The sequence below is a fragment of the Streptomyces sp. NRRL B-1140 genome (genome assembly GCF_001280065.1).
Classification (GTDB): domain Bacteria; phylum Actinomycetota; class Actinomycetes; order Streptomycetales; family Streptomycetaceae; genus Streptomyces.
Genome location: NZ_LGEA01000103.1, coordinates 57,672 through 102,957 on the forward strand (window position 1 = coordinate 57,672; position 45,286 = coordinate 102,957).

41 protein-coding genes and 1 pseudogene are annotated in these 45,286 nt (G+C 72.7%); 20 read left to right on the forward strand and 22 right to left on the reverse strand.

Annotated features, from left to right (window positions below; all coding sequences use genetic code 11):
• The first annotated feature begins 235 nt into the window (after positions 1–235).
• Positions 236–1,318: a S1 family peptidase gene (locus tag ADK65_RS23385; protein WP_053672328.1), complete on the forward strand. Its 1,083-nt coding sequence runs from the start codon at positions 236–238 to the stop codon at positions 1,316–1,318.
• A 281-nt stretch (positions 1,319–1,599) separates the two neighbouring features.
• On the opposite strand, the gene ADK65_RS23390 is transcribed toward ADK65_RS23385, so the two are convergent.
• Positions 1,600–2,616: a DUF3533 domain-containing protein gene (locus ADK65_RS23390; RefSeq protein WP_053672329.1), complete on the reverse strand. Its 1,017-nt coding sequence runs from the start codon at positions 2,614–2,616 to the stop codon at positions 1,600–1,602.
• Between the two features lie 154 nt (positions 2,617–2,770).
• On the opposite strand from ADK65_RS23390, the gene ADK65_RS23395 reads away from it, so the two are divergent.
• Complete coding sequence (locus ADK65_RS23395; RefSeq protein WP_053672330.1) at positions 2,771–6,274, forward strand: DNA polymerase III subunit alpha; 3,504 nt, start codon at positions 2,771–2,773, stop codon at positions 6,272–6,274.
• Positions 6,271–7,266: a DNA polymerase Y family protein gene (locus ADK65_RS23400; protein ID WP_053672331.1), complete on the forward strand. Its 996-nt coding sequence runs from the start codon at positions 6,271–6,273 to the stop codon at positions 7,264–7,266. Before ADK65_RS23395 ends, ADK65_RS23400 begins: the two co-directional genes overlap by 4 nt.
• Before the next feature lie 43 nt (positions 7,267–7,309).
• Here the strand turns inward: ADK65_RS23400 and ADK65_RS23405 are convergent, their stop codons facing one another.
• On the reverse strand, positions 7,310–7,684 hold the full coding sequence (locus ADK65_RS23405; protein WP_053672332.1) for a cupin domain-containing protein: 375 nt from the start codon (positions 7,682–7,684) through the stop codon (positions 7,310–7,312).
• Positions 7,685–7,763: 79 nt separating this feature from the next.
• Here ADK65_RS23405 and ADK65_RS23410 point away from each other — a divergent pair, with 79 nt between their 5' ends.
• Positions 7,764–8,210, forward strand: a complete 447-nt coding sequence (locus ADK65_RS23410; protein ID WP_053672333.1) for a MarR family winged helix-turn-helix transcriptional regulator — start codon at positions 7,764–7,766, stop codon at positions 8,208–8,210.
• A gap of 172 nt (positions 8,211–8,382) precedes the next feature.
• On the forward strand, positions 8,383–9,243 hold the full coding sequence (locus ADK65_RS23415; RefSeq protein ID WP_053672334.1) for an esterase/lipase family protein: 861 nt from the start codon (positions 8,383–8,385) through the stop codon (positions 9,241–9,243).
• A 93-nt stretch (positions 9,244–9,336) separates the two neighbouring features.
• Here ADK65_RS23415 and ADK65_RS23420 read toward each other — a convergent pair whose 3' ends face one another.
• Complete coding sequence (locus tag ADK65_RS23420; protein ID WP_053672335.1) at positions 9,337–10,338, reverse strand: lytic polysaccharide monooxygenase auxiliary activity family 9 protein; 1,002 nt, start codon at positions 10,336–10,338, stop codon at positions 9,337–9,339.
• Positions 10,339–10,519: 181 nt separating this feature from the next.
• On the opposite strand from ADK65_RS23420, the gene ADK65_RS23425 reads away from it, so the two are divergent.
• Positions 10,520–10,969 carry a GNAT family N-acetyltransferase gene (locus tag ADK65_RS23425; protein WP_053672336.1) on the forward strand — a complete coding sequence of 150 codons (450 nt, stop codon included), beginning with the start codon at positions 10,520–10,522 and terminating at the stop codon, positions 10,967–10,969.
• A gap of 31 nt (positions 10,970–11,000) precedes the next feature.
• Here ADK65_RS23425 and ADK65_RS39635 read toward each other — a convergent pair whose 3' ends face one another.
• Positions 11,001–11,135 carry a hypothetical protein gene (locus tag ADK65_RS39635; protein ID WP_107092364.1) on the reverse strand — a complete coding sequence of 45 codons (135 nt, stop codon included), beginning with the start codon at positions 11,133–11,135 and terminating at the stop codon, positions 11,001–11,003.
• Between the two features lie 139 nt (positions 11,136–11,274).
• On the opposite strand from ADK65_RS39635, the gene ADK65_RS23430 reads away from it, so the two are divergent.
• Complete coding sequence (locus ADK65_RS23430) at positions 11,275–11,907, forward strand: class I SAM-dependent methyltransferase (protein ID WP_053672337.1); 633 nt, start codon at positions 11,275–11,277, stop codon at positions 11,905–11,907.
• Here the strand turns inward: ADK65_RS23430 and ADK65_RS23435 are convergent.
• Both ADK65_RS23435 and ADK65_RS23440 read right to left on the reverse strand, forming a co-directional pair.
• Positions 11,866–12,387 (reverse strand): DUF402 domain-containing protein, encoded by a 522-nt coding sequence (locus ADK65_RS23435; protein WP_053672338.1) that lies wholly within the window; start codon positions 12,385–12,387, stop codon positions 11,866–11,868. The two genes, ADK65_RS23430 and ADK65_RS23435, sit on opposite strands and share 42 nt — an antisense overlap.
• Positions 12,368–13,297, reverse strand: a complete 930-nt coding sequence (locus ADK65_RS23440; RefSeq protein ID WP_053672339.1) for a GNAT family N-acetyltransferase — start codon at positions 13,295–13,297, stop codon at positions 12,368–12,370. Before ADK65_RS23440 ends, ADK65_RS23435 begins: the two co-directional genes overlap by 20 nt.
• Before the next feature lie 72 nt (positions 13,298–13,369).
• On the opposite strand from ADK65_RS23440, the gene ADK65_RS23445 reads away from it, so the two are divergent.
• Positions 13,370–13,738: a GntR family transcriptional regulator gene (locus ADK65_RS23445; protein WP_053672340.1), complete on the forward strand. Its 369-nt coding sequence runs from the start codon at positions 13,370–13,372 to the stop codon at positions 13,736–13,738.
• 18 nt (positions 13,739–13,756) lie between these two features.
• Here the strand turns inward: ADK65_RS23445 and ADK65_RS23450 are convergent, their stop codons facing one another.
• The 7 genes from ADK65_RS23450 to ADK65_RS23480 all read right to left on the reverse strand — a co-directional run bounded on the left by ADK65_RS23450 (position 13,757) and on the right by ADK65_RS23480 (position 20,566).
• A complete protein-coding gene (locus ADK65_RS23450) occupies positions 13,757–14,533 on the reverse strand; it encodes a DUF72 domain-containing protein (RefSeq protein WP_053672341.1) in 777 nt (258 codons plus the stop codon).
• 7 nt (positions 14,534–14,540) lie between these two features.
• The gene (locus ADK65_RS23455; RefSeq protein ID WP_053672342.1) at positions 14,541–14,954 is read right to left on the reverse strand and encodes a hypothetical protein; all 414 of its coding nucleotides are present in this window, start codon (positions 14,952–14,954) and stop codon (positions 14,541–14,543) included.
• A 104-nt stretch (positions 14,955–15,058) separates the two neighbouring features.
• Positions 15,059–16,153: a DUF5925 domain-containing protein gene (locus ADK65_RS23460; RefSeq protein WP_053672343.1), complete on the reverse strand. Its 1,095-nt coding sequence runs from the start codon at positions 16,151–16,153 to the stop codon at positions 15,059–15,061.
• Positions 16,154–16,228: 75 nt separating this feature from the next.
• Positions 16,229–17,029, reverse strand: a complete 801-nt coding sequence (locus tag ADK65_RS23465; protein WP_199825686.1) for a polysaccharide deacetylase family protein — start codon at positions 17,027–17,029, stop codon at positions 16,229–16,231.
• Positions 17,022–18,035, reverse strand: coding sequence for a glycosyltransferase family 2 protein (locus ADK65_RS23470; protein ID WP_053672344.1), 1,014 nt, complete (start codon positions 18,033–18,035; stop codon positions 17,022–17,024). Before ADK65_RS23470 ends, ADK65_RS23465 begins: the two co-directional genes overlap by 8 nt.
• Positions 18,032–18,853 (reverse strand): glycosyltransferase family 2 protein, encoded by an 822-nt coding sequence (locus ADK65_RS23475; RefSeq protein ID WP_053672345.1) that lies wholly within the window; start codon positions 18,851–18,853, stop codon positions 18,032–18,034. Before ADK65_RS23475 ends, ADK65_RS23470 begins: the two co-directional genes overlap by 4 nt.
• A gap of 507 nt (positions 18,854–19,360) precedes the next feature.
• Positions 19,361–20,566 carry a S8 family peptidase gene (locus ADK65_RS23480; protein WP_053672346.1) on the reverse strand — a complete coding sequence of 402 codons (1,206 nt, stop codon included), beginning with the start codon at positions 20,564–20,566 and terminating at the stop codon, positions 19,361–19,363.
• A gap of 337 nt (positions 20,567–20,903) precedes the next feature.
• On the opposite strand from ADK65_RS23480, the gene ADK65_RS23485 reads away from it, so the two are divergent.
• On the forward strand, positions 20,904–21,710 hold the full coding sequence (locus ADK65_RS23485; RefSeq protein ID WP_053672347.1) for an SGNH/GDSL hydrolase family protein: 807 nt from the start codon (positions 20,904–20,906) through the stop codon (positions 21,708–21,710).
• A 4-nt stretch (positions 21,711–21,714) separates the two neighbouring features.
• Here ADK65_RS23485 and ADK65_RS23490 read toward each other — a convergent pair whose 3' ends face one another.
• The 4 genes from ADK65_RS23490 to ADK65_RS23505 form a co-directional block, all read right to left on the reverse strand.
• Positions 21,715–23,364, reverse strand: coding sequence for a serine/threonine-protein kinase (locus ADK65_RS23490; RefSeq protein WP_234352934.1), 1,650 nt, complete (start codon positions 23,362–23,364; stop codon positions 21,715–21,717).
• 114 nt (positions 23,365–23,478) lie between these two features.
• On the reverse strand, positions 23,479–25,107 hold the full coding sequence (locus ADK65_RS23495; protein ID WP_053672348.1) for a nickel transporter: 1,629 nt from the start codon (positions 25,105–25,107) through the stop codon (positions 23,479–23,481).
• Entirely contained in the window at positions 25,104–26,981 is a 1,878-nt protein-coding gene (locus ADK65_RS23500; protein ID WP_053672367.1) for a tetratricopeptide repeat protein, read from the reverse strand. Before ADK65_RS23500 ends, ADK65_RS23495 begins: the two co-directional genes overlap by 4 nt.
• 101 nt (positions 26,982–27,082) lie before the next feature.
• On the reverse strand, positions 27,083–28,615 hold the full coding sequence (locus tag ADK65_RS23505) for a DUF4331 domain-containing protein (RefSeq protein ID WP_053672349.1): 1,533 nt from the start codon (positions 28,613–28,615) through the stop codon (positions 27,083–27,085).
• A 227-nt stretch (positions 28,616–28,842) separates the two neighbouring features.
• On the opposite strand from ADK65_RS23505, the gene ADK65_RS23510 reads away from it, so the two are divergent.
• The 3 genes from ADK65_RS23510 to ADK65_RS23520 all read left to right on the forward strand — a co-directional run bounded on the left by ADK65_RS23510 (position 28,843) and on the right by ADK65_RS23520 (position 30,596).
• Positions 28,843–29,385 (forward strand): sigma-70 family RNA polymerase sigma factor, encoded by a 543-nt coding sequence (locus tag ADK65_RS23510; RefSeq protein WP_053672350.1) that lies wholly within the window; start codon positions 28,843–28,845, stop codon positions 29,383–29,385.
• Positions 29,382–30,203, forward strand: a complete 822-nt coding sequence (locus ADK65_RS23515; protein WP_053672351.1) for an anti-sigma factor — start codon at positions 29,382–29,384, stop codon at positions 30,201–30,203. Before ADK65_RS23510 ends, ADK65_RS23515 begins: the two co-directional genes overlap by 4 nt.
• A 126-nt stretch (positions 30,204–30,329) precedes the next feature.
• On the forward strand, positions 30,330–30,596 hold the full coding sequence (locus tag ADK65_RS23520; RefSeq protein WP_053672352.1) for a hypothetical protein: 267 nt from the start codon (positions 30,330–30,332) through the stop codon (positions 30,594–30,596).
• Between the two features lie 177 nt (positions 30,597–30,773).
• Here ADK65_RS23520 and ADK65_RS23525 read toward each other — a convergent pair whose 3' ends face one another.
• Both ADK65_RS23525 and ADK65_RS23530 read right to left on the reverse strand, forming a co-directional pair.
• The gene (locus ADK65_RS23525; RefSeq protein WP_053672353.1) at positions 30,774–31,556 is read right to left on the reverse strand and encodes an ABC transporter permease; all 783 of its coding nucleotides are present in this window, start codon (positions 31,554–31,556) and stop codon (positions 30,774–30,776) included.
• Positions 31,553–32,530, reverse strand: a complete 978-nt coding sequence (locus ADK65_RS23530; RefSeq protein WP_063788046.1) for an ATP-binding cassette domain-containing protein — start codon at positions 32,528–32,530, stop codon at positions 31,553–31,555. Before ADK65_RS23530 ends, ADK65_RS23525 begins: the two co-directional genes overlap by 4 nt.
• A 63-nt stretch (positions 32,531–32,593) precedes the next feature.
• On the opposite strand from ADK65_RS23530, the gene ADK65_RS23535 reads away from it, so the two are divergent.
• Positions 32,594–33,331: a TetR/AcrR family transcriptional regulator gene (locus tag ADK65_RS23535; protein WP_053672355.1), complete on the forward strand. Its 738-nt coding sequence runs from the start codon at positions 32,594–32,596 to the stop codon at positions 33,329–33,331.
• Here the strand turns inward: ADK65_RS23535 and ADK65_RS23540 are convergent.
• Genes ADK65_RS23540 through hmgA form a run of 3 tightly spaced genes read right to left on the reverse strand, consistent with a single transcriptional unit; the run spans position 33,328 to position 36,660 of the window.
• Positions 33,328–34,482, reverse strand: a complete 1,155-nt coding sequence (locus tag ADK65_RS23540; RefSeq protein ID WP_053672356.1) for a type ISP restriction/modification enzyme — start codon at positions 34,480–34,482, stop codon at positions 33,328–33,330. The genes ADK65_RS23535 and ADK65_RS23540 overlap by 4 nt on opposite strands.
• A 26-nt stretch (positions 34,483–34,508) precedes the next feature.
• Entirely contained in the window at positions 34,509–35,258 is a 750-nt protein-coding gene (locus ADK65_RS23545) for a GntR family transcriptional regulator (RefSeq protein WP_053672357.1), read from the reverse strand.
• A gap of 55 nt (positions 35,259–35,313) precedes the next feature.
• On the reverse strand, positions 35,314–36,660 hold the full coding sequence (hmgA, locus tag ADK65_RS23550) for a homogentisate 1,2-dioxygenase (protein ID WP_053672358.1): 1,347 nt from the start codon (positions 36,658–36,660) through the stop codon (positions 35,314–35,316).
• Between the two features lie 216 nt (positions 36,661–36,876).
• Between hmgA and ADK65_RS39975 the strand changes: the two genes are divergently transcribed.
• The 7 genes and pseudogenes from ADK65_RS39975 to ADK65_RS23585 all read left to right on the forward strand — a co-directional run.
• On the forward strand, positions 36,877–37,563 hold the full coding sequence (locus ADK65_RS39975) for a hypothetical protein (protein WP_420709067.1): 687 nt from the start codon (positions 36,877–36,879) through the stop codon (positions 37,561–37,563).
• A complete protein-coding gene (locus tag ADK65_RS23560) occupies positions 37,560–38,180 on the forward strand; it encodes a TetR/AcrR family transcriptional regulator (RefSeq protein WP_053672359.1) in 621 nt (206 codons plus the stop codon). The genes ADK65_RS39975 and ADK65_RS23560 overlap by 4 nt, the downstream gene beginning before the upstream one ends.
• Positions 38,181–38,273: 93 nt before the next feature.
• Positions 38,274–40,541: a molybdopterin oxidoreductase family protein gene (locus tag ADK65_RS23565; RefSeq protein ID WP_053672360.1), complete on the forward strand. Its 2,268-nt coding sequence runs from the start codon at positions 38,274–38,276 to the stop codon at positions 40,539–40,541.
• A gap of 99 nt (positions 40,542–40,640) precedes the next feature.
• Positions 40,641–42,110 carry a CitMHS family transporter gene (locus ADK65_RS23570; RefSeq protein WP_324614300.1) on the forward strand — a complete coding sequence of 490 codons (1,470 nt, stop codon included), beginning with the start codon at positions 40,641–40,643 and terminating at the stop codon, positions 42,108–42,110.
• A gap of 23 nt (positions 42,111–42,133) precedes the next feature.
• Positions 42,134–43,438 carry an MFS transporter gene (locus ADK65_RS23575; protein ID WP_053672368.1) on the forward strand — a complete coding sequence of 435 codons (1,305 nt, stop codon included), beginning with the start codon at positions 42,134–42,136 and terminating at the stop codon, positions 43,436–43,438.
• Positions 43,439–43,538: 100 nt separating this feature from the next.
• Positions 43,539–44,126, forward strand: a complete 588-nt coding sequence (locus tag ADK65_RS23580) for a hypothetical protein (RefSeq protein ID WP_053672369.1) — start codon at positions 43,539–43,541, stop codon at positions 44,124–44,126.
• Positions 44,127–44,802: 676 nt separating this feature from the next.
• A pseudogene (locus ADK65_RS23585) lies at positions 44,803–45,286 on the forward strand (hypothetical protein); the annotation flags it as partial.

The window sequence follows — 45,286 nt, forward strand, 5'->3', positions numbered from 1 at the left end:
TGGGCACACATTACTCACGCGTAATGTTTGCACTGTGAACGCGCGGGAGTTGGGTCCGATTTGATCGTGGACGGTCAAAATGGGGAGGCGTGCGAAGCGCTGTCTACGCGCGTCTCGAACTCACCCTTGTGTGCTCCCCGCCGTCCTCGGAATAGTGGGCGCTCGTCAACGAAGCCTTCCGGCTCGTGGAGGTCCCCACTACCTCGCGTGCCGACCCCCCACAGGAGGACGTAAGTTGAAGCACCGACGCATACCCAAGCGGCGTGCAGCCGTGGCAGGTGCGGGCATCGCCGCGCTGGTCGCCGCGGGAGTGACGTTCCAGACCGCGAACGCCAGCGAGACCCCTGAGGCGTCCGCGCCCCGGACCCTGTCGGTCACCGCGGCCGGAAAGCTCGCCTCGTCGCTGGCCGAGGACCTGGGCGGCGACGCGGCCGGGACGTACTACGACACCAAGAGCAAGAGCCTCGTGGTGAACGTGCTCGACGAGAGTGCCGCGCAGGCCGTGGAGAAGGCCGGCGCCAAGGCGAGAGTCGTGGCGAACTCCCTCGCCGAACTCAAGAGCGCCCGCAGCACGCTGAAGCAGGACGCGACGATCCCGGGTACCGCCTGGGTGACCGACCCGACGACGAACAAGGTCGTCGTGACCGCCGACCGCACGGTCTCCAAGGCCGAGTGGGCGACCCTGACGAAGGTCGTGGACGGGCTCGGGGCGAAGGCCGAACTCAAGCGGTCCAAGGGGGAGTACAAGCCCTTCGTCGCCGGTGGCGACGCCATCACCGGTGGCAGCGGGCGCTGCTCTCTGGGCTTCAACGTGGTCAAGGGCGGTGAGCCGTTCTTCCTGACCGCGGGTCACTGCACCGAGGGCATCTCCACGTGGTCGGACTCCGGCGGCAAGGAGATCGGCACCAACGCGGACTCCAGCTTCCCGGGCAACGACTACGGGCTGGTCAAGTACACCGCCGAGGTCGACCACCCGAGTGAGGTGAACCTGTACAACGGGTCCACCCAGAAGATCTCGGGCGCCGCGGACGCGACCGTCGGCATGGCGGTCACCCGGAGCGGGTCGACCACGCAGGTGCACGACGGCAAGGTCACGGGGCTCGACGCCACCGTGAACTACGGCAACGGCGACATCGTGAACGGGCTGATCCAGACCGACGTGTGCGCGGAGCCGGGTGACAGTGGCGGGTCGCTGTTCGCCGGGGACAAGGCGGTCGGGCTCACGTCCGGCGGCAGCGGTGACTGCACCTCGGGCGGGGAGACGTTCTTCCAGCCGGTGACCGAGGCGCTGTCGGCGACCGGGACGCAGATCGGCTGACATGTGAGTGTGTGGAGTCCCGCCCCTTGTGCGAGGGGCGGGGCTTTTGCGTGTCGTTTCGCCGGGTGAGGGTGCGCGTTTCGCGTGCCGCGGGGTGGTGGGTCGGGGCCGTGCCGGGGGGTGTCCGTCCTCGGAACGTCGCGATGGGCTTGCGTGCCGACTGACTGTGCGTTGACGCGACAACGCTGCGGGCGGACACCCCCCGACACGACCCCTGCTCGCCACGCGGGTGCGGGCCGGCCGTGGTGGCGCCCTCTTGTACCCGCCGGGGCGGGGTGTGGTTACGGGGCCGCCTTTGCGCGCTTGCGTACGATCGCCGCCGCCATGGTGATCGCGGCTCCTGCCACGGCCCATGCAGCCAGTACGAGGAGGGGGCCGGTCATCGCGTTGTTGTCGAAGTAGGCGATGGAGCGTGTCGACCAGGTGCCGGCGCCGGGGGGCAGGGCCGGGCCGATCGCCTTCCAGAAGGGCGGGAGGAGGGGTGGGGGCAGGGCGCCGCCCGCGCTGGGGTTGCCGAGGATGACCACCAGCAGGATGACCAGGCCGATGCCGATCGTCCCGAAGACGCCCTGGAGGGCGAGGGTGGCGGCGCCCACGGCGAAGATGATCAGGGTGCCCAGGCCCCAGAGGGCCGCGGTGCCGCCGGGCAGGGCGTCCAGGATCGGGCCGGTGATGAGGGCTCCGCCGAGACCGCCGATGATCGCGACCAGGGCCATGACCGCGAGGCGGATCGCGGCGCGGGTGGGGTTGGAGGGTTTCGCCCCGGCGCTGATGGCGAGGGCCGCGGCGCCCAGGTAGCCACCGACGCACCAGCCGATCACCAGGTAGAAGGACGAGAGCCCGTTGGGGTCGTGGGGCGCGGACGGGATCACGTCGATCGTCCGGATGGTGCGCCGCTCGGACTTCTCCACGGTGGCGACGAGGGCCGTCAGCGTGGTGGAGAGGACCCTGCCGCCCCCGGAGGCGACCAGCAGGGTGTCGGTGCCGCCCCGGGGGTCGATGATCAGGGCCGCGTCGATGTCGCGGTGGGCGAGCCGGGTCCGGGCCGCCGCCGCGTCCGGCAGTGCGCGGGGGTCCAGGGGCGTGCCGGGGAGCTGTTCGAGCCGCCTGACCGCCTGACCGGCCGCGGCCTGAGGGGCGACCACGCCGAAGGGCACGTCCTTGGGCTTCGGGTCGTGCAGTGCTCCCACGTACGAGGCGATGAACAGCAGCTGGAGCGCGATCACGCCGACGATGAGCAGGGTGGCCCGCGGTGTGACGGCGGCTCTCACCTCGGCGAGGAGCGAGCGGTGCGGCATGCCTCCACGGTCGGGGGATGTGGGGTGTTTCCGCAGGTGGGGCGGGGCCGAACGGATGTCGTACACACATTCGAGGATGGGGGTATGGTGGGGGTGAGGTAGTTGGGAACAGATGTTCGAGAGCTGGTGTGGCTCACGAGTGCGGGAGGTGCGTGTGCCGGGGTTCACGCATCTGCACACCGTCTCCGGATTCTCGTTGCGTTATGGAGCCTCGCACCCGGAGCGGCTGGCCGAGCGTGCCTCCGAGCGGGGCATGGACGCCTTGGCGCTGACCGATCGCGACACGCTCGCCGGGGCGGTCCGGTTCTCGAAGGCCTGCGGGAAGGCGGGGGTCCGGCCGCTGTTCGGGGTCGATCTGGCGGTGGGGGGCGCGGAGCCCGGGAGCGAGCGGCGGGGGCGGCGCCGGACCCCGGTGCGGGGCGGTGCCTTCGTCGACGAGTCGGCCCCTCGGGTGACCTATCTGGCCCGGGACGGCGCCCGGGGGTGGGCGGACCTGTGCCGGCTCGTATCGGCCGCCCATGAGGGGGAGGGGACGCCCCTGCTGTCCTGGGAGCGCAATCACGCCCGGGGTGTGACCGTGCTGCTCGGGCCCGCGTCGGACGTCGGGCGCGCCCTGGCCGCGGGGCGGCCCGACCGTGCGGCGCGGCTGCTCGCGCCCTGGCGGGACGTCTACGGCGACGACCTGCGGCTGGAGGCCGTCTGGCACGGCCGGGAGGGTACGGGGCCGGGTTCGCTGCGGCTGGCCGCCCGTACCGTCGGGTTCGCCGCCGAGCAGCACATCCGGCCCGTGCTCACCAACGCGGTGCGGTACGCCGACCCGGGGCTCGGCCCGGTCGCCGACGTGCTGGACGCCGCCCGGCGGCTGGTGCCCATCGACCCGGCCCGGGGGCTGGACTCCGGTGCCGCCTGGCTCAAGGGCGCCGGGGACATGGCCGGTGTGGCGGAGCGGGTCGTGGAGGCCGCGGGGTTCCGGCGGGAGGCGGCTCCCCGGCTGCTGGAACAGACCCGGGCCACGGCCGCCGAGTGCCTGGTCGACCCCGAGGACGATCTCGGGATCGGTACCGTCCACTTCCCCGAGCCGCATCTGGTCGGCGCCGGGCGCCGTACCGCCCAGCGGACGCTGGCCTCGCGGGCGGCGGCCGGGATGGTGCTGCGCGGGTACGACCGGCGACGGGAGTACTGGGAGCGGATGCACCACGAGCTGGACATCATCGCCCACCACGGGTTCGCCTCCTACTTCCTGACCGTCGCCCAGGTCGTGGACGACGTGCGGACGATGGGCGTCCGGGTCGCCGCCCGGGGGTCGGGGGCCGGGTCGCTCGTCAATCACCTGCTCGGTATCGCGCACGCCGATCCGATCGAGCACCGGCTGCTGATGGAACGGTTCCTGTCGAAGGAGCGGGTCGTGCTGCCCGACATCGACATCGACGTGGAGTCCGCGCGCCGGCTGGAGGTCTACCGCGCGATCATCGACCGGTTCGGCACCGAGCGGGTCGCGACGGTCGCGATGCCGGAGACGTATCGCGTGCGGCACGCCATCCGTGATGTGGGGGCCGCCCTGTCCATGGACCCGGCCGAGATCGACCGGGTCGCCAAGGCCTTCCCGCACATCCGGGCGCGGGACGCCCGCGCCGCGCTGGAGGAGCTGCCGGAACTGCGGGCCCTGGCGGGGGAGAAGGAGAAGTACGGGAGGCTGTGGGAGCTGGTCGAGGCGCTGGACGCCCTGCCGCGCGGGATGGCCATGCACCCGTGCGGGGTGCTGCTGTCCGACGCCTCGCTGCTCGCGCGTACGCCGGTCATGCCGACCAGTGGCGAGGGCTTCCCGATGTCGCAGTTCGACAAGGACGACGTCGAGGACCTCGGGCTGCTGAAGCTCGATGTGCTGGGCGTGCGGATGCAGTCGGCCATGGCGCACGCGGTGGAGGAAGTGCGCCGGGTGTCGGGCGTCCGGGTCGATCTGGACGCCCTGGCGCCGGGTGACCCGGAGACGTACCGGCTGATCCAGTCCACCGAGACGCTCGGGTGCTTCCAGATCGAGTCGCCCGGGCAGCGGGACCTGGTCGGGCGGCTCCAGCCGGCCGGCTTCCACGATCTCGTCGTCGACATCTCGCTGTTCCGGCCCGGGCCGGTCGCCGCCGACATGGTGCGGCCGTTCATCGAGGCGCGGCACGGGCGGGCGCCGATCCGGTATCCGCACCCGGACCTGGAGGGGCCGCTGAAGGAGACCTACGGCGTCGTCGTCTTCCACGAGCAGATCATCGACATCGTCGACATCATGACCGGCTGCGGACGCGGCGAGGCCGACCGGGTGCGGCGCGGGCTGTCGGACCCGGAGTCGCAGGCGCGGATCAAGGTGTGGTTCGCCCGGCACGCGGCGGCGAACGGCTATGACGCGGAAACGATCCAGCGGACCTGGGAGATCGTCGAGGCCTTCGGTTCCTACGGCTTCTGCAAGGCGCACGCGGTCGCCTTCGCCGTGCCGACCTACCAGTCGGCGTGGCTGAAAACGCATCATCCCGCCGCCTTCTACGCCGGGCTGCTCACGCACGATCCGGGGATGTATCCCAAGCGGCTGCTGCTGGCGGACGCGCGGCGCCGCGGAGTGCCCGTGCTGCCGTTGGACGTGAACGCGTCCGGGGTCGCACACCGTATCGAACTGGTGTCCGGTAAATGGGGGCTGCGATTGGCTCTTTCCGATGTGTACGGCATCAGCGAGGCCGAGGCGGCGCGCATCGCCGAGGGTCAGCCGTACGCCTCGCTGGTCGACTTCTGGGAGCGGGGCCGGCCCAGCCGCCCGGTGGCCCAGCGGCTCGCGCAGGTGGGAGCGCTGGACGCGTTCGGCGCCAACCGCCGTGATCTGCAACTGCATCTGACCGAGCTGCACCGGGGTGCCCGCGGCGGGGGCGGCGGCCAGTTGCCGTTGGCCGGGGGGCGGAAGACCGCACCGGCCGGGCTGCCCGACCTCACCTCCTCGGAGCGGCTCAGCGCCGAGCTGGGCGTGCTGTCCATGGACGCCTCACGCAACCTGATGGACGATCACCGGCAGTTCCTCGACGAACTCGGCGTGGTGTCGGCGCGGCGATTGCGCGAGGCCCGGCACGGGGAGACGGTGCTGGTCGCGGGCGCCAAAGCGGCCACCCAGACGCCGCCGATCCGGTCCGGCAGGCGCGTCATCTTCTCCACCCTGGACGACGGCACGGGCCTGGTCGACCTCGCCTTCTTCGACGACTCCCACGACACCTGCGCCCACACCGTCTTCCACTCCTGGCTGCTGCTGGTGCGCGGGGTGGTGCAGCGCCGCGGCCCGCGCAGCCTCAGCGTGGTGGGAGCCGCCGCCTGGAACCTCGCGGACCTGCTGGAAGTGCGCCGGGAGGAAGGACTGGAGGGCGTCGCCGCCCGGCTGGCCGGTCCCGCTCCCGGTGAGGGCGGTTCCGGCGGAGAGGGTTCGGACGGTGAGGGGGCCGTGCGGCGACGGCTCGCCGGGTCGGAGGGCGTGCCCGCGCCGACCGGTTCCGCGGCCGGGGATCCGATGGAGCAGCGGAAGATCCGCATGTCCACGGGGTACGAGATGCACCCCTGGGCCGATCTGCGTCCGGCGGGCGAAGAGCCCGCGAAAACAAGGAAGTTGTGGCATCAGAGTCCGGGGAGTGCGGGATGACCGTCCTTTGCGTACGTTTCCAGCCGCCGGCGACCGAGGCGGATCTGCCCCATCTGCTCGGGATGCTGGAGGAGTTCACCCCCGTCGTCCAGGCCCTGCCACCGGACGGGGCGCTGGCCGACCTGCGCGGCGCCGAGCGGTACTTCGGGCGGGACGCCGTCGAACTGGCCTCGGTGATCCGGGTGCGGTCACTCGCGCTCCACGGCGTCGACTGCGTGATCGGAGCCGGACCCGGGCCGCTGCCGGCCCGGATGGCGCTGCGTGAGGCCGCGCCCGGGGTGACGTGTGCGGTGCCCGACGAGCCGGACGCCATCGCGGAGTTCCTCGCGGACAAGCCCGTCGGCGCGCTGCCCGGTGTGGGCCCCGCGACCGCCCGCACTCTGGGCGACTACGGGCTCGACACCCTCGGCCGGGTCGCCGCCGCACCGCTGTCCACGCTGCAGCGGCTGATCGGCGCCAAGGCCGGCCGCGAGCTGCGCGAGAAGGCGAACGGCATCGACCGCGGCCGGGTCCTGCCGAACGCCGTCTCCCGGTCCCTGGCGACGGAACGCCCCTTCGGGCGTGACGAACTGGACCCGGACCGGCACCGCAGGGCGCTGCTGTCGGCCGCCGAGGAGATCGGTGCCCGGCTGCGCGCCCTGGAGAAGGTCTGCCGCACCCTCACCCTCACCGTGCGCTACGCCGACCGGTCCGCCACCACGCGCAGCCGCACCCTGAGCGAACCGACCGCGCACTCCCCGGCACTGACCAGGGCCGCCTACGGCATGTACGAGGCGCTGGGGCTGCAGCGGGCCCGGGTGCGCGCGATCGCCCTGCGCGCCGAGGGGCTCGGCCCCGCCGACCAGGCCTCCCACCAGCTGACCTTCGACCCGGTGGACGAGAAGGTCCGCCGTATCGAGGAGGTCGCGGACCGGGCACGGGCGAAGTTCGGGCCGCGGGCGGTGATGCCCGGGGGACTAGGCGGCGTCCGCCGCGGGGGACGGGCGGCGTAGACCCCGCAGACCCTGCCGTATGACGCCGGCCTTCCGCGGGGCGTCAGTTGGCCCACGGCGGCACGATGCGGGTGCCGTCGGCCAGCCGTGCTTCCAGGCCGATCGTGGTGGTGACCCAGGAGTACGCGGTCCGGTCGGTCGGGTTCTCGACGGTCAGGGTGGCGCCGGGATTGATGATCACCGTGTCGCCCGCCGCGATCCGCTCGGTGCGGCCGTCGAGGGTGATCAGCAGTTCGCCGTCGAGCAGATGGAAGATCTCCTCCCGGCTGACCGTGTGCGCGGGTGCCTTCAGGCCGGCCGGGATCTCACCCCGCCAGGCGCACAGCTCCTTGCTGCCGCTGCCAGGGGTGGCGTACGAGACGAAACGGGCGCCGTGGATCTCGTGGATGACGGCTTCGGACGATCGGACGACGGGCATGAGGCCTCCAAGTGGTCAAGCAGCTTGACCATATAGTCAAGCCGCTTGACTGTTTCGTCAAGGGTGTTTCAATGCACGCGTGCAGAACTCCGAGGCCATGGCCCTGTCCGCCGCCCTGCTCGCCGTCGCCGGCGGGCTCACGCAACGCATCAACGAGGGCGTGATCGCTCGCGGTTTCGAAGGGGTGCGGCCCGCGCACGGGTTCGCCTTCGCCCGGCTCGCTCCGGACGGCGCGACGGTCACCGACCTCGCCGTCCACCTCGGGGTGACCAAACAGGCCGCCAGTCAGCTCGTCGACGAGCTGGTGCGCAAGGGGTACGCCGAGCGGCGGCCGCATCCCGAGGACGCGCGGGCGCGCCTGGTCGTGCTGACCGGGAGGGGCTGGGGCTGCACGCGCGCGGCCGAGGAGGCGGCCGCGGAAGTGGTGCGGGAGTGGGGAGACCTGCTGGGGGAGCGCGAAGTGCGGTCACTGTGCGAGCAGTTGCTGCGGATCGCTCCGCACGGGCCCGTTCGGCCCGCCTGGTGACGGGGGTGTCGGCTGGAGTGATCGGCGCCGGCCGCGTGGCGAGTTTTTACTGACGCGTAACTTCCCAGTTTGGCTACTCGCCCGTAACTTGACGAGTGAACAGCATCCTCGTGATCCGGATCACAGGGCCCAGTCCCGTCGCATCCCCCTTGAGTCGCAAGGAGATCACCCGATGCTGCCCTGGAAGCGAGTGCTCAGACCCCTGTCCGCGCTGCTGCTGACCGCTGCCGCCCTCACCGTCCCCGCCACCACCGCCCAGGCCGCCGGTGCCCCGAGCTCCGGCTGGAACGACTACTCCTGCAAGCCGTCCGCCGCCCACCCCCGCCCCGTCGTCCTCGTCCACGGCACCCTCGGGAACTCCGTCGACAACTGGCTGGGCCTCGCCCCGTATCTCAAGGATCGCGGCTACTGCGTCTTCTCCCTCGACTACGGCCAGTTGGAGGGAGTCCCCTTCTTCCACGGCCTCGGGCCCGTCGAGAAGTCCGCCGGGCAGCTGAAGGACTTCGTGGACAAGGTGCTCGCGGCCACCGGAGCCGACGAGACCGACGTCGTCGGGCACTCGCAGGGCGGCATGATGCCCCGCTACTACCTCAAGTTCCTCGGCGGAGCCGCCGAGGTGCACGCCCTGGTCGGCATCGCGCCCAGCAACCACGGCACCGACCTGAACGGATTCACCAAGCTGCTGCCCTACTTCCCGGGTGCGGCCGACCTGCTGTCGAAGAACACCCCCGCCCTCGCCGACCAGGTCACCGGTTCCGCCTTCCTCGCCAAGCTCAACGCGGGCGGCGACACCGTGCCCGGCGTGCGCTACACCGTCATCGCCACCCGGTACGACGAGGTGGTCACGCCGTGGCGCAGCCAGTACCTGAGCGGACCGGACGTGCGCAACGTCCTGCTCCAGGACCTGTGCCCGGTCGACCTGTCCGAGCATGTGGCCGCCGGGCTGCTGGACCGGGTCGTCTTCCACGAGGTGGCCAATGCCCTCGACCCGGGCCACGCCACACCCACCACCTGTGCATCGGCCTTCGAATGACACGTGTCACCCGTTGATACGTGTCAGAGAAACGTTTCGGGGCCTGTCCGGCCTGAGCCGCCGGACAGGCCCCGAGTCGTGGGGCGGTGGACGTCAGCGGCCCTGCCGTCCGCCGCTCACCGTCCGGCGCCGGGCCGAGAGGAACAGCGCCGAAGCGCCCAGGGCCAGCGCCGCCGCACCGCCGATCGCGACGTACGGGGTGGTGCTGTCGCCGCCGGTCTCGGCGAGGTTCTCCGTGGCACCGGCGGCCTTCGGCCGGTTGGGCGCGGGCGCCGCCGCCTCCGTGCGGTCCGGCGTGCCCTTCTTCGGGGCCGCGGCCGGCGCCGCCGAGGTGCTGGGATCGTCGTCGCCGTGCCCGTGGTGCTCGATGGTCGACTTGTCGTTGCCGTCCTTGATCTGCTTCTCGCTGGGAGCGGAGGCGGACGGGGCGGGGGCCGCGCCGCCCGCCGCGCCGCCACCGCCGCCGAAGCTGACGTCCGAGCAGGAGTAGAACGCCTCCGGGCTGTCCGACCGCTGCCAGACCGCGTACAGCACGTGCTTGCCGGAGCGCTGGGGCAGCTTGCCGGAGAAGGTGTAGAAGCCGCCGGTGGCGGCCGGGTCGGTGGACGTCGCGACCGGGTGCGCGAGATCCAGGTCCTTCCAGGCGAGCGGCTTGGCCGGGTCGTAACCGGACTTGGTGAGGTACACCTTGAACGTGCCCTTGTGGGGGGCCGTCACGCGGTACTTGAAGGTGTGCGAGCCGCTGCGGACGGCGGTCGCGGGCCAGTCGGCGCGGGGGAGGTCGAGCCCCTTGAACTCCGCGTTGTTCGCGCTGCACAGCTTGCCGTCCGGTATGAGCCGCTGGTGCCGGCCGCCCGCGTCGCCGATGCGGACGCCGTTCCAGTCGTAGAGGGCCTGGGTGCCGCCCGCCGCGACCGCCGCCTTGCACGCGGCCGACTTCGGGCTCTCCGGGCCCTCGGCGTAGCACTGCGAGACCCGGCTGACCGGGTCGCCCATCGAGCCGTGCGCTGCGGCCGGCGCCGCGCTCAGCGCGGCCAGGGCGAGCGGGAGACCGCCCAGGGCGGCGACGGTGGCGGCCTTGCGGCGTGCGGGCATGCGGGAACTCCTCGAAACGGTGCAGGGGCAGGTCCGGGCCGATGCGGGCCGGAATCCCGTGGGGTGATCCGAAGCTAGCCCGTGAGAACCGTGAAATCGCCTGCTGAGGGCGGGTGGAGGAGATCCTTATGGCCCGCTTAAGGGAGTGTTCGGACTGGCATCAGGTAGGTACCGTCGCGGCATGGCAGACGAGGAGATCCGGCCGGCCCGGGCCGCCGACGTTCCGGTCGTCGCGGAAGTGGTCGACGCGGCCTTCCGCCCCTACATCGAGCGCATCGGGCGGGTGCCCCAGCCCATGGAGGAGGACCACGCGGCGAACGTGGCCGCGGGCAAGGTGTTCGTGACGGGCGATCCCGTCACCGGGCTCGTCGTGGTCGAGGCGTACGGCGACCACCTCTTCCTCGACACCATCGCCGTCCACCCCGCCGCGCACGGCAGGGGAGTGGGGCGGCGGCTGCTCCGATTCGTGGACGCGCACGCGCGTACCCTCGGCCTGCCCGAGGTCCGGCTCTACACGAACGCGCTGATGTGGGAGAACCAGCGGATCTATCCGAAGTACGGCTACGAACTCGTGGAGCGCCGTGTGGAGGGTCCCTACGACCGTGTCCACTACCGCAAGCGGCTGCTCTGAGCGTCGCGTCTCGTGACCGGCACCGGCCCGCTCAGGCCTCCGGCCACCAGGTGCGTGCGATGTCCTTGCGGACCTCCGGGCGCCCGGCGGGACGCTCGTCGGCCTCCTCGCGGACCCGGCGGACGTCCGACTTCTTCAGGGGCTTCTGCACGGTCACACGGCGCATGGCTGCCTCCTTACGGGTCTACCGGGTTCCGCGTTCTCACGGAGGTAGACCTTTCGGGGGAGGGTTACTCATCGCTTCCGGTCTGTCAGTGGCGGCAGTCACGATTCGGTTGTCAGTGGCGGGTGTCACTCTGGGGACCATGACGAACGTGGACTGGGACGCCGAGGCCGCCTCCTTCGACGAGGAGCCGGACCACGGCCTGCGCGACCCCGAGGTGCGCCGTGCCTGGGCCGGGCGGCTGCGCGACTGGCTGCCGGGGCGCGCCGGCGACGTACTCGACCTCGGCTGCGGCACCGGCAGCCTGTCACTCCTCGCGTCCGAGCAGGGGCACCGGGTGACGGGCGTGGACCTCTCCCCGGCGATGGTGGCCCGCGCCCGGGAAAAGCTCGCCGGGCGGGACGCCGTGTTCCTCGTCGGTGACGCCGCGGCACCACCGGTCGGGGAGCAGCGCTTCGACGCCGTGCTCGTCCGGCACGTCCTGTGGGCCCTGCCCGACCCCGCCCGGGCCCTCCGGCACTGGCGGGGTCTGCTGCGGCCGGGCGGGCGGCTGGTGCTGGTCGAGGGCGTGTGGGGCAACATCGAACCGGTCGGCATACCCGCCGGGCGGCTCACCGCACTGCTCGCCCCGATGGCCGGTCGGGTGCGGGTGCAGCGCCTCTCGGACGATCCGCTCCTGTGGGGCGGGCCGGTGACGGACGAGCGGTACGCGGTGGTCGCCGTGACCGGCGGCTCAGGCCAGGAGGGCCGCGAAGCCGTCGCCGCGGGCCAGTGACTCCAGCTCGTCGAGCGCGGCCAGCGCGGCGGACGCCGCCTCCGGGTCCGACGCGCCCAGGCCGCTCTCGGCGAACTCGTCCTCGTCCAGGCGCAGTACGTCCGTGCCGTCCGCCGAGCGCCACAGGTCCAGGTCGAGATCCTCCACGACCAGCTCCGGGCCGGAGCGCCGGGCGGGGCGGGTGACATCGCAGTACCAGCCCTTCAGCGCGCCCGTGGCGGAGCGGACCTCCTTCACCGCGTACCAGCGGTCGCGCCAGTAGTACTCCGTGAAGACGTCTCCGGGCTCGAAGCGGACGAACCCGAAGTCGCGGACGCCGGAGCCCGCCCACGCGGCGCGGACCGCCACACGCGTGCCGTCGTCCGCCAGCAGCTCACCGCTGTAACGGATCTTCGTACGGCCCGCCTTGACGAGGACGACGTCCAGCTGCGGGTTCCTGCCGGCCGGCTGCGGGTTCCGGTCAGCCGAGTTCGCGGACATGACGCACTTCCTTCGCGCAGATCTCATAGCCGAACCACTTGTTGATGGCGATCATGGGCTCGTTCCCCGTGTCGTTGCCGGTGAACGCCTCCGTGCACCCCGCCGCGCGGGCGCGGTGCAGCGAGTCGTTCTTGGCGAGCTTGGCCAGGCCCCGGCCGCGGAACTCCCGGGCGGTGCCGGTCATCGCGGTGGCATAGCGGGAGTCGCCGTCCGTGTAGGCCACGCTGAAGGCGGCGGGACGGCCGTCGACGAGCGCGACGGTGGTCAGGTCGCGGTTCAGCAGCGGGTGCTTCCAGTGTTCCTCGAGCCAGGCCTCGTAGTCCGTGAACTCCACGTCGATGTCGCTCGGTTCGTCCGACGACGTCGCCGCGTCGAGTTCGAACAGGGGGCGCGGGTCGTCCGCGAAGTCGGCGGCCGTGCGCAGCTCGACGCCGGACGGGGGCTCCCGCCGGGGCGGGAGCGTGCCGCCCGCCAGATCCAGGCGCAGGAACCAGGCGGAGCGGCTGGCCCGGTAACCGCGCCGCTCGGCGAACGCGCGGTTGTCCGGCTCGTCCAGGACCCAGGCGAACAGCTTCGTGACACCCAGGCGTCCCAGGCGCTCCTCCGCCGTCCGCAGCAGCAGCGAACCGGCGCCGCGGTTCCTGCGGTCGGGGCGTACGTAGATGTTGGCCGAGCCCTGGCCGGGCTCCGGGCTGTCGTGGGCGACGCTGACCTGGGCGGTGCCGATGATCTCGCCGTCCTCCTCGGCGATGAGCTGCCCGAAACGGGCGTCCGGGTGGACGTGCGTCAGGGTGTGCACCACCGACTCGGGGGTGGACAACATGTACGGAAGGGCGACGCGGCGGGTGTCGGAGAACCCTTCGGCATCGGCTCGGACATCGGGACGCAGGTCGCGCACGATCACAGTCATGAGGGCGCACGCTACGCGTGGGACCTTCCGGGATGCCTCTCATTTTCCGCCGGGTGCGCGACAATCGGGCCTGTGACCTTGAAGATCGACATCGACGACAGCGCCCCGCCCTACGAGCAGGTGCGGGCGCGGATCTCCGAGCAGGCGCGCTCCGGTGCGCTGCCCGTGGGCTACCGGCTGCCGACCGTGCGGGGGCTGGCCGAATCGCTGGGCCTCGCCGCGAACACCGTCGCCAAGGCGTACCGGGCGCTGGAGGCGGACGGAGTGATCGAGACGCGGGGCCGCAACGGCACGTTCGTGGCCGCCGCCGGGTCGGCGGCGGACCGCGAACTGGCCTCGGCAGCGCAGGCCTACGCGGAGCGGGCCCGGCGGCTCGGACTGGGCGAGGACGCCGCGCTCGCCGCGGTCCGGGACGCCCTGCGGGCGGCTCACGGGGACTAGCACCGCGGCACAGGCGTCCTAGCCGGTCGGCTGTCTCAGCCGCTCCGGGGTCCGGGTGATGTCCAGCCCCGCCGACCGTCCCGCCCGTGCGAACGCCGTCGCGTCCGCCACCGCCGCGCCGCCCGGGTCGTTGTTGAAGTACGCGTAGACGTCCTCGCCGCCGGTCCAGGTCGTGGCGATGCGGTCGAGCCAGGTGGCCAGGGAGCGCCGGCCGTAGCGCGGCCAGGGCTTGGCGCGGCCCTGGTGGAAGCGGACGTAGCCCCAGTCGGCGGTGCGCCACAGCGGTGTCGCCGGGCGGGCCAGGATGTCGGCCCAGCACAGGGCGGCGTGCCGGGACTCCAGGACGCGGCGGACCTCCGGTGTCCACCAGGAGTCGTGGCGCGGCTCGACCGCGACCCGGGTCGAGGCCGGGAAGCAGGCCAGGCAAGCGTCCAGCAGGCCCGGGTCGGCGCGCAGTGTGGGCGGGAGCTGGAGCAGGACCGGACCGAGGCGGTCGCCGAGGCCCGCCGCGTGACTCATCAGCCGGTGCACGGGCTCCTCGGGTTCCTTGAGCCGCCTGATGTGGGTCAGATAGCGGCTCGCCTTGACCGCGACGACGAAGTCGCCGGGCACCCGCCGCCGCCAGTCCTCGAACGTCTCCCGGGCCGGAAGCCGGTAGAAGGCGTTGTTGATCTCGACGGTGGCGAAGTGCCCCGTGTACTCCTCCAGCCAGAGCCGCATCGGCAGCCCGGACGGGTACAGGACGTCCCGCCAGTCCTTGTACTGCCACCCGGACGTGCCGACGAACAGGGTCATACCCCTATCAAAGCACCAGGCCCCGCTCAGCGTCGGTGCGCGTGTGGAAGCGGTAGAACAGCAGCAGGAAGAGGGCTGCCGTGACCAGCACCGACGTGATGACCACGGGACGGACGTCGTCGCCGGTCTGGCTGTAGAGGAAGCCCAGTGCGGCACCGGCGAACGCCGCCCGGAGCAGGGCGTGCAGGGCGTGCAGGTCGCGCCTGAGGCGCCGGGTCGCCTGGACCACGGCGACGCACAGGGCCATGAAGGCGAGCGCGCTCCACACACCCGACGCCACGTCCGGCCCGGTGACCGGACCGCCGTGACGACGGTTCACCGCGACCCAGTTGCCGTAGACGACACCGAGCACGACGGGCAGGACCCATCGCGCGACGCGGTGGGCGGGTTCGCTGAACACGGTGGGCGCCGGGTGCGCCATCAGAGCCTCCCTGGTCCATGCGGAGCTCGGCGTCGCTCCGCCGCACACCTTGGCACGCCCGGGTAACAGGCAGGTGAGAGGCGGTTGTGACCGTCGCCCGGCGGCTACAGGTACAGCCCCGCGTCCACGCCCCCGCGCGGCTCCGGCAGGGCCGTCGGGGACGTGCCCCGGCGCAGCGCGTACAGCTCGGCCAGCGTGGCGCCCTCGCGGCCGATGCCGTCCTCCTGGCCCAGCCAGTTCACCGCCTCCGACCGGGTCAGCGGGCCGACCTCGATCCGGGCGAGACAGCGGCCGGGCCGGACCACGGCCGGGTGCAGGCGCTCCAGGTCCTCGTTGGTCGTGACACCGACCAGGACGTTGCGGCCCTGGCCCAGCAGTCCGTCCGTCAGGTTCAGCAGCCGCGACAGGGCCTGGCCCGCCGTGTGCTTGGCCTCGCCGCGGATCAGTTCGTCGCAGTCCTCCAGGAGCAGCAGCCGCCAGCGGCCCTTGCCCGTCGCGTCCTCCTCGCCGATGGCGATGTCCATGAGGTAGCCGACGTCGGAGAAGAGCCGCTCGGGGTCCAGGACGCAGTCCACCTGGCACCAGTCGCGCCACGACCGGGCCAGGGTGCGCAGCGCGGAGGTCTTGCCGGTGCCCGGCGGGCCGTGCAGCAGGAGCAGCCGGCCCGCGATGTCCTCCGGGGTCGTCTTCATCAGGCGGTCCATGGCGTCCGCCACCGGCGCGGTGTAGTTGGGCCGGACCTCGTCCCAGGTGCCCGCGGCGATCTGGCGGGTGGTGCGGTGCGGGCCGCGGCGCGGCGAGACGTACCAGAAGCCCATCGTGACGTTCTCCGGCTGCGGTTCGGGTTCGTCCGCCGCGCCGTCCGTGGCCTGGTCGAGGATCTTCTTCGCGAGGTCCTCGCCGGTCGCCGTCACCGTGACGTCGGCGCCCCGGTTCCAGCGGGAGACCAGCAGCGTCCAGCCGTCGCCCTCGGCGAGGGTCGCGCTGCGGTCGTCGTCACGGGCGACGCGCAGCACCCGGGCGCCCGGTGGCAGCAGCGTCGCCCCGGACCGCACGCGGTCGATGTTCACCGCGTGGGAGAACGGCTGCTCGCCCGTCGCGAAGCGGCCGAGGAACAGCGCGTCGACGACGTCGGACGGGGAGTCGGAGTCGTCGACGTTGAGCCGGATCGGCAGCGCCTCGTGCGGGTTTCCAGACATGCGGCCATGATCCGGCACGGGGACGCCGCGTGCACCCGGTTTCCGCGTGCACGCGGCATGTAGTCCCCGCGCAGGTCAGTCCCCGGCGCGGGAGACCAGCCGGCGCGCCTGCCGGGCCCTGCGGACCACGGCGTACCCCTTGGTCAGGGCACGGTCCGCGGCGAACGTCCGGGCGATCGCGCGCCCCTCGGTCATCCGCTCGAACTCCTCGATGCCCGTACTGCGGCGCACCGTCACCCGCCGCAGCGCGTACGGCCCCTGTGCCCGCCGGGCGAGGCCGTTGCCGACGGCGAGGGCCTGGGCCCAGCCGGTCTCGCGCACCGCCTGCCGGACCCGGCGGCTGGAGTAGCCGTAGGGATAGGCGAACGAGGCGGGTACGGAGCCCAGCTGGTCCGAGACGATCTCCTTGCAGTGGATCAGCTCGAACCGCAGTGTGGCGTCGGAGACCTGGTCGAGCTGCGGGTGGCTGTGGCTGTGTCCGCCGATCTCGACACCGGCCGCCGCGAGGTCGCGGACCTGGTCCCAGTCCAGCATGGTGTCCAGGCCGCCACCGGTGTCGTACGGCCCCCGGAGCCACCCGGTCGAGACGAACAGGCTGGCCGCGAAGCCGTGCTTGGCCAGGGCGGGGAGGGCGTGCCGGTGCACGCCCTCGTAGCCGTCGTCGAAGGTGATGAGGACCGGCCGCTCGGGCAGTGCGCGGCCGGAGCGCCAGCACGCCGCCAGTGCGGCCGTGGTGAGCGGCCTGAATCCCCGGTCGGCGAGCACCGCCATCTGCTCGGCGAACGCCTCCGGGGCCACGGACAGGGCGCGCGTCTGGTCGTTCGGGTCGGTCGAGACCGCGTGGTACATGAGGATCGGGACGCGGTCGTCACTCACGGGCCGTCACCTCCACCTCGGGCACCCGGAACGTGGCCTGGCCCCGGCGTGCCCGGACGCTGCCCACGACGTAACCGCCCGCCGCCGTCAGCACCCCGGCCACGATCGCGCCGGCCCGTCCCGCGCCGCCCGACCGGGCCAGCAGGGCGTCCCGCAGACCCCGGGCCACCCCGGCGGGCAGGACCCGCGTGGCGTACCGGCGTTCCGACTCCAGGCCCTTGCCCGCCCCGACGCTCCGCGCGACCAGGGCCTTGGACAGGCCCTCGGCCCAGGCGCGGGTGCGGAAGTAGCGGAAGTGCTCGCGGGCCTCGGGGACCCGGTGGTGGATCACCGCCCGGTCGTCGATCAGCAGGACCGCGTCGGGCCGGGCCCGGGTCAGACGGATGCACAGCTCCGTCTCCTCGCAGCCCAGCGGGCGTTTGTCGCCGTCCCGGCCGATGCCGGTGGCGAAACCGCCCGCCAGGTCGAAGGCGCTGCGCCGGAACGAGGCGTTGCCCCCGAGCACGTTGCGCACCCGCACCCGGCCGCGCGGCAGACCCCGGTAGGTGCAGCCCACCACCCAGTCGAACTCCTCCGGGAACCAGTCCGGCCGCCGCCCCGACGCCCAGACCGGCTCCGTGCGCCCGCCGACCGCCATCACCCGCGGGTCGGTGTACGCCTCGGCGAAGTGCCGAAGCCAGTCGCGCTCGGCCACGGCGTCGTCGTCGAGGAAGGCCACGATCTCGCCCCGGGCCGCGGCGATGCCGGTGTTGCGGCCGGCGGACAGGCCGCGGGGGCCCGCGTTGGCGAGCACCCGCACCCGGCCGCCGCTGGCCCCTTGGCACTCCTCGTATTCCTTGTACTCCTTGGCCAGACGCTCCCGCAGCGTCTCGTTGTGGTCGACGACCAGCAGCGTCTCCAGGGCCGGCCGTGACTGCGCGCGGACCGAGGAGACCGCAGCGAGGATGTCCTCCCAGCGGTCCTCGGTGTACGCGCAGATCACGACGGAGATGCCGGGACCGCTCAAGACACCTCTCCCCGCATCGCGGCGGGCATCGACGAGCGAGAGGAACGGCGGCGCAGCGCACGGCGGTTGGAGCGCTCCTGGAGGATCACCTTCAGCACGCGCAGCCCGTCCCGCACGGCCCGCAGGTTGCTGACGCCGTGGATGCGCAGGTACTCGTGGCTCGGGATCTCCTGCACCTTGAGCCCGGCCTTGACGACCCGGATGTTCATCAGGGTCTCGACCTCGAAGCCGGTGCAGTCGAGGTCGATCTTGTCGAGGCAGTGCCGCCAGAACGCGTTGTAGCCGTAGCACAGGTCGGTGTACCGGGCGCCGAACTTGCGGTTGACGGCCGTGCACAGCGCCCAGTTGCCCAGCTTGCGGATGAAGGTCATGTCGTCGGTGCCGCCGCCGTTGGCGAAGCGGGAGCCCTTGGCGAAGTCCGCGCCGGAGACCAGGGCGGAGACGTAGCTGAGGATCTCCCCGCCGTCCGCCGAGCCGTCCGCGTCTACCATCACGATGATGTCGCCGGTGCAGGCCTGGAACCCGGTGATCAGGGCGTCGCCCTTGCCCTTGCCGCGCTGCTCGACGACCTTCACCTCGGGCCACAGCTCGCGGGCCACCTCGACGGTGTTGTCGGTGGAGTTGCCGTCGACCAGGACCACTTCATGTATCCAGTCGGGCAGGGTCTTGAAGACGTAGGGCAGGTTCTCCGCCTCGTTCATGGCCGGGATGACCACGCTCACCGGCGGCGCGATGGCCAGGTGAGAGGAGACGGGTCGGTACGTGGAGGCGGTCGGCGGACGCTGCTGCGTCGCGGCCGGCTGCAGAACTGAGCTCATGAGTCTGGTCCCTCTCGTCCGGTGGACCGCCCCCCCAGGGCAGTCCGGATCCAGTCCGGTTCGAAAGGGGGGTTCTCACCCGAGGCACGCCGTGACGGCGAGGCACGCCGGGATGAAGCTCCGGCACGCCGGGTGAGCTGGCAAAGCTGGCCGGCCGCGAAAACGGCAGCCGACCGCGCGGCACGGCCCGGAGACCATTGCGGTCACCGAGCACGGCACCCCCCTACCGCGCCCCGCGCCGGTTCGTCGCGGTCCTTGAGCCCTCCCCTGGAGCCGCGTACTGACGGACCGATGCGGGTGAGATGTATGACGGTATTGACGATTGAACCCGTATGGCAAGACCTGGAACGGCACCTCACGTTTTTGTTGGTTTGGCCGGTGCGAGGGACCGTTCGTGCGACGCAAGTTGCACGTTCCCTTCTTATAAACATGCGTTCCCCGGAGGCGATCAGGGCCTCCGGGGAACGTGTGTTCAGGTGCGGATGCGGGTGCGGGTACGGGCGTCGGTCACGGGACGAGCTGCAGCAGGCGGTTCGGCGAACCGGACCCCGCGCTGGTGACCTTGCCGGTGACGGCGCCGTTCACCAGGGCCGTCGCGACCTGGGCCGGGGTCGACGAGGTGTGGCCGGCGAGGTAGACCGCCGCCGCGCCCGCGACGTGCGGGGTCGCCATCGAGGTGCCGGAGATGGTGTTGGTCGCGGTGTCGCTGGTGTGCCAGCCGGCCGTGATGGACGAGCCGGGCGCGAAGATGTCCAGGGCGGAGCCGTAGTTGGAGTAACTCGCCTTGGCGTCCGTGCTGGTGGTGGCCCCGACCGTGATCGCCTCGGCGACCCGGGCGGGGGAGGACGAGGAGGCGGAGGTGCTGCTGTTGCCCGCGGCGACCGCGTACGTGACGCCGCCGGCTATGGAGTTGCGGACCGCCGTGTCCAGGGTCGCGGAGGCACCGCCGCCGAGCGACATGTTGGCGACCGAGGGGCCGGAGTGGTTCCTCGTCACCCAGTCGATGCCCGCGATCACGCCGGCCGTGGTGCCGGAGCCGCTGTTGTTCAGCACGCGCACGCCCACGATCTTCGCCTTCTTGGCCACGCCGTAGGTCGAGCCCGCGATCGTGGTGGCCACATGGGTGCCGTGACCGTTGCCGTCGGCGGCGTCGGTGTCGCCGTCGACGGCGTCGTAGCCGTAGGAGGCGCGGCCGCTGATCTGCTGGTGGGTGATGCGCACACCGGTGTCGATCACATACACCGTCACACCGCTGCCCGCGCTGTCCGGGTAGGTGTAGGTGCCGGACAGCGGCAGCGAGGCCTGGTCGATGCGGTCCAGGCCCCACGGGGCGCTGGTCTGGGTGGCGGCGAGCGTGACGCGCTGGTTCTGCTCGACGGAGGCCACTGCCGGGTCGGCGGCGAGCCGCCGGGCCTCGGCGGCGGAGAGGGTGGCGGAGTAGCCGTTCAGCGCCTTGCCGAACGTCTTGTCGACCGAGCCGCCGTACTCCTTCACCAGGCCCTTGCCCGCGGCCGAGGACGCCTTCAGGCCCGCGCTCTTCTTGAGCGTGACGAGGTAGCTGTCCTTGATCGCGGTCGGGGAGCCGGCGGCGAGCACCCGGCCCTCGGCGGGTGCGGCCTGGGCGGGAAGGGTGGTGAGTCCGCCTACGAGGGCGGCGGTCGCCAGCGAGGTGAGTGCGGTGAGCCCGAGTCTCTTGCTACGCAGTTGTGCCATTACGAGGGAGTCCTCCTCTAGGCGGCGCGCGCCTGGGTGGGACGCGCGTCATGTGGGGGGTGTGCGCGTGTTCGCGCACACGGGCCGGGGAGCGTCGCGTTCCGCTCCCGGCCGGAGTAAAGCGTCGACCAACTACCGGTGTAGAACAAGAGAGTTGAGCATCAGTCAACAAATCTGTCATGGGCACGTAACAAGAGAGCTCCGGCGCGTAACACGAGCCGTGGCGAATGCGCCAAGCATCGGGGGAGAGGCCGAAAAGACTTGGCATGGACACTTCCTGTCAACGCGCGTCGCTGCTACGACGGTTATGGCAGAGATCCTGCTAAAGGGAGGTTCCATGAGACGTTCCCGACTTGTCGTCCTCGTGAGCTCGCTCCTCCTCGCCGTCGGCACCGCCCTCTCCGGGGCGGCGACGGCGCAGGCGTCCTCACTCGCCGCACCAGGCGGCTACGTGGCCCTCGGTGACTCCTACTCCTCCGGAGTCGGAGCCGGCAGCTACATCAGCTCCAGCGGCGACTGCAAGCGCAGCACCAAGGCCTACCCCTACCTCTGGGCCGCCGCCCACTCACCCTCGAGCTTCGACTTCACCGCCTGCTCGGGCGCCCGAACGGGTGATGTTCTGGCGAGTCAGCTCACTCCGCTCAGCGCCTCCACCGCCCTCGTCTCGATCACGGTCGGCGGCAACGACGCCGGATTCGCCGACGTCATGACGACCTGTGTGACCCAGTCCGACAGCGCCTGTGTCTCCCGCATCAACACCGCCCGGGCCTACGTCGACTCCACGCTGCCCGGCAAGCTCGACAGCGTGTACTCGGCAGTCCGCTCCAAGGCCCCCGCCGCCCGGGTCGTCGTCCTCGGCTACCCCCGCTTCTACCAGCTCGGCACCAGCTGTCTCGGCCTGTCCGAGACCAAGCGCAAGGCCATCAACGACGCCTCCGACCACCTCGACACCGCCCTCGCCAAGCGCGCGGCGGACCACGGCTTCGCCTTCGGCGACGTCCGCACCACCTTCACCGGCCACGAGATCTGCTCCGGCGACTCCTGGCTGCACAGCGTCAGCTGGCTCAACATCGGTGAGTCGTACCACCCGAAGGCCCCCGGCCAGTCGGGCGGTTACCTGCCCGTGCTCGACAGCAACGACTGACCGCTCAGCCGGAGTCCGGGTCCGAGTCCTGTTCGGACCCCGGGTTCGAGCCCGGCTGCGCGTCCGGATTTGTGCCGGAAGGAGAAGGGGAGGCCCCGCCCGTCGGGGTCTCCGTCTCGCACGTCACCGAGAAGGGCACCGACTCGGACGTCTCCCGTACCGGCTCCCGCACCTCGACGCTGATCTCGTTCTCGAACGTCCCGGTCTCCTCCCGCGTCGTCACCCGCACGGTGTCCCGCTTCGAACGGTCGCCGCCCTCCGTGAACGACAGCGTCTTCCAGCCCCCGTCGAGCACCTGGCCGTCCCGCGTCACCCAGCGGTAGGTGACCTCGGCCGGGAGCCGCCCCACCGTCAGCGTCGCCGTGAACTCGGGTGCCTGCGCGTTCGGTGGCGGACACGGGCCCGAGTAGTCCGTGCGCCGGCCCTCCAGGGCGACCCGCACCGACTGCGGCGGCGGACTGCTCTCCTTCGTCCTGCTGGGCGTGGGCGACGGACTGGACTTCTCGGTCGCGGTGGCGCGCGGCGGGCTTTTGGTCGCCGTCGGCGTGTTGTCCCCGGCCCCCTGGTCCTTGTCGCCGGAACCGTCCCCGTTGTTGAGCAGCGCGTACGTCAGCCCGCCCACCGCGAGCGCCAGCGCGATCACGCCCGCGACCAGCACCCGGCCGGGCCGGCGGTCCCGGTCCTGGCCCGTGGCCGTCGTGGTGGTGCCCGCACCGGAAGCCGCCGTCCGCCCCGGAAACGGCATCGGGGGCGTGGGCGCGGGTTCGGGGTGGCCCACGACCGGCGGCGGGAACGGAACGGCCCGCGTAGTGTCCGTGCGCGGTGAGCCGCCCGCGGCGACGACCCGCAGGTCCTCCTCGGCCCGCTCGGGCGGCAGCCGCTGCTCGGGATCCTTGCGCAGCAGTCCCTCGATCACCGGGGCGAGCGGACCGGCCCGGTACGGCGGCGGCAGCTCCTCGTCGACGATCGCCCGCAGTGTGCTCAGCGGGGTGTCGTGCCGGAAGGGGGAGTGACCCTCGACCGCCGCGTACAGCAGCACGCCGAGCGACCACAGGTCCGACTCCGGGCCCGGCGTACGGCCGAGCGCCCGCTCCGGGGCGAGGAACTCGGGCGAGCCGATCACCTCGCCGGTCATGGTCAGCGCAGAGCTGCCCTCGACCATGGCGATGCCGAAGTCGGTGAGCACGATCCGGCCGTCGTTCGCGATCAGCACGTTGGCCGGCTTCACGTCGCGGTGCAACACCCCGGCCTCGTGCGCGGACCGCAGCGCGGCCAGCACCTCGGCGCCGATGTGCGCGGCACGCTCCGGAGCCATCGGGCCCTCGGCGTCCAGGACCTCGGCGAGGGAGAGACCGCGGACCAGCTCCATGACGATCCACGGGCGGCCCTCGTCCGTCGCCACGTCGTACACCGTCACCACGTTGCGGTTGGCGACCCGGGCCGCCGCCCAGGCCTCCCGCTCCAGCCGGGCGTACATCCGCTGCACGTCGTCGCCCGCCAGTCCGGACGGGGCGCGGACCTCCTTGACGGCGACCTCGCGGTGCAGCACCTCGTCGCGGGCGCGCCACACCGTCCCCATGCCGCCCTCGCCGAGCGGTGCGAGGAGCCGGTAGCGGCCCGCGATCACGCGCTCACGGCCCGGTTCTTCGAACACGGCGCCCCCATTCGCAGCCGGGCGAAATCTCCATGGGGTGTGTCTTCCCCACGCGGTCGGTTTTCCTCACGACGTCCGCTTTTCTCCGGACATCCGATGCCTCACGAACGTAACTCAGCCGAGTGCGGATGCCGCCCCCTTGAACACCAGTCCGGCCCCCAGGACCAGTACGGCGAAGGCCGATCCGAGCGGGGCGGTACGGCGCACCAGGGCCGCCACCGGGCCCGCCGACCAGCGCGGGCGCCGGTCCAGGAGCCTGGTCATGCCGCTGCCCGCCTTGACGACCGCGTACCCGGCGGCCGTGAGGGTGAGGGCCAGCCCGACGCCGTACGCGACGACGAGCAGCAGACCGAACCAGGCCTGCCCGAGCGCGGCGGCACCGACCAGGACCACGACGGCGGACGGGCTGGGCACGAGGCCGCCCGCGAAGCCCATGAGGATCGTGCCGCGGAGGGTGGGCGCGACGGGGTGGGAGTGGGTGAAGCCGCCGTGGCTGTGCTCGATCGTGTGGGGGTGCGGGTGGGCGTGATCGTGCGGGTGGTCGTGGTCGTGGTCGTGGTCGTGCGCGTCGCCGTGGTGGTGGTGATCTTTGTGGTCGTGCGCGTGGCCGTGGTGGTCGCCGTCGTGGTCGTGGGTGTGGCTTCCGTGGCCGTGCCGAGGGTCGTGTCGAGGGCCGTGATGGTGGCCGTGCGGGTGGTGGGTGTGCGCGCGGTTGCGCAGGGCGCGGCGGACCAGGCTCGCGCCCGCCAGCGTCACCAGCAGGCCGCTGGCGACACCGAGCCAGGCGATCACCGAGGGCGCCGCCGCCGAACCGGCCGTGACCAGCAGGCCCAGGGCGACCACGCCGAGGGTGTGCGTGATCGTCACCGAGGCGGCCATGGGCAGGACGTCCCTCATCCGGGCATGACCGCCCCGGGCCGCCGCCGTCGCGGCCATGATGGTCTTGCCGTGGCCCGGGGCGAGCGCGTGCATCGCCCCGAGCACGACGGCGATGAGGAGGGCCAGCGCGGCGAAGCCCGCGGTGAGGTCCTGCCGGGCCACCAGGTCGTCCAGGGCACGGGTCCAGCGGTCGGCGCCGCGCGGGAGCACGGAGGCCGCGGGCGCGTCCGGCTCCTCGCCTGCCAGGGCGGCGCCGCCGGGGCGCACCCGCAGGGCGGCCGACGCGGTGTCGGCCGGGGAGGACAGCAACTCCTCCGGGTAGCTGGTGAGTTCGTCCGAGATCGACTTCTCCGGCACGTCCGAGGCGGCGAGCGTCATACGGTCGCCCCGCGCCGTGATCTCCCGCCAGCCGGGGCCGTTGGCGGCACCCGCGCCGCGGAAGCCGAGGGACAGGGTCTTCTCGTCCGACGGGAGCGGCGCGGTCAGTTCGCACTCCACCCGGAGAGTGTCGAGTCCGGCCTGCCCGGGCCGCACGCGCGCGTCGCTGCGCTCGGCGGTGAGGGCGACCGCTCGGCCGTCGACGGTCGCCCGGCTGTCCTCGGCGGCCGCGGCGCACCGCTCGCGTGCCCACATGGCGATGCCGAGGCGCTCGACGTCCGGTCCCGCCTGGGTCGCCGGGATCTCCGCGAGGTCCTCCACGTGGTGGACCCGCAGTTCACCGGGGGCGGCGACGAGGCCGTCGTAGCGGTTGACGGTGAAGTTGCCCAGCGGGTGGGCGCTCGCCGTGGCGGCGGGCAGCAGGGTGAGCGCGCAGGCGGCCGTGAGGACGGCGGCACCGGACGCGGACAGCCGGCGCAGGGTCACCGGTTCCCCTCCAGGTCCTTGAGTGCGGTACGGGCCTCACGCGCACCGAGGGGCGAGAAGCCGGGGTTCAGGTCCAGCGCGGCCTTCAGATGCGCGCGGGCCCCGAGCTCGTCGCCGGTGGCGCGCTCGATGACGCCGCGGTGGTAGAGGAAGACGGCGTTGCGGTAGCCGGTGGCGGTCGCCCGGCGGGCGTACGGCAGGGCCTCCTCGTCGCGGCCGTTGACGTGCAGGGCCCAGGCGAGGGCGTCGGCGGTGTGCACGCTGTGGCGGCGGTCCCACTCGGCGCGGGCGGCGCGCAGGGCCTCCTTCTTGTCGCCGTGGTCGGCGGCGGCCATGGCGGTCTCGAGGTCGGTGTTGGCACCGCCGGCTCGGGCGAGGGCCGTCCAGGCGTCGACGAGGGCGTACTGGTCGCCGGCCTTCGCCCGGTCGCCGCCGGCGCCGCGGTCCTCGTACAGCTCGCCGAGGGCGACGAGCGGGCCGGGCAGCGGGAACCGGGCGACGACCTGCTCCAGCCCCTTGATGGCGGCCGCCCGGTCGCCGCTCGCGGCCTGGGCGCGAGCGCGGCCCTCCAGGGCGGGCAGGTACGCGTCGTCGGCGGCGAGGGCACGGGCGTAGTGGCCGAGGGCCGTCTTGTACTCGCCCTGGTTCCAGGCGAGCTGGCCGAGGGCGGTGGCGACGTAGGCGACGTCGGCGGGCGCGTGGGCCGAGCCCAGGGCGCGCTCCAGTACCGCACGCGCCGTGCGGACGTCGCCGCGCAGCTCGTGCACGTACGCGTACCGCGTGAAGACGGGGATGCCCGGGCGCCTGTCGTCGGCGGTGTCGGCGGCCTTCGCGGCGTCGTCGTACCGGCCGAGTTCGACGAGGGCGTCGATACGGCTGCACAGGGCGCGTTCGTTGTAGGGGTTCTGCTTCAGGGCCCGCTCGGCGTAGGTCAGGGCGCCGGGGAAGTCGTGCCGGGCGGCGGCGAGGGCCGCACGGCCCGCCAGGGCCTGGTCGTTGCCCGGTTCGAGTGCGAGGGACCGCTTCAGGGCGCGCTCGGCCTGCGGATACCGGGAGGGGTCGCCCTTCGTGCGGGCCTGCTCGACGTAGGCGACCCCGAGGGTGGCCCAGCTGCCGAAGTCCCTCGGCTGGGCCCGCAGGTGCTTCTGCAGGGACGCGATCCCGGCGTCGAGGTCCCCGCGCGCGAGGTCGCCGGGCGACAACGCCCCGGCCGCCGCCACGGCGTCGGCACCAGCGGCCCCTCGGTCCTGCACACCCCCGGCCGCGACGGCCCCGCCGGTCACCGCGACCGCCAGCAGCACCGCACACCCCGCCACGTGCAGCCCCCGCCACCGCCGCCCCCCGTCGGCGGCCCGTCGCACGGCGGCGACCCGCTGACGTGCGTCGGGGTCGACGGCCGGCGCGTGGGCGTGCGCCTCGTGCCCGGTACCGGCCTCCGGCCCGGTGCGTCCGTCGGCGGGGCGAGCACCGGCCGTGCCGCCGCTGCCGTCGTCGGCGGGTGCCGCGAGGCCGGCCCGGTGTCCGCCGAAGGGCCCGGCGGGCTCGCCGGCTTCGCCGGATTCCGAGCGGGTGGTGTCCCTCGGGGTCAGTGCTTCATCGGTCTCCGCGCGGTCGGTGTCCGGCCGGGACCCGGCACCGGCGGCTTCCGCGTCACGGGAGGTGTCTGCCGGGCGCCCGGCTTCGCCGGAGTCCGTGCCCGCGGCGGGCGGCCGGTCCTGGCAGGCCTCGGCCGCCGCGCCCCGAGCCCCGCTCGTCTGCGTCCCGGCGGCCGCACCACCCTCCCGGCCCCCGGTTGTCCCGGGCTCCGTGGCCGACGACGGCGCGCGGTCGTCGCCGCGCCTGTCCGGTGTGCTGTCGGTCGTACGCGGAGGCATGACCTCTCCTCGTTCGGGTGTGCTGGTGCGGAAGTCGGCGGCGCGGCCCGCGCCGTGGGGGATGGGGAACGGGCCGCGCCGGTCGGTGGGAGCGGATCGGGTCAGTACGCCCGGTTCCGCATGCGGCGCCACCACATCAGGGCCGCGCCGATCAGGACGATGCCGCCCGCCCCGGCGCCCGCGGAGGCGGCCATCAGGCCCATGTCGTCCGAACCCTGCGCACCGGCCGGCTGGAGCGCGTCGCCCAGCTGGCTGCGGACGTCGTTGCCGCCGTCCACGCCCTTGGCGAGCGGGCCGCGCGAACCCTCCGTCGGCAGCGCCACGTACGGGAAGGACTTCTCGAACTTCTTGTCGTTCTTGTCGACCGCGTCACCGAGGTCGTTCTTCGCGCCGAGCAGCTCGCCCTCGACGACCTGGAGCGAGGCGTCGATCACGTCGTCGGTGAGGCGACGGCCGTTCGGGAAGCCCGCGTTGTCACCGTCCAGGACACCGAGCCGCTTGGGCTTGGCGGCCGGCTTGATGGACGTGTTGAGCCGCAGCTGCTCCGACGGCGTCACGTGCGGCGGCTGGTTGAGGTCCTTGACGCCCTTGAGGAACACGTCGACCAGGTCGTTGCGCGGCTCGGCCGGAGCCGGGATCTTGTAGATCGCCTCGATGAGCTTCGGCAGCTCCGGGTTGGTGACGTTCTTCAGGAACTGGGCGTCGTCCCGCGGTGTGGACGCGTTGAACGTGTCCTTGTCCTTGATGGGGTTGACGACCTCGTTGACCAGCGGGTTGCCCAGGCGTGAGACCTGAGTGAAGTAGCCCTTGGCGTTCTTGCGCTGGGTCGTCGACCAGATGCCGACGACCGGCTGCTCGTGCGACTCGGTGATGAAGCTGTTGGGGACCTGCAGGGCGATGGAGTTGACGTTGTAGCCCTTGAGGGTGTCGTTGCCGACCTCGGAGAGGTTCCCGCCGTACAGCAGGTCGAAGACCCGCAGGTCCAGGAAGAACGGGTCGTCGGCCTGACCGGCGAACGTCTGGGCGCCACCGGCGAGTTTGTGGACCGCCTGCTTGCGCAGGGTGTTGTAGTCCGGCATCGACGCCTTGCCGACGTTCGACGGCGCCACCGGCACGTCGTCGGCGACCTTGGTCTTCGACACGGCCTTCAGGTGCTTCAGCTTGATCAGCTCGAGGTCGTACGTCTGCGTGATGTTGAGGTCGGGGTCGTCGAGGCTCTCGACCGGGCCCGTGTTGTAGAGGAACGTCTTGTCGTTCTTAGCATGAGTCTTGAACGTGTACCGGAAGAGCAGGTCCTCCTGCGCGTCACCGTTGCTGTCGATGCGCAGGTCGTACTGGGCGTCCTCGGCGAAGGTGAAGAAGTTGGGGCCGCCGGCCGGTTCCTCGAAGGGGATCCAGTTCGCGACGATGGTCGTCGTGTCCGGCTTGTCCGGGCTGACGAACGCGTACACGTCGGTGTTGTCGTACTGCGGGGTCCCCGAGATCAGCGGGGCCTCGCGGTGGCTGGAGGCGGAGGCCTCCTCGGGTACCAGCGCGGTCACACCGGCGGCTGCGAGCCCGCCGGCGGCCAGCGCGCCACAGATCACGGTCGCGATGCTCGCGCGTCCCGCACCGGTCCTGGAGATAGGTGTCATGCCGTCCGTCCTCCGTGCCAACTTGCCTGACACACGCCATTCGGAGCGGTCGGCGAAGCGGATTGGTCGAATCTCAAACGTTCTTACGGCGGATCGGGAAAGTTGTTTCATCGCCGGGCGACCCGCGTTTTCGGCGCGCTGATCCGTAACCCCGTCCGGAGGTGTGTGCGTTGCGAGTGCCTCGTGCGAGAGGACAGGCCCGGTGCGGGCTCGGAGAGGGGGACCGAGTGGAGGCGGACGAGCTGCTGCTGCTCGTGGCAGGTGGGGACCAGAAGGCCTTCGAGGACTTGTACGGACTGGTGTCCGGCCCGGTGTTCGGTCTCGTACGGCGTGTGGTGCGCGACCCCGCCCAGTCGGAGGAGGTGGCTCAGGAAGTGCTGCTCGAACTGTGGCGGTCCGCGGCGAGGTTCGACCCGGACCGGGGGAGCGCCATGTCGTGGATCCTCACCCTCGCCCACCGCCGCGCCGTCGACCGGGTCCGCAGTGCCCGGGCGGCCGGGGAACGCGAGCAGCGCGAGGCACTGCGCGCGAACCAGCCCGCCTTCGACCAGGTCACCGAGGAGGTCGAAGCCGGACTCGAACGGGAGTGGGTGCGCCGCTGCCTCGACCGGCTCACCGTCCTGCAGCGCCAGTCGGTCACCCTCGCCTACTACGAGGGCTACACGTACCGTGAGGTGGCCGAGCAGCTGTCCCTGCCGCTGGGCACCGTCAAGACCCGGATGCGGGACGGGCTGACCCGTATGCGCGAGTGCCTGGGAGGCGTGGCATGAGCATCTTCCGCCGCGAGGACCTGCACTCGCTCGCCGCTCCCTACGCGCTCGACGCCCTGGAGCCCGCGGAGCGGGTCCGCTTCGGCAAGCACCTCAGGGAGTGCGACCGCTGCGCCGCCGAGGTGCGCGCCCTGACCGAGGACGCCGTGCGGCTCGCCTGGTCCACGGCCGCCCCGCCGCCCGCCGCGATGCGTGACCGGGTCATGCTCGCCGTGCGGGCGACTCCGCAGGAACCGGCACCGCAGGGGGTGGCGGCGCGCCGGCCGGCACGGGGGCGGGCGGCTCAACTGCCACCGCACGTCTGGGGGGTCCAGCCGCCGCCCCGGCAGCGGCAACGGCGCCGGGTCCCGCTGTTCGTGCCCTTCGCCACCGTGACCGCCGCCGCGGCCCTCGTCGTCGCCTCGCTGTTCGCCGTACAGGCGAACCGGGCCCAGGACCGGCTGACCGCCGAGCAGGATCGGTCACGTGAGATCGCCCACGTTCTGGCTGCTCCGGACGCCCGTGCGGGCAGAGGACGGGACGTGCGGGGCCGCACCCTCGGAGTGATCGCCTCCGCCACGGAGGGGAGTGCGGTGGTCACCCTCGGCGGATACGGCACCCCGTCGGGTGGTCGCGTGCACCAGTTGTGGCTCATGCGCCCGGGCGCGCAACCACGCTCCCTCGGCCTCTTCGACGGCGACACGCCGCTGGTCGCAACGGGTTTGGGCACCTCCGCGACGTCACTGGCCGTGACCGTCGAGCCCGCCGGGGGGTCGCCGCAGCCCACTACACAGCCACTCGTCCAACTCGCCCTGAAAAGTGTTGGATTCGGAGAGTGATCGGAGATACATCGTCAACCCCCTTATGGGGAAGGTGAATCCTGTGACCGCGATACACGCGTGCCCGGACAGGGCGATAGGGTTAACCTGCCCGGGCCGGGTGGACTCGTACGGGTGGGGAGTGACATGGAACAGATAACAGTGCGCAGCAGGGCCAGGGTCCCTGCGATCACCTGCGGGAGCAGCGCGACCAGTTCGCGCCTCGACCGCCACCTCTCGGTGCTGGGCGGCCCCGCCGTCCCCCAGCGGGAGACGGTCGAGGCGACCTCGCTGATGCAGGAACTGACCGCGCGTCATTCGCACGACCGCAGTGGCAGGGGCGCGCGCGTGCGTCGCGTCTCGCTCTTCGCGCCGCTGCGCCGACTGCGCCGCTCCCTCTTCGGCAGCAGGTAGGGGTCCGCGCTCGGGCGGTCACACCACCTCCGGCGCCGGCGCTGCGACACCCGTCCGTCATCCCCGCGGCACGCAGCGGCGCCAGGTGTGGTCCGAGCGCGGCACGCCCCCTGTCGGTGCCTCGTCCCCGCCCGGCAGTGACCGGGGGCGTCGACGTCCGCGGTCACCGCGGCCCGCTCACTGCTCCCCGTGCGCGTATCGACGCACGGCCAGCGGCACGAACACCCCCAGCAGCACGGCGCACCACAGGACGGACCCCGCGACGGGATGGGCCACCGGCCAGGCCGCCCCGTCGGGCACCGGCGCGTTGCCGAAGAGGTCCCGCAGGGCCGTCGCCACCGCGCTGATCGGATTCCACTCGGCGACCGTCCGCAGCCAGCCCGGCAGTCCGTCGGCCGGGATGTACGCGCTGGACAGCAGCGGCAGCAGGAACGTCGCCCCGCCCAGCTGGCCGGCCGCCTCCTCGTTGCGGGTGAGCAGACCGAGGTAGATCCCGGCCCAGGTGCAGGCGAAGCGGAACAGCAACAGCAACGCGAGCGCCCCCGCCGCTTCGAGCGCACTCCCCTCGACCCGCCAGCCGACCGCGAGGCCCACCAGCAGGAACGGCACCGTCCCGACGGCGGTGGCCACCAGGTCCGCGGCGGCCTGCCCCAGCGGTACGGCCGCCCGGCTCACCGGCAGCGTGCGGAAGCGGTTCGTCACGCCCCGGTGCGTGTCCTGGGCCGCCTGGAACATGCCGGCCATGACCCCGCCCGAGGCGGTCGCCACCAGCAGGCCCGGCACCAGGAACGACCGGTACGCCTCTCCCGGCACCGCCAGCGCGCTGCCGAAGACGTAGCCGAAGAACAGCAGCATGCTGATCGGCATGGTCTGGGTGAGGATCAGCAGGCCCGGATTGTTCCGCAGCCGCAGCAACTGGCGGCCCAGCATCGCGATCCCGTCGTACGCCAGCATGCTCATGCGGCACACTCCCTCTCGTCGGTCGTCCCGGTCGTTCCGTGCGGCGCCGTCTCCGTCAGGCGCAGGAACACGTCGTCGAGGGTCGGCGGGCGCAGGCTCACGTCGAGCAGCGGCACGCCCGCCGTGTCCAGGGCGCGCACCAGCAGCGGGATCGTGAGCGTCGGGTCCTTGCTGACCGCGCCGACGGCGTTGCGCTCGTGGTCGAACGACGGCTGCGCCCCCGTCAGCCGGTCGAGCACGGCCGCCGCCTTCGCCAGGGTGCCCGCGTCCGGCACGACGACCTCGGCGTGCGCCCCGACCAGCGACTTGAGCTGCGCCGGAGACCCGGTGTGAGTGACCCGGCCCCGGTCCACCAGGGCGATGTCGTCGGCCAGTTGATCGGCCTCCTCCAGGTACTGCGTGGTGAGCAGCACGGTCGTGCCCTCGGCGGTCAGGCCGCGCACCACGTCCCAGATGAGGGCGCGGCTGAACGGGTCGAGGCCGGTCGTCGGCTCGTCCAGGAACAGCACACCGGGGCGGCGGACCAGGCTCGCCGCGAGGTCCAGGCGGCGGCGCATGCCGCCGGACCAGGTGGACGCCGGGCGGTCGGCGGCCTCGGTCAGGCCGAAGCGGTCGAGGAGCTCCGCGGCCCGTCCGGCCGGACCGCGCACCCGGTGCAGCCGGCCGAACAGGTGCAGGTTCTGGCGTCCGGTGAGGTCGCCGTCGATCGAGGTGTCCTGCCCGGTGACGCCGATCCTCTCGCGCACGGCGGCGGCCTCGCGGACGAGGTCGTGTCCCGCGATCCGTGCGGAGCCCGCGTCCGGCCGGAGCAGCGTGGCCAGCAGCCGCACCGCCGTCGTCTTCCCCGCCCCGTTCGGTCCGAGGATCCCGCAGACCGACCCCTCGGGGACCGCCAGGTCCAGTCCGCGCAGGGCGGGGACCTCTCCGAAGCGCTTCTCCAGACCTTCACTAAGTACAGCGTACGTAGAAGTCATGGCACGACCATAGCGCACTACGTACGCTGTACGTAACTAGGATGGTGGCCGAGGTGATGACCGATGGCGGGCCGAGCGGCCGTACCCGAAGTGATCTGGGCGCGCCCCGAGCGCACCGGCCGTGGGCCGAAACCGGCGTTCACCCGCGCCGACATCGCGGCGGCGGCCGTGCGGATCGCCGACGCGGAGGGGCTGGACGGGGTCACCATGCGGCGCGTGGCCGCGGAACTGGGCTGCGGCACGATGTCGCTCTACAACTACGTTCCTCGCAAGGAGGACCTGTACGAGCTGATGATCGACGCCGTCGGTGCCGAGCACGAGATGTTCGAGCCGACGGGCGACTGGCGCGCGGACATGCTGCGCAACGCGGAGGAGACCCGCGCCATCATGCACCGGCACACCTGGGTGCCGCGTCTGATGCCGGGGGTGTTCGGCTTCAGCCCCAACACCCTGCGCTACCTGGAGCACTGCCTGGCCTGCCTCGAACCGCTCGACGTGCCGGCCGGCGCGAAGACGGAGCTGGTCGCGCTGCTCAACGGCGTCGTGACGACGTACACCGGGAACGACATCGCCACCGCCGAACGCACCCGCTCCATGCCGTGGACGGCCGAGGAGGAGAACGCCGTCCGCATGGCCTACCTGGGCAGCCAGATCGCCACCGGCGCGTATCCGCGGCTGACCGCGGCCTTCACGCAGCAGAGCGGACCGGTCGATCTGGAGGCGGTGTTCCGGCGGGCCCTCGAACGCGTCCTGGACGCCTTCGACCCCGAGCTGCGCCAGCGGGCTCCCCGGGGGCGCTAGAGCAGCGCCAGTTGTCCCTCGGGACCCTCCTCGGGCCCCTCCAGCACCGACGCCGGGCGGCGGGCCCCGTCCGGCACCGGGAGGACGCCCGCCGCGCGCAGCTCCGTCGCCGTGACCGGGTCGGGCACCTCCGGCTGCTCCAGGGGGCGCAGCTCGGCCAGGAGCGCCAGGACGGTGATCAGCTCCAGCAGCTCCGACGTCCAGGTCTGGGGCCAGGTGGCGGGACGGATCGCCGCCAGCGTGCCCGGCTCGGGGGCGGCGACGCGGGTCGCGAACCACTCCTGCAGCACGCGCACCCCGCCCACCTCGAAGTCCCAGGCCTCAGGCGGCACCGGGGAGATGCGGCCCTCGTCCAGGAACAGGGCCTCCTCGTCCCGGTCGTAGCGCAGCGCCACCGGCCGGGAGGGCAGGGGGGCGCGGACGTAGGGGCGGCGGCCGCCGGGGAGCTTCGGGCGATCGCCGTCGCGGCGCATCAGCCACAGCAGCCGGTGCCCCCGTTCGAGACCCCGTTCCCACGCGTCGGTGTCGCCGGTGAGCGGGACGGTCAGGTCCGGGCGGGCCGTGGCCGTGATCCAGGCGAGTACGTCCAGCGGTGCCGGGGTGCCGCCCAGGCGGGTGCCGAGGTGGTCCAGCAGGCCCGGGGCCAGATTCGGCTCACGGCCGCCCGGGCGCCGGAACAGCGGGCGGATCCGGCCGGGGCGCACCAGCGGAAACAGTGAGGTGACGAGCAGGGGCGGGTCGGCCTCGGGCGTCTCCACCGCGAAGACCTGCCGTTCGTCCGTCACCCGCCACAGCTCCGGGCGGGCCGCGTCGATCAGCCGCTGGTCGGGGATGAGCCACTGCTCGTCGTAGGGCGCGAGCAGGACGCGCACCGGTTGTGGGCAGGGGCCGAAGGCCCGCACCAGCCTCTGCGTGCCGCTGCCGGCCCGGCCGGGCAACTGGCCGACCGCCGTGTGCAGCGTGCGTGAGCGGGTCGGCTCGAAGAGGGACTCGCGGTCGGGCCCCTCGGCCTTCACCAAGGTGTCCCAGCGGGCCTTCAGGGACGCCGCGTCCGGCGCCGCCGGCCAGCCGCGGCCGAGCCGCGGCGGTGCGACGGACCACGGCATGAGGTCCGCCAGCAGCGGAGCGTCGTCGTGCGTCACGCACGGCATGGTACGACCTGGCGGCGACACGCGGGTCAGGTGGCGTCCAGGGTCACCGTGAAGGAGAAGCGGTCGCCGCGGTAGTGGATGACGGCCACGTCCAGGGGCCGCCCGGCGACGTCGTAGGTCACCCCGGTGTAGTGCAGGATCGGGCTCAGCAGGGGGATCTGGAGCAGTTTCGAGGTCTCCGGGTCGGCCAGCCGCGCCTCCACCGTGTCCGTGATGCGGCTGATGTCCACTCCCACCACGTCCCGCAGCACCTTGGTCATCGGCCACCGGACGAGGTCGTCCAGATCGATCCGCGCGGCCAGTTCGGGGCGGACGTAGTTGCGGGCGTGGTTCGTCGGCTCGCCGGTCTTCTCGTCGCTGCGCAGCCGGTGGTACGTCGCGATCTCCCCCAGCTCCGGGAAGAACTCGGCGAGTTCACCCGGCACGGGCGCGCTGCCGTGGTCGAGCAGTTCGGTCGTCATGCCGGACTGCTGGGCCACGATCGCGTCCACCGAGCCGAGCAGGCGCACCGGCGAACCCCGGCGCGCGTGCGGCTCGATGAACGTGCCTCGCCGGCGGTGGCGCGTGATCAGCCCCTCGTCCTCCAGCTCCTTCAGCGCCTGCCGCATCGTCAGCACGCTCACGCCGTAGTGCCCGGCCAGCTGCTCCTCGGTGGGCAGCCGCAGCGGGTCCTGCGGCGAGCGGCCGAGGATCGAGGCGCGCAGCGACTGCGACACCTGGTACCAGAGCGGCAGCTTGCGGTTCAGGACGATCGAGTCCGGAGCGAAGGAGGTCACGGGCCATCCGTACCGGTAGAAAATGATCAGGGCAAGGGGGCTCCTTCGGCAGCCCTCAGGGGCGGAAGTGCCGTTCCAGGCCCTGCCAGACGTCGTCGTAGCGCCGCTGGAGGTGTTCCGCGCGGGCCGCGTGCGGGGTGAGGGTGATCGGCCAGCGCGTCTCGAACATGAACGCCAGGCCGTCGTCGACCTTCTGCGGCTGCAGCTCGGCGGCGCTCGCGCGGTCGAAGGTCTCCCGGTCCGGGCCGTGCGCCGACATCATGTTGTGCAGCGACCCGCCGCCCGGCACGAACCCCTCCGCTTTGGCGTCGTAGGCGCCCTCGATCAGGCCCATGTACTCGCTCATCACGTTCCGGTGGAAGTACGGCGGCCGGAAGGTGTCCTCGCCGACGAGCCAGCGCGGCGCGAACACCACGAAGTCGACTCCCGCGAGGCCCGGGGTGTCGGACGGGGACGTCAGCACCGTGAAGATCGAGGGATCCGGGTGGTCGTAGGTGATGGTGCCGAGCGCATTGAACCGGCGCAGGTCGTAGACGTACGGCACGTGGTTGCCGTGCCAGGCGACGACATCGAGGGGGGAGTGGTCGTAGGTGGCGGTCCACAGGTTGCCGCAGAACTTGTTCACCACCTCCACCGGGCCCTCGACGTCCTCGTAGGCGGCGACGGGCGCGCGGAAGTCCCGGGCGTTGGCGAGCCCGTTGGCGCCGATCGGCCCCAGGTCGGGGAGGCGGAAGGGGGCGCCGTAGTTCTCGCACACATAACCGCGGGCGGACTCGTCGAGGAGCTCGACCCGGAAGCGGACTCCCCGCGGGATCAGCGCCACATCGCCCGGCTCGGCATGCAGGAAACCGAACTCGGTGTGCAGCAGCAGCCCGCCGCGCTCCGGGACGATCAGCAGTTCGCCGTCGGCATCGCTGAACACCCGGTCCATCGAGGCGTTGGCCGAGTAGAGGTGTACGGCGACACCGGTCCGCTGGGTGGCGTCGCCGTTGCCACCCAGGGTCCACAGGCCCGCCAGGAAGTCCGTCTCGGGCGCCGGGTCGGGCAGCGGGTTCCAGCGCAGCCGGTTGGGGTCGGGCACGGTCTGGGTGAAGGGGGCGGTGCGGACCGTGCCGTTGTGGGCTCTGGTGAACGCCGGGTGCGCTGCCGACGGGCGGATCCGGTACAGCCACGAGCGGCGGTTGTGGGCCCGCGGCTCGGTGAACGCCGTACCGCTCAGCTGCTCCGCGTACAGCCCGAGGGGAGCCCGCTGGGGCGAGTTGCGACCCTCGGGCAGTGCGCCCGGGACGGCTTCCGAGCTGTGCTCGTTTCCGAAGCCGGAGAGGTAGGCCAGCCCTTCGGCGGTCTTCCGCGCTCCCCCGTGCTCGAACGCGCTCGCGCGGGTGGTGCCCCCATCGCCCATGATCGCTGCTCCCTTGCGGTCTGATTCCTATGCAGCACCGTAGGATTGCGTTGTCAGTGACGCAAGAGGGCGCGCCCCCTCCTCTTCATGGATGACCGGAACCCGACTTGAGAATGATCCGCGGGGGCGGACGCGTGTTCTACGCTCCCGAACATGTCGTGGACACGGAGACTTTGCGCCGCGCTCGCGGGCTGTGTCCTCCTCCTGGCCGGGTCCGTGGGCTGCGGCACCGGTGAGGCCCGGGAGGGCGGTGCGTCGACCGCACCGGTCGGCAAGATCCTCGAAGGCCGGGACCGGGACGGGCAGCCCCTGCGGGAGGTGGACCCCGAGGGCGCCCCCGATGTCGGGATCGAGGTGCAGCCCGACGCGGCCGGTGGCTGGGACGTGCGCCTGACCGTGCGGAACTTCCGCTTCTCGCCGGCCGGCGCGGCGGCCCGCGCCGTGGCCGGACGCGGCCTCGCGCGCCTCTTCGTCGACGGCCGCCCCGTGACCCGGCTCCGCGCCTCCACCTACCGGCTGGACGCCCGCCTCGTGCCGCGCGGCACGCACCACGTCACGGCTCGTCTCCAAGCCGATGACGGCACCGTGTGGGCGGTGGACGGCACACCCGTGGAGAGCACGGCCGACATCACCGCGTCGGAGCCGGGCCCGGGGGTGACGCCGGACGCCGCCTCCCGGCGCAAGGCCCGGACCCCGGGCGCGGACGCCGGCCGCGGGTCACCGGACGGCGAGCAAGTGTCATCCGGGGGCCTCGGCGCACCGGACCGCGGACGTGAGGCGGCCGGGGGGCGGGCTTCATCCGGCCGGGAACGAGGCGCGGCCGACGGGCGGGCTTCGTCCGAGCGTGAACGACAGGCGGCCGGGGGCCGAGGTTCACCGGACCGCGGCCGAGGGGCATCATGAAGCACGTGCCCCACGCGACATCGCTCCGACGCGCGCCCGTGCAGCGGCGCAGTGCCGAACGCCTGACCAGGATCCTCGACGCCTGCGCCGACCTGCTCGACGAGGTGGGCTACGACGCCCTGAGCACCCGTGCCGTCGCCCAGCGGGCCTCGGTCCCGATCGGCTCCGTCTACCGCTTCTTCGGCAACAAGCGCCAGATGGTGGACGCCCTGGCCCAGCGCAACCTGGAGCGGTATTCCGAGCGCGTCACGCAGCGCCTGCGGGACGCCGGTGGCGAGGGTGGCTGGCGCGCGGCCATGGACGCCGTGCTCGACGAGTACCTGGACATGAAGCGCACCGCGCCCGGCTTCTCCCTCGTCGACTTCGGCAACCAGATCCCGGTCGGCGCCCGCCAGGCCGAACCCAACCACCGCGTCGCCGACCGCCTCACCGACCTCCTCTCCGGCTACCTGGACCGCGAACCCGACGACGATCTGCGGCGGGTCTTCCTCATAGCGGTCGAGACCGCGGACACCCTCGTGCACCTGGCGTTCCGGGTGGCACCGGAGGGGGACGAGCGGATCATCGACGAGGCACGGGAGATGCTGCGGGCCTATCTGGCCCGGGTGCTCGACTGAAGCCGGTCCCGCCAGGGCCTCCCCACCGTTCATACCGGTCGGTATGCTCGGCCGCGTCCGTGCGTCACCGTAGCCGCCGTCCCGGGAGGACCCGTGTCCCGCACCGCCCTGCGTATCTGCCCCTTGTGCGAGGCCACCTGCGGCCTGACCCTCACCATCGAGGGCACGCGCGTCACCCAAGCCCGCGGTGACCGCGACGACGTCTTCAGCAAGGGTTTCATCTGCCCCAAGGGCGCCTCCTTCGGCGCGGTCGACTCCGACCCCGACCGGCTGCGCACGCCGCTCGTGCGCCGGGACGGGGAGCTGTGCGAGGCCACCTGGGAGGAGGCCTTCGACGCGGTGGCGGCCGGCATCCGGCCCGTCGTGGAGCGCCACGGCCCGCACTCCGTCGGGGTCGTGCTCGGCAACCCCAACGTGCACACCATGGCCGGCGCCCTCTACCCACCCGTCCTTCTCGCCGGGCTCGGCACCCGCAGCGTCTTCACCGCCTCCACGGTCGACCAGATGCCCAAGCACGTCTCCAGCGGACTCCTCTTCGGCGACGCGAACGCCATCCCGGTGCCCGACCTCGACCACACCGACCATCTGCTCCTGATCGGCGCCAACCCGCTGGAGTCCAACGGCAGTCTGTGCACCGCCGCCGACTTCCCGGGCAAACTCAAGGCGCTCAAGGCCCGCGGCGGCACCCTCGTCGTGATCGACCCGCGGCGTACCCGCACCGCGAAGCTCGCCGACCGGCACATCGCCGTCCGGCCCGGCACCGACGCGCTGCTGCTGGCGGCGATGGCGCGGGTGCTCCTCGACGAGGGCCTCGCCGACCCGACCCCGCAGGCGCAGGGCATCGAGGAACTGGACGCGGAACTGGCGGAGTTCACCCCCGAAGCCGTCGCCGAGGCCTGTGACGTCGAGGCCGGAGTCATCCGCACCCTCGCCCGCGACCTGGCCGCCGCCCCGACCGCCGCCGTCTACGGCCGCATCGGCAGCTGCACCGTCCCGCACGGCACCCTCGCCAGCTGGCTCGTCGACGTCCTGAACATCCTCACCGGCAACCTCGACCGGCCCGGCGGCGTGCTCTTCCCACAGGCCGCCACCGACAAGACCCCGCGCCCCGCCGGGCCCGGCCGCGGCTTCGCCCTCGGGCGCTGGCACTCCCGCGTGAGCCGGCACCCCGAGGCCAAGGGCGAGCTGCCTTTGTCGGCCCTCGCGGAGGAGATCGACACCCTCACCGAGGAGGGCGAACCGGTACGCGCGCTGATCGCGGTCGCCGCCAACCCCGTGCTGTCCGCGCCCGACGGCGACCGGCTCGACAAGGCGCTCGACTCGCTCGACTTCATGGTCAGCGTCGACCCGTACCTCAACGAGACCTCGCGCCACGCCGATGTGGTCCTGCCCCCGCCGCCGCCCTCCCAGAGCCCCCACCACGACTTCGCCTTCAACACCCTCGCCGTGCGCAACCAGGTGCGCTACACCCGCCCGGCGATCCCCCTGGAGCCCGGCCGCATGGCCGAGACGGAGATCCTGGCCCGCCTCATCCTGGCCGTGACCGGTATGCACGGGGCCGATCCCGCTGCCGTCGACCAAATGGTCATCGACCAGACCCTCGGCAAGGCGGTCAAGGACCCGCACTCGCCCGTATACGACGGCGACCCGCGCGAGCTCGCCGGCCGGCTCACCGGCGACACCGGCCCGGAGCGCCGGCTCGACATGATGCTGCGCCTCGGCCCCTACGGCGACGGCTTCGGCGCACGGCCGGACGGACTCGGCCTGGAGAAGCTGCTCGCCCACCCGCACGGCATCGACCTCGGCCCGTTGCAGCCCCGTCTGCCGCAGCCCCTGAAGACCCGCAGCGGCCGGGTGGAGCTGCTCCCGGGCCCGATCGCGGGCGACCTGCCCCGGCTGCGCGCCGCCCTGGCCGAGCGCCCCGAGGGGCTCGTCCTGGTCGGCCGGCGCCATCTGCGCTCGAACAACAGCTGGATGCACAACGTGCCCGCCCTCACCGGCGGCTCCAACCGCTGCACCCTGCACATGCATCCCGAGGACGCCGAGCGGCTGGGCGTCGAGGACGGGGCGGCCGTGCGCGTGAAGGGCGCCGGGGGAGAGGTCGTCGCGCCCGCCGAGGTGACGGACGCGGTCCGCCCGGGCGTGGTGAGCCTGCCGCACGGCTGGGGGCACGACCGTCCCGGCACCCGCCTCGGCCACGCCTCCAAGAACCCCGGCGTCAACGTCAACCAGCTCCTCGACGGCCGCCTCCTCGACCCGCTGTCGGGCAACGCGGTCCTCAACGGCGTACCCGTCGAGGTCACCCCCGCGAGCCCGGCCGAATGTGCCTCCGTGACCGAAAAGCTCACCGCTCTGACCTGAGCAAAGCTGTGACCAGCAGTTTTGCGCTTATTGCTCGCACGTCAACGTCTTGTTAACGCTGCTTGACGGGACCTAACGTCTCGGGAACCGCCGGCCCTGGTGGGATGTTCAAGGGCGAACGTTAGGTATCCACTCATGCTGACCATCCTCGGCTTCGCCATGATCGCGACCTTCCTGGTCCTGATCATGATGAAGAAGATGTCGCCGATCGCGGCGCTCGTGCTGATTCCCGCGCTGTTCTGCGTGTTCGTCGGCAAGGGCGCCAAGCTCGGCGACTACGTCCTCGACGGCGTGACCGACCTCGCCCCCACCGCGGCGATGCTCATGTTCGCGATCGTCTACTTCGGCGTGATGATCGACGTCGGTCTCTTCGACCCGATCGTCCGCGGAATCCTCAAATTCTGTAAGGCCGACCCGATGCGGATCGTCGTCGGCACCGCCGTGCTCGCCGCCATCGTGTCGCTGGACGGCGACGGCTCGACCACCTTCATGATCACCGTCTCGGCGATGTACCCGCTGTACAAGCGCCTGAAGATGAGCCTGGTCGTGATGACCGGTGTCGCCGCCATGGCCAACGGTGTGATGAACACCCTGCCCTGGGGCGGCCCGACCGCCCGCGCCGCGACCGCGCTGAAGGTCGACGCCAGCGACATCTTCGTCCCGATGATCCCGGCGCTCCTGGTGGGTCTGGCCTTCGTCTTCGCCCTGTCCTACGTGCTCGGCGTGCGTGAGCGCCGGCGGCTCGGCGTGCTGACGCTGGACGAGGTGCTGGAGGAGGAGAAGGAGAGCGAGACGGTCCTCGTCGGCTCCGGTGCCCCCGGCGACGGCAAGGTCTCGATGCGCAAGGGCGGCACGGCCGCCGCAGGCTCCGGCACGGACACCCCCGCCGGTGCCACGGGCTCCGCCGCCTCCGGTGACGACGGCACCTTCCAGGGCCTCGACCCCAACCGGGCCACGCTGCGCCCCAAGCTGTACTGGTTCAACGCGCTGCTCACGGTCGGCCTGCTCACCGCCATGATCATGGAGTGGCTGCCGATCCCGGTGCTGTTCCTGATCGGTGCCGCGCTCGTCCTCTCGGTGAACTTCCCGCACATCCCCGACCAGAAGGCCCGCCTGGCCGCCCACGCCGACAACGTCCTGAACGTCTCCGGCATGGTCTTCGCCGCCGCCGTCTTCACCGGCGTCCTCCAGGGCACCGGCATGGTCGACCACATGGCCAAGTGGATGGTGGACGTCATCCCCGGCAGCATGGGCCCGCACATGGCCCTCGTCACCGGCATCCTGAGCCTGCCGCTCACCTACTTCATGTCGAACGACGGCTTCTACTTCGGTGTCCTGCCCGTCCTCGCCGAGGCGGGTGCCGCGCACGGGGTCACCCCGCTGGAGATGGCCCGCGCCTCGCTGGTCGGCCAGCCGCTGCACATGTCCAGCCCGCTGGTCCCCGCCGTCTACGTCCTGGTCGGCATGGCCAAGGTCGAGTTCGGTGACCACACCAGGTTCGTCGTGAAGTGGGCCGCCCTCACCTGCCTGGTCATCCTCGGCGCGGGCATGCTGTTCGGGATCATCTGAGCCACTTCATGGAGGACGTCGTCGTGAGGCCCGGTGGGAACCGCGGCTGGCTGCTCCGCCTCGTCATCGCCTTCGGCTTCGCGCAGGGGGCGGTGTCGATGGCCCGGCCCGCCGTCTCCTACCGGGCCCTCGCGCTGGGCGCGGACGAGCGCGCCGTCGGTGTCATCGCCGGTGTGTACGCGCTGCTGCCCCTGTTCGCCGCCGTGCCCCTGGGCCGCCGCACCGACCACGGCCGCTGCGCGCCCCTGCTGCCGGTCGGCGTGGTGCTGATAGCCGGCGGCTGCGCCCTCAGCGGCGTGGCCGGTTCTCTGTGGACGATGGCCCTGTGGAGCGGGGTGATGGGCCTCGGGCACCTGTGCTTCGTCATCGGCTCGCAGTCCCTGGTCGCCCGCCAGTCCGCGCCACACGAGCAGGACCGCAACTTCGGCCACTTCACCATCGGCGCCGCCCTCGGCCAGCTGGTCGGCCCCATCGCCGCGGGTGCGCTGATCGGCGGCGAGGACATGGCCGGGAGCAGCGCGCTCGCCCTGGTCGCGGCGGGCGCGACCGCGGCGGTCGCGTTCACCTCGCTGTGGCGCATCGAGCATCGCCGTACGGCATCCTCGTCCACCGCGGACAAGGGGGCCCGGGTCCCGGTCCGCGGCATCCTGCGCACCCGGGGGGTGCCGGCGGGCATCCTCATCAGCCTGGCCGTGCTGTCCGCGACCGACATCCTGACCGCCTACCTGCCGGTGGTCGGCGAGCACCGGGGCATCGCGCCGTCCGTGATCGGCGTCCTGCTCAGTCTGCGCGCCGCGGCGACGATCGCCTGCCGTCTGGTGCTGACGCCCCTGCTGCGGCTGCTCGGCCGGCCCCTGCTGCTCACGCTCACCTGTCTGCTGGCGGCCCTGCTGTGCACGGCGATCGCCCTGCCGGTGCCGGTGTGGGCGCTCGGACTGCTGCTGGCCGCGCTCGGCTTCTGCCTCGGTGTCGGTCAGCCGCTGTCCATGACGACGGTCGTCCAGGCCGCCCCCGACGACGCCCGTTCCACGGCCCTCGCGCTGCGCCTGACCGGCAACCGGCTCGGCCAGGTCGCCGCGCCCGCCGCGGCCGGACTGATCGCCGGAGTCGCGGGTGCGGCGGCGCCGTTCGTGATGCTGGGGGTGCTGTTGCTGCTGTCCTCCGGGGTCGCCGTGCGGTCACCGCGGGAGCCGGACGAGCCGGGTGAGCGGGTCGGCCGGGACGCGCCGGACGGGGCGGAGGGTCCGGACAAGCCGGGTGGTGAGGGCCGCGGCGTGCGGAGGGGCCTCGGGCGCGGGGCGCCGCTGCGCCGGAAGAGCGATATCTGACGCGTCGTAGGGCGGTGCTGCGGCCCTTTCGGCGGTGAGGTGCCAGAGAGTCAGGTGACGAGGTGTTTGTATGAAAATCATCTGACTTGGAGGCATGTTCATGCCCGTCGTACCCCTCGCGCGCCGCGCCGGTACCCGCACGGCCGTCCTCGCCGCCCTCACCGTCGCAGGGACCACCCTGAGCGGGGTGTCCGCCGTCGCCGCTCCCATCCCGGGGGACAACGGAGACGTCAAGATCCACGCCAGCACCACGGCCGCGGTCAACCAGCGCAACGACCCGAAGGTCTGCGACTTCTACCTCGCCGCGTTCAACTTCGACGCGGGTGAGCAGATCAACTGGACGATCCAGACCCAGCCCGAGGTCCCGGGCGGCGCCACGCGCACCGGCAGCTTCGTCGCCGACCCGACCGGCATGGGCCGTACCGAGGCCGTCAATCTGCCCAACGGGCAGTACAAGTTGACGTGGCTCACCGACCAGGCCCACGGTGCCGGCAAGTTCAAGGTGTTCAAGGTCGACTGCCCCACCTCCAAGCCGACGACGCCGGTCGGCGGTCCGCCCGCGGGCGGGGGCGGCATCGCCCGCAGCGAGGCCTTCACGCCGGTCACCGGCGCGGCCGCGGTCGGCCTGGCCGCCGTCGCCGGGGCGGTCTGGTTCCGTCTCCGTCGCCGCCCCGATGGCGCCGCGTAGGCCGGGTTCCGCGGAGGGTCCCGCCCGGCCGGTGCGGGGCGGTGGCGCGCTCGGGCCCGATGCCGGAGCGGTGAGACGGCGAGGAGGCGGCGCCGGGCCAGGCGCCGCCCCGGCGGATCGGCGGGGCGGCGGTACAGGGTCCGGGGCGGCTCCGGCGGACCGGCGCCGGGTTGGTTCCGGGTCCGGGCCGGCTCCGGCGGTTCGGCGTCGGGCTGGTTCCGGCTCCGTCGATCTGCCGCCGGGGCGGCGCGGGTCCGGGGCGGTTCGCGGGGGCCGGCGTGGAGCTGATTCAGGGTTCGCCGATGTGCCGTGGGGGCGGCGCGGGGGTGGTGCCGGGCCCGGGGCGGCTCGCGGGGGCCGGCGGGGCGCCCGATCCGGTCCCGGAGCCCGGCCCGGCTCCGGGCCTGCCGACGCTCCGGTCGTCCGGCGCGGGGGCGGGGCGGGGGTCGCCCGAGTGCCGTCGGGGTGGCGCGGGACCGGACCTGACGATGTCCGGCAGTTCCGGCGTGGGGCCGGGCCCGGCGCGGCTCGGGTGGTCCGGCGTGGGCCGGGGACCGGCTCCGGCCCGGCGGGGCGGTACGCCGCGCCCGTCGGCGTGCCCCGGGGACGGCCCCGGCGGCGCTCGCGCAGGCCCTGGTACCGGACACGTGGTTACCGGCTGACGCGGACGATCGTGATGGCCGTCTCCCTGCTGCTGGTGGCCGGAGTCTGCTGGGACCGGGGCGAAGAGCCCGGAGCGACGACGGTCACGGCCCTGCGACCGGACTTCACCACGGCCGCCCACCCGTCCGGCTCCGGATCGGACGCGGCCGAACAGGCGTCGGGCGAGGGTGAGGGCACGGCTACGGGCACAGACACGGGCCCGGGTACGAACGCCCGGCGGCCCGGCACCGGCCAGGGCAAGACCACCTTGCCCGGCACCCCAGGTACGGGCACGACTGCCCTGCCTGGCGCCCCCGGCCAGGGCAAGACCGCCCCGCCCGGCACCCCGGGCAGGGGCACGACCGCCCTGCCCGGCGCCCCCGGCCAGGGCAAGACCGCCGTGCCCGGCGCCCCCGGCCCAGGCAAGACCGCCGTGCCCCGAGCCCCAGGTGCCGCTGCCCTCCCCACTGGCCCCATCGGCCCCACCAAGCCCACCCCCGGGCCCCGCGCCCCCGGGC

What these genes read in the sequence shown, in the direction of transcription:
- ADK65_RS23420 (WP_053672335.1), bottom strand. Translation starts at nt 10,338, where the DNA reads ATGCCCGCACGCCGCAAGGCCGCCACCGTCGCCGCCCTGGGCGGTCTC.
- ADK65_RS23485 (WP_053672347.1), top strand. Translation starts at nt 20,904, where the DNA reads ATGAGACGTTCCCGACTTGTCGTCCTCGTGAGCTCGCTCCTCCTCGCC.
- ADK65_RS23535 (WP_053672355.1), top strand. Translation starts at nt 32,594, where the DNA reads ATGGCGGGCCGAGCGGCCGTACCCGAAGTGATCTGGGCGCGCCCCGAG.
- ADK65_RS23455 (WP_053672342.1), bottom strand. Translation starts at nt 14,954, where the DNA reads ATGGCGCACCCGGCGCCCACCGTGTTCAGCGAACCCGCCCACCGCGTC.
- ADK65_RS23405 (WP_053672332.1), bottom strand. Translation starts at nt 7,684, where the DNA reads ATGCCCGTCGTCCGATCGTCCGAAGCCGTCATCCACGAGATCCACGGC.
- ADK65_RS23440 (WP_053672339.1), bottom strand. Translation starts at nt 13,297, where the DNA reads ATGACTGTGATCGTGCGCGACCTGCGTCCCGATGTCCGAGCCGATGCC.
- hmgA (WP_053672358.1), bottom strand. Translation starts at nt 36,660, where the DNA reads ATGGGCGATGGGGGCACCACCCGCGCGAGCGCGTTCGAGCACGGGGGA.
- ADK65_RS23475 (WP_053672345.1), bottom strand. Translation starts at nt 18,853, where the DNA reads ATGAGCTCAGTTCTGCAGCCGGCCGCGACGCAGCAGCGTCCGCCGACC.
- ADK65_RS23525 (WP_053672353.1), bottom strand. Translation starts at nt 31,556, where the DNA reads ATGAGCATGCTGGCGTACGACGGGATCGCGATGCTGGGCCGCCAGTTG.
- ADK65_RS39635 (WP_107092364.1), bottom strand. Translation starts at nt 11,135, where the DNA reads ATGCGCCGTGTGACCGTGCAGAAGCCCCTGAAGAAGTCGGACGTCCGC.
- ADK65_RS23515 (WP_053672351.1), top strand. Translation starts at nt 29,382, where the DNA reads ATGAGCATCTTCCGCCGCGAGGACCTGCACTCGCTCGCCGCTCCCTAC.
- ADK65_RS23500 (WP_053672367.1), bottom strand. Translation starts at nt 26,981, where the DNA reads ATGCCTCCGCGTACGACCGACAGCACACCGGACAGGCGCGGCGACGAC.
- ADK65_RS23450 (WP_053672341.1), bottom strand. Translation starts at nt 14,533, where the DNA reads ATGACCCTGTTCGTCGGCACGTCCGGGTGGCAGTACAAGGACTGGCGG.
- ADK65_RS23580 (WP_053672369.1), top strand. Translation starts at nt 43,539, where the DNA reads ATGCCCGTCGTACCCCTCGCGCGCCGCGCCGGTACCCGCACGGCCGTC.
- ADK65_RS23415 (WP_053672334.1), top strand. Translation starts at nt 8,383, where the DNA reads ATGCTGCCCTGGAAGCGAGTGCTCAGACCCCTGTCCGCGCTGCTGCTG.
- ADK65_RS23520 (WP_053672352.1), top strand. Translation starts at nt 30,330, where the DNA reads ATGGAACAGATAACAGTGCGCAGCAGGGCCAGGGTCCCTGCGATCACC.
- ADK65_RS23530 (WP_063788046.1), bottom strand. Translation starts at nt 32,530, where the DNA reads ATGACTTCTACGTACGCTGTACTTAGTGAAGGTCTGGAGAAGCGCTTC.
- ADK65_RS23480 (WP_053672346.1), bottom strand. Translation starts at nt 20,566, where the DNA reads ATGGCACAACTGCGTAGCAAGAGACTCGGGCTCACCGCACTCACCTCG.
- ADK65_RS23430 (WP_053672337.1), top strand. Translation starts at nt 11,275, where the DNA reads ATGACGAACGTGGACTGGGACGCCGAGGCCGCCTCCTTCGACGAGGAG.
- ADK65_RS23425 (WP_053672336.1), top strand. Translation starts at nt 10,520, where the DNA reads ATGGCAGACGAGGAGATCCGGCCGGCCCGGGCCGCCGACGTTCCGGTC.
- ADK65_RS23460 (WP_053672343.1), bottom strand. Translation starts at nt 16,153, where the DNA reads ATGTCTGGAAACCCGCACGAGGCGCTGCCGATCCGGCTCAACGTCGAC.
- ADK65_RS23400 (WP_053672331.1), top strand. Translation starts at nt 6,271, where the DNA reads ATGACCGTCCTTTGCGTACGTTTCCAGCCGCCGGCGACCGAGGCGGAT.
- ADK65_RS23560 (WP_053672359.1), top strand. Translation starts at nt 37,560, where the DNA reads ATGAAGCACGTGCCCCACGCGACATCGCTCCGACGCGCGCCCGTGCAG.
- ADK65_RS23505 (WP_053672349.1), bottom strand. Translation starts at nt 28,615, where the DNA reads ATGACACCTATCTCCAGGACCGGTGCGGGACGCGCGAGCATCGCGACC.
- ADK65_RS23390 (WP_053672329.1), bottom strand. Translation starts at nt 2,616, where the DNA reads ATGCCGCACCGCTCGCTCCTCGCCGAGGTGAGAGCCGCCGTCACACCG.
- ADK65_RS23540 (WP_053672356.1), bottom strand. Translation starts at nt 34,482, where the DNA reads ATGCCGTGCGTGACGCACGACGACGCTCCGCTGCTGGCGGACCTCATG.
- ADK65_RS23435 (WP_053672338.1), bottom strand. Translation starts at nt 12,387, where the DNA reads ATGTCCGCGAACTCGGCTGACCGGAACCCGCAGCCGGCCGGCAGGAAC.